Here is a 55378-nt window from a genome sequence, read left to right on the forward strand (position 1 = left end):
CAGCAAGGCCAACCCGCGCGTCCACCTGGTCAAGCGCTGGCGCCTGGAGAAGAAGGACCCCGCCGCCGCGCTGAGCGAACCGGTCAAGCCCATCGTGTACTGGATGGACAAGAACATTCCGCCCAAGTACCGCCCAGCGGTCGAGGCCGGCATCCTGGAGTGGAACAAGGCCTTCGAGAAGATCGGTTTCAAGAACGCCGTGGTGGCCAAGCAGCAGCCGGATGACGCCGACTGGGACAACATGGACGCGGGCCATGCCTCCATCCGCTGGTTCGTCGGCGCCGACGTGGGCTTCGCGATCGGCCCCAGCCACGCGGATCCGCGCACCGGCGAAATCCTGGACGCCGACATCGGCATGAGCGATGTGTTCGTCCGCGGCGGCCGCACCTTCATCGCCGAGGATGTGCCCAAGGCCCAGGCTCACGCGGGCCACGCGCATGGCGAGGACGCCTACTGCAACTACGCCAGCGAGGCCGCGGCCGAGATGGACTTCGCGCTGGACCTGCTGGAAGCGCGCGGCGATCTCGCCCCCGACAGCCCCGAGGCCGATGCCTTCGTGGCTGCGCGCATCAAGGACGTGATCATGCACGAGGTGGGCCACACCCTGGGCCTGAAGCACAACTTCAAGGCCTCGACCACCATCAGCAACAAGCAGCTGCAGGACAAGGACTTCACCGAGAAGCACGGCATCTCCGGCTCGGTGATGGACTACAACGCCTACAACATCGCGCTGAAGGGCGAGCCGCAGGCCAGCTTCAACAACACCACGCTGGGTGCCTACGACTACTGGGCCATCGAGTACGCGTACAAGCAGGTGCCGCAGGCCGCCGAGGCCGCCGAGTTGGCCCGCATCGCCGCACGCAGCACCGAGCCGGCGCTGGCTTATGCCGACGATGCCGATGCCGACGCGCATGGCGGCATCGACCCGCTGGCCAACCGCTTCGACCTGGGCGACGACCCGCTGGCCTACTACAAGCGCCGCCTGAAGCTCTCGCAGGAGCTGTGGGCGCGCGTGCAGGATCGCGCGCCGGTGGCGGGCGAGGACCCGCTGCGCCAGCGCCGTTCGCTGCTGAGCGGCTTCGGCCAGCTGGCACGCTCGTCCGACCTGGTGGGCAAATATGTCGGCGGCATGCACATGCAGCGTGACCTGCCCGGCAGCGGCACCGGCCGCACCGCGTTCAAGCCGGTCGATCCGGCCAAGCAGCGCGAGGCCCTGCAGTTCCTGGCCAGCGGCCTGTTCAGCGCCGACAGCTTCCGCTTCAAGCCGGAATTCCTGTCCACGCTGCAGGTGGACTACAACGAGTGGGACCGCCAGGGCCCGGTCGACGTGGCCGCCGCTGTGGCGCGCGTGCAGAACGCCGCGCTGGACCGCCTGATGAACGCGCAGACCGCGCAGCGCCTGATCAACCTGCCCGGTTTCGTGCCGGCGGCCCAGCGCAAGGGTCTGATCTCGCTGAACGAGGTCTACGGCACGCTGCAGAACAGCATCTGGAGCGAGCTCAAGAGCGGGGCCGAGATCGACCGCCTGCGTCGCAATCTGCAGCGCGAGTACCTCAAGCGCGTGCAGGGCAACCTGACCCGGTCGGGCGGCAGCGCCCAGATGGCCGACGCCTACGCCATCCTGCGCCTGCATGCCACCGAGCTGCAGGGCCAGTTGCGCGCGGCGCTGGGCAAGGGCGGCCATTCGGTCGAGACCCGCGCGCACATCGCCGAGAGCCTGGACCTGCTGTCCAGCATCCTCAAGGCGAACATGCAGCGCAGCTGATGGTCCCGGCCGCCGGGGCGCCTCGCGCGTCCCGGACGGATGAGGCCCAAATGGCAAGAGGCCCGGCAATGCCGGGCCTTTTTCGTTTGATGTCAGAGCATCGCCATCAGCCGGGCGCGCTGCGCGGGCTCCAGCTGCTGGCGCGCCAGGTCGTCGGCGAGCGACAGCAGGATCTTGGTGCTGGTTGGCGTGGCCACGTCGAAGTCCACTTGGCCGACCTGGGCGGCGCTGGGGTGGGCGTTCAGGCGCAGATAACGCGTCGGTCCCAGCAGTGCCGCGCACTGTTCGACGGCATGCAGTTCCTGGGCATGCATGCATAGCTCGATGGTCGGTGCGGCCCAGCCCAGTCCGCGCTGCGGCAGCTTGGCCGGGTCACGCCCGGCCAGCGGGTTTGCCGTGCCGACGCTGAGCAGACGCAGCTCGGCGCCGGGCCACAGGGTCTGCGCGGCGCGCAGCGCGAGCAGGTCCGGCGCATTGGCGGCCAGGCCGCCGTCCACGAACAGATGGCCGGCCACGCGGTGCGAGGGGAAATGCGCCGGCGCCGCCGAGGTCGCCAGCATCGCATCCATCAGGCTCAGGCCCAGCCGGTCGGCCTGGCCGGAGCCCTTGCTGCCCAGCAGATGCAGCCGCGACGAGGTCCAGTCCACCGTCGTCAGCAGCAGCGGCCGGGGATGCTCGGCCAATGGCGCCGCGGCCTGCTGCGCGCCCACGCACTCCTGGATCGCGCGCCGCAGCCGGCGCGGGTCGTAGGGGGCCTTGCCGACCAGCTTGCGCAGCGCGCGCAGGCGCAGCGGCGGAAAGATGCGGGGCCCGTGGCGCTGCAGGGTCTGCGCCAGGCGCGCCGCCGAACTGCCCAGCGACAGGCCGCAGGCGAGGATGCCGCCGATCGAGGTCCCCACGATGAGATCGAAGCGCTCGCCGATGGGGCGGGCCAAGCCGGGTGCGGCGCCGGCGTCCAGAGCCGCTTCCAGCCGGGCCAGCAACTGAGCCGAAAAAAGACCGCGATAGCCGCCGCCGCTGAGGCTCAGCACCTTCACCTGCCGGGGCCCGCTGTCCGGCGTTCCCCTGGGAAGCTGGAACTGGGGCGTCATGCCGCGTCGGGGTCTTCTTGCGCGATCACCTCGACCGCCAGGCCGCGGCTGGCGGCCTGGTGCAGGTAGCGGGCCTCGTACTCCACATAGGTCAGCCCCAGCGCATCGGCCGAGGCCAGCAGCAGCCGCACGTCCTGCTCCACCTCGGCCAGGCCTTCGTCAGTCTCGAACTGCAACGGGCTGCGCGTGCGCCAGTGGCGCCAGCGGTCGATCACGTCGGCGGTGACGTCGATCAAAGTACCGCCTTCGACCACGTAGCGGCTCTTGAGCCGCTCCAGCGCGCGCAGCCATTCGTCGCGGTGGTCGGCGTCGTCGGCATCGGTGTCGATCACCGACTGCACCAGCGCGACGGACAGGTTGCTGATGAAGCAGTCCTGCGCGGACACGCGGTCGGCCCACTGGATGGCATGGGTGCGCTGCAGGCACAGCCCCAGCAGCAGATCCGGCCCGAGCAGGTAGCGCGTGCTACTTGCCGGCATGTCGGGGCAGCTTGAACTGCGAGGCCTTGGGGCGCTTCAGGTAGCTGCTGCCAGAGTCCAGCGGCCGCGGCGGCTGCTCGACGCTGCGGATGATGTCGCCCAGCGAGCGGGTTTTCTTGTTCTGCTGCGCGAGGGCGATGACCTGGTCCTCGCTGAGCAGCACATAGCGGCGCCGTCCCTGTTGGATCACCTGCACCCGCCCATGGTTCACGTTGTCCAGCACTTCGCCGTAGCTGGCCTTGAACTTGGAGATCGGGGTCGGCTTGGCATCCAGCGTGACGCCGCTGATGGCATCCACCAGCGAAGCGGCCGCGCGGAAGAACAGATCGGAACCCGGATTCAGAAAGTTGGCAAACATCGTCGAATCCCAGAATGTGGTCAGATTGACCAGGCTAGTTGGTCAAGTTGGGCGATTATGCGGATTTTCAACCGCCCTGTCTCTGGCCCGGATCAGGGGCAAACCGCCTTTGACCCTTCATTCTTCGCGCTCCGCGAAGCAGACGGCGGCCAGCGCCGCCTGCATTTCGCTCACATGGGCGGTGGCGGGCAAGGCGGATGCCTGACGCCCCGCACGGAGAGGGTCTGGGCTTCACTCCTCGCCGGGGGCCTCGGGCGCGGTGTCCGCGTGGATGTTGCGGCGCTCCGCCGCGACGATGTCCCAGACGGCGATGAACATCGCCGCCACCAGCGGCCCGATCACGAAGCCGTTCAGCCCGAACACCGCCATGCCGCCCAGCGTGGACAGCAGCACCACATAGTCGGGCATCTTGGTGTCCTTGCCCACGAGCAAGGGGCGCAGCAGGTTGTCCACCAGGCCGATCACCAGGGTGCCGAACACGATCAGCCCGAGACCGCCGGCCACCTGTCCGACGGCCAGCAGGTACAGCGCCACCGGCAGCCAGACCAGGCCGGCGCCCACTGCTGGCAGCAGCGACAGAAAGGCCATCAGCGTGGCCCACAGCACCGGGGCATGGATGTCCAGCACCCAGAAGGCCAGCCCGCCCAGTGCGCCCTGCAGCGCGGCCACGGCGATGTTGCCCTTCACGGTGGCGCGGATCACGGTGCGGAATTTCTCGCCCAGTTGGCGCTTGTAGGGGTCGGGCAGCGGCAGCGCGTCACGGATGCGCAGCGTCAGCTGCTCGCCGTCGCGCAGCAGAAAGAACAACAGATAGAGCATCACGAAGAAGCTCACCAGCGCGTCGAAGGTGTCCTGGCCGAAGCCCAGCGCCTTGGTCGCGAGGAACTGGCTGCCCTGGTTCAGCGCGGCGACCAGCTTGTCCTGCACGCCGGCGAAGTCGCTGAGCCCGAAGCGCTCCAGCAGCTGCAGCAGGCTGCCAGGCAGGGCCGCGTAGATCTGCTGGATGTAGGTGCTGAAGCTGAACTGGCCGGACTTGAACAGACCGTAGACCGTCGTCGCCTCCTGCACCAGCGCCCCCATCACGAAGGCCAGCGGCAGCACGACCAGCAGCAGGATGACGACGATGGTGCCCAGCGCCGCCAGGTTCGGGCGCCGGCCGCGCGCCTGCAGCCGCCGGTACAGCGGTCGGAACACGATGGACATCGCCACGGCCCACAGCACCGCGCTCATCATGGGCCAGAGGATCCAGCCGAAGGCCAGCGTGACCAGGCTCAGGACCAGCAGGAAGCTGCGGTTGTGCAGGGCTTGGGGAACGGGAGGAAGAGGCATCGGCTCGGCGGGGCGGAAGTGAAGGGCGGGCGAGCGGTGGCTCACCCGTGGCGGGGTCACTCTAGCGTTTTTTGCCGCGGTCGCCACCGGTGCGCGCCAGCGGTCCGCCGCAGCCGGGCGGGACGCCGCGGGCCGAGCGAACACACGGCCCGCCAGCTTGGTCGGGACAAACCGCCGCCCGCTGCCGAGTCGGGTCGCTTGAAGCCGGGGCGCCGTCGGTGCTGGCCCCGGACGTCGCTCAGCGTCCGGCCTTGGCCGCCAGTGCCGCGAGCAGCTTGTCGTGGATGCCGCCGAAGCCGCCGTTGCTCATGCACAGCAGGTGGTCACCGGGGCGGGCCTCGGCGACCAGCTGGCGCACCAGCTCGTCCACATCGGCACCGACGCGCGCCTGCGCGCCCAGCGGCGCGAGCGCCTCGGCCGCGTCCCAGGACAGGCCGGACTGGTTGCAGAAGCTCAGGTCGGCCTCTTCCAGCGCCCAGGGCAGCTGGGCCTTCATCGTGCCCAGCTTCATGGTGTTGGAGCGCGGTTCGAACACGGCCAGGATGCGCTCGGCCGGCGCGATGCGCCGGCGCAGGCCGTTGATGGTGGTGTGCATCGCCGTCGGGTGGTGGGCGAAGTCGTCGTAGACCTTGATGCCTCCGACCTCGCCGCGCAGCTCCAGCCGGCGCTTGACGTTGCGGAACTCCGCCAGCGCGGCCGCCGACTGTTCCGGCGTGACGCCCACATGCTCGGCCGCGGCGATCGCGGCCAGCGCATTGAGCTGGTTGTGCTCGCCGGACAGTTCCCATTGCACATGGGCGACCTTGAGGCTGCCGCGCAGCACGTCGAAGCTCTGCGGTTCGCCGCGGGCGCGCAGGCAGCCCGGCTCTTCCTTGCGCGCGCCGAAGCGCTGCACTTCGCTCCAGCAACCGCGCGCGAGCACACGCTGCAGCGCCTCCTCGCGTGCGTTCACGACCAGCCGACCGCTGGCGGGCACGGTGCGCACCAGGTGATGGAACTGGGTTTCGATCGCCGCCAGGTCGGGAAAGATGTCGGCGTGATCGTGCTCCAGGTTGTTCAGGATCGCGGTGCGCGGCCGGTAGTGGACGAACTTGCTGCGCTTGTCGAAGAAGGCGGTGTCGTACTCGTCGGCCTCGATGACGAAGGGCGCCCCCACGCCCGGCCCTGGGCGGGCCTCGCTGCCGCCCAGGCGCGCCGAGACACCGAAGTTCTGCGGCACGCCACCGACCAGGAAGCCCGGGCGCAGTCCGGCATGCTCCAGGATCCACGCGAGCATGGAGGTGGTGGTGGTCTTGCCGTGGGTGCCGGCCACCGCCAGTACATGGCGGCCTTGCAGCACATGCTCGGCCAGCCATTGCGGGCCGCTGACATAGGGCAGGCCGGCGTCCAGGATGGCTTCCATCAGCGGGAAACGGCCTTCGCTGGAGCGGGTGACGACATTGCCGATCACGAACAGGTCGGGCTTCAGGTCCAGCTGCTCGGCGCCGAAGCCGCTGATCAGCGCGATGCCCAGTTGCTCCAGCTGGGTGGACATTGGCGGGTAGACGTTGGCATCGCAGCCGGTGACCTTGTGGCCGGCCTCGCGGGCCAGCGCGGCCAGCCCGCCCATGAAGGTGCCGCAGATGCCGAGGATGTGAATGTGCATGGGGTGGATGTTTTCAGGAAAACCAGTCGGGCACCAGGGGGAGGGCCAGCGGCAGCGCCGCCAGCACCGTGCAGCGCGGGGCGATCTGCGGGTCGGGCGCTTTGAGGTCGGGCACCAGCACCACGCCCATGCCCGCGCTCAGCGCGCCCTGGGCGCCGTAGCTGGAGTCCTCGAAGACCAGGCAGTCGGCGCCAGTGAGCGCGAGCGAACGGGCGGCCAGTTCGAAGAGGTCGGGATGGGGCTTGCCGCGCGCCACCTGGTCGCCGCCGTGGACGGCGTCGAAGCAGTCCAGCAGGCCGGCGCGGCGCAGCCGCCGCAGCACCTCGGCATGGCGGGTGGAGGAGGCCAGCGCCAGCGGCACGCCGCGCGTCCGCAGCGCGTCCAGCAGCTCGCGCGCGCCGGGCTTGAGGGCGAAGCCCTGCGCGCCCAACTGGGCGTCGACGCGGGCGTCGACCTCGGCATAGGCCGCCTCGGCCGCGGAGGGGCCGCCGAAGCGGGGCGCCAGCAGGGCCAGCGTGTCCGGCTTGTTGCGCCCGACGGTGAGCAGGTAGTCCGCAGCGCCGAAGTCCACGCCGCGTTCGGCGGCGACGCCCAGCCAGGCGTCGCGCAGCGGCCGCTCCGAATCCAGCAGCAGCCCGTCCATGTCGAACACGGCGGCGCGATAGCGGCGCAGCGTCGCGCTCATCGCGCCAGGCTCAGCGCAGGGCCTCGCGCGCGGCGTCCAGGGTGGCCTGCAGGTCGGCCTCGCTGAGCGCGGCGCTGACGAAGCCGGCCTCGTACAGCGCCGGCGCCAGATAGACGCCGCGATCCAGCATGCCGTGGAAGAAGCGGTTGAAGCGGTCCTTGTCCGTGCCCATCACCGTCTGGTAGTTCTGCGGCAGTTCCGGCAGCAGGAAGAAGCCGAACATGCCGCCTTCGCTGTCGGCGCTGAAGGGGACGCCGTTCTGCGCCGCCACGGCCTTCAGCCCGTCCACCAGGCGGCGCGTCTTGGCCGCCAGCTCGGTGAAGAAGCCGGGCTTCTGGATCTCGCGCAGCGTGGCCAGGCCGCAGGCCGTCGCCACCGGGTTGCCCGACAACGTGCCGGCCTGGTAGACGCCGCCCAGCGGAGCCAGGTGCTTCATGATCTCGCGGCTGGCTCCGAAGGCGGCCAGCGGCATGCCGCCGCCGATCACCTTGCCGAACACGCTGATGTCGGGCTTGAAGCCGGGGATCAGCGACGCGTAATGGCCCTGGGCGCTGTGCAGGCCGACGCGGAAGCCGGTCATCACCTCGTCGAAGACCAGCAGCGCGCCGTGCTCGCTGCACAGCTCGCGCAGGCGTTTCACGAAGGGCAGCGCGGCGCGCACGAAATTCATGTTGCCGGCGATGGGCTCGATGATCACGCAGGCCAGCTCGCGGCCGTGCAGCGCGAAGGCCTCTTCCAGCTGCGCGAGGTTGTTGTACTCCAGCACCACCGTGTGCTGGGCGACCTCGGCGGGCACGCCCGCGCTGGTGGGGTTGCCGAAGGTGGCAAGGCCCGACCCCGCCTTCACCAGCAGTGAATCGGTGTGGCCGTGGTAGCAGCCCTCGAACTTGATGAACTTGGAGCGGCCGGTGGCGCCGCGCGCGAGACGGATCGCGCTCATGGTCGCCTCGGTGCCGGAACTGACCAGGCGCACCTGTTCCATGGAGGGCACCAGCTTGAGGATTTCCTCGGCCAGCTCGATCTCGCGCTCGGTCGGCGCGCCAAAGGAGAAGCCCTCGCGCGCCGCAGCCAGCACGGCCTCGAGCACCGCGGGATGGCCGTGGCCCAGGATCATCGGGCCCCAGGAGCCGATGTAGTCGATGTAGCGGCGCCCTTCGGCGTCATAGATGTAGGCGCCTTCGCCACGCGCGATGAAGCGCGGCGTGCCGCCGACGGCGCGGAAGGCGCGCACGGGGGAGTTCACGCCGCCGGGGATCACCTGCTGGGCGCGTTCGAAGAGGGCTTGGTTGCTGCTCATGGTGGAAGCGGGCGCCGGTGGGCGCCGGTGGGGACTGCGGAATGCGCGACTGTGCGCAGAGCGGATCAGTGAATGCGTTTACCCGGGCCGCGCGGCGGCGGCTCGTCGCTGAGCTGGGGGACCTCGCCGGACTCGACATAGGGCTGCCCGTCCTCGCCCTCCTCGCCGGGCGGCAAGGCCCAGAAGAAGCGGTCGGGGACGACGTTGCCCATGCCGGGCCGGAAGCCGGCTTCCAGGGTTTGGTCCAGGAAGGCCAGCGCCTCGCCGACGGCCGCGTGCGTCTCCGCGCCGACCGACAGCAACGCGGCCAGCGCGGCCGACAGCGTGTCGCCGGCGCCGATGAAGCTGGCCTCGAAGCGCTCGAACTTTTCGCCGGTGATCGCGCCCTGCGGGCCGGCCAGCACGTTGTCCACATGCTGGTTGGGCAGGTTGATGCCGGTCACCAGCACATGGTCGGCGCCATGCTGGGCCGCGGCGACCGCCAGCTCGCGCGGCGACGCGGGGCGCTCGTTGTCCCAGTCGGGCAGCAGGAAATCGGTGAGGGTCTTGTGGTTGCCCACCAGCACGGCGGTCTGCGGCAGCACCAGCTCGCGGAAGGCGTCCATGTAGCTCTGCTGCTGTTCCTCGTCCAGCCAGGCAATGCTGGGCATGTAGGCGACCAGAGGCAGGTCGGGGTAGTCGGACAACACCTCGGCGACCGCCGCAATGCCCTCGGCGCTGCCCAGGAAGCCCACCTTCCAGGCCGCCACCGGCACGTCTTCCAGGATGGAGCGCGCCTGCTCGACGATGGTGTCGCTCTCCAGCGTCTGGTGCTCGAAGACCTCCGCGGTATCGCGCAGCACGATGGCGGTGACCACCGGCAGCGCGTGGGCGCCCATGGCCGCGATGGTGGCGATGTCGCCGCCCAGGCCGCCGGCGCCACTGGGGTCGCTGGCGTTGAAGCTCATCACGCAGGCGGGAGGAGGGGACTCCTGTTCGTCCTGGCTGAGGGGGTGTTCGGACGGGTCTTGGTGGCTCATGGCGTGGATGTTGACGGCGGCGCGGACAGCGCACCACCCGAGTGGCGGGAGCGGCCGCCGGCACGGCCGTGCGTGTGATGGAGCACCGGATTTGGCTGTTGTTTCATCGGTACTTCTTCGCTCCGGACGGCACGGGGGCCGTGGCTACAATCTTGCGGTCATTGTAGTGATGCAAAACTATTCCATCGTGAGCGAGACCAAGACTTGGATGTGCCTGATCTGCGGCTGGATTTACGACGAGGCCGCCGGTGATCCCGAGCACGGCATCGCCCCGGGCACGCGCTGGGAGGACGTGGACATGAACTGGACCTGTCCCGAGTGCGGTGCGCGCAAGGAAGACTTCGAAATGGTCCAGATTTGACGGGCCCACGGCCCGGTTGGGAGACATGGCGTGGAATCCAGCACAAGTCCGAAGACGACGACCAAGGTGCTGGTGATCGATGACAGCAACACCATCCGCCGCAGTGCCGAGATCTTTCTCAAGCAGGGGGGACACGAGGTGGTGCTGGCGGAGGATGGCTTCGACGCCCTGGCCAAACTCAGCGATTACCAGCCCGACCTGGTCTTCTGCGACATCCTGATGCCGCGCCTGGACGGCTATCAGACCTGTGCCATCATCAAGCGCAACCCCCAGTTCGCTGCGGTGCCGGTCATCATGCTTTCCTCCAAGGACGGCTTGTTCGACAAGGCGCGCGGTCGCATGGTCGGGTCGCAGGACTATCTGACCAAGCCCTTCACCAAGGACCAACTGCTGCAGGCCGTGCAGCAGCACCGGCGCGCGGCCTGATCCGCGAGCATTCGGGCGAGCAGCGAGGAGCATCCATGCCCATCCAGAAGATTCTGCTGGTTGACGATTCCAAGACCGAGCTCTATGCGCTCAGCGAAATGCTGACCAAGCGCGGCTACAGCGTGCGCACTGCCGAGAACGGCGAAGAGGCGATGAAGCGCCTGGCCGAGGAGCGCCCCGACCTGATCCTGATGGACGTCGTGATGCCCGGGCAGAACGGCTTCCAGCTCACCCGCTCCATCACGCGCGACGAGCGCTATGCCGGCGTGCCGGTGATCATGTGCACCAGCAAGGGCCAGGAGACCGACAAGGTCTGGGGTATGCGCCAGGGCGCGCGCGACTACGTCGTCAAACCTGTCAAGGCCGAGGAGTTGATGGCCAAGATCAAGGCCCTGGGCTGAGCGCCATGGCCAACAAGCAAGCCCTGCGCGAACTCCAGCAACGCCTCGCGCAGCGCATGCAGGCGGTGCGCGAGCAACCCCAGGCCGCGAGCTGGCTGGCCGTCGAAAGCGCGGGCCTGGGCCTGCTGCTGCCGCTGCGCCAATCCGGGGAAATCTTCACCCCCGTTCCGATCACGCCCGTGCCCTACACCCTGCCCTGGTTGCTGGGCGTGGCCAACCTGCGTGGCGGGCTGCATACGGTGGTGGACCTGGCGCAGTACCTTGGCCTGCGCGACGCGGTTGCGCCCACGCCGGCGCAGCGGCTGGTATCTGTGCATGCCGAACTGGGCCTGAACTGCGCGCTGCTGGTGGACCAGTTGCTGGGCCTGCGCACCGATGCCCAGCTGCGGCCCGATGACGCGGCCGACACCACGGGCCGTCCGTCCTTCGCACGCGTGAGCCTGCGCGACGAGCAGGGCCGGCCCTGGCAGGTGCTGGACCTCGAGGCCCTGGCGCAATCCTGGTCCTTCCTGCAGATCGTGGCCGCCTGAGGGGGCGGCCAAGGCAACGAGCAATCTCCTAGAACCGACTTCAACAGAGGGCGAGATGAGCTTCCTGGACAAGATCAAGAACATCGGCGGCAAGGCAGAGACCCCCGCGGATCCGGACAAGGTGTCGACCCAGACTCATGTGGACAGCGGTGACAGCGGTGGCCAAGCGTCCATCATCACCGAGGCCCAGCCCACCGCCGATTTCCAGGAGACCTCGGCCGGTTTCCACGCCTCCGAGGTGCCGGCCAGCGCGCCCACGCCCATGCCGGCGATCGCGCCGCAACCCGACCGGCGCCAGGGTCTGCTGACGGTACTGGTCGCGGTGGGCCTGATCGGCACGGCGGCCACCGTGGGCCTCAGCCTGGTCAGCAGCAACCGCAGCGCGGCCCAGGTGCGCGCGGCCGGTCAGGCGATGATGCAGTCGCAGCGTCTGGCCAAGGCGGTGTCCACCGCGCTGCTGGGCAACAAGAACGCCTTCGGCGAAATGCGCGAGAGCGTGGGCGTGCTGACCGGCGTGGTCGGCAACCTGCGCACCGGCGAGGGCGAACTGGCCAAGGCGCCGGGCGACGTGCAAGCGCTGCTGGATCCGATCGCGCCCATGGTGGATCGCGCCGACAAGAACGCCAAGGTGGTGTTGGCGCAGGAAAAGGTGCTGACCCAGGTGGGCCAGGCGCTGCGCCTGATCAACCGCCAGTCCTCCGACCTGCTGGAAAGCGCGGAGGCCGTGGCCTCGCTGTCGCTGCAAGGGCAGGCGCCGGCGGGTGAGATCTCCGCGGTCGGTCAGCTGGTGATGCTGACCCAGCGCATCGGCAAGAGCGCCAACGAATTCCTGACCGCCGAGGGCGTGAGCCCCGAGGCCGTGTTCCTGCTCGGCAAGGACCTGAATGCCTTCCGCGAGATCACCGAGGCCCTGCTCAAGGGCAACCCTGACCTGCGCCTGTCCGCCGCCCGCGACCCACAGGTGCGCGAGCGCCTGAGCACGCTGCTGAAGCAGTACGAGCAGACGCGCGAACAGGCCAGCGCCATTCTGTCCAACCTGCAAGGCCTGGTCGCTGCCCGCGAGGCGCAGACGGCCATCCTCAATGACAGCGAGGCGCTGCGCAAGGGCCTGGACGAGGTGGCGCTGGAGCTGGAGGCCGGCTCGGGCATGAGCCCGCTGCTGCTGCTGGCCCTCGTGGGCTCGCTGGCGGCGCTGGTCGTCGGGGCGCTGGGCTTCCTGCGCCTGTACGTGAACGACCAGGCCCAGCGCGCCCAGCTGGCCGAGGCGCAGCGGCGCGAGGCCGAGGCCCAGGAGGCCGAGGCCAAGCGCGTCAACGACGCCAACCAGGCGGCGATTCTGCGCCTGATGAATGAGCTGCAGACGGTGGCCGAGGGCGACCTGACCCACCAGGCCACGGTGACCGAGGACATCACCGGCGCGATCGCCGATTCGGTGAACTACACGGTGGAAGAGCTGCGCTCGCTTGTGCAGCAGGTGCAGACCACCGCGGTGCGCGTGACCGACACCACCGTGCAGGTGGACCAGACCTCCACCGAGCTGCTGGCCGCGTCGACCGAGCAGCTGCACGAGATCCGCGCCACCGGCGAGGCGGTGCTGCAGATGGCGCAGCGAATCAACGAGGTGTCGGCGCAGGCGCAGAACACCGCCAGCGTGGCGCGCCAGTCGCGTCAGGCCGCCGAGCAGGGCCTGCAGGCGATGCAGGCCAACATCGGCGGTATGAACCAGATCCGCGACCAGATCCAGGAGACCTCCAAGCGGATCAAGCGGCTGGGCGAAAGCTCGCAGGAGATCGGCGAGATCACCGAGCTGATCTCCGACATTACCGAGCAAACCAACGTGCTGGCGCTGAACGCGGCGATCCAGGCGGCGTCCGCCGGCGAGGCGGGCCGCGGCTTCTCCGTCGTGGCCGAGGAAGTGCAGCGCCTGGCCGAACGCTCGGCCGACGCGACGCGACGCATCGCGGCGCTGGTGAAGACCATTCAGACCGACACCCACGACGCGGTGGCGGCCATGGAGCGCTCCACGCACGGCGTGGTCGAGGGGACCAAGCTCTCCGACGCGGCCGGCCGTGCGCTGGAAGAGATCGACGCGGTGTCGCGTCGCCTGGACGAGCTGATCGCCGAGATCTCGTCGGTCGCGGTAGCCGAGGCGCGCGCGGCCAACGAGGTCGGCGCCAACATCCAGCACATCTTCGCGGTGACCGAGCAGACCTCCGACGGCACGCGTTCCACCGCGCAGATGGTGCATGAGCTGTCCCGGTCGGCCGAGGCGCTGAAGCAGTCGGTCGCGCGATTCAAGGTGTCCTGATTCCCCGCTGTTCCTCCGCCCACCGAACTCAAGACAACAGGCAGTGCACAGCATGGACCTCACGCGTGAATCCGAGTTTCCGGCCGATCTGAGCCCGCTGGCCTGGGTGCAGGAGGAGCTGCGCCGGACGCTGGAATCGGTGCACAAGTCGCTGCGCCGGCTGCTGCGCGACGCGGATGGGCGCGGTGCCGAATCGGGTGGCGACGTCGCGGCGGGACCGCTGCTGCAATCGGCCGCGGCCCAGATGCACCAGGCCGGCGGCGTGCTGAGCGTGGTGGGCCTGCCCGCGGCCTCGCAGCTGCTGCGTGCCGCCGAGCAGTCGTTGCTGCGCCTCGCGGCGGCGCCCGCTTCCCTGAATGGCGGCGAGGTCGAGGCCATCGAGCGTGCCGGTTTTGCCGTGCTGTCCTACATCGCCAAGGCGCTGGCCGGTGCCGCGCCGGCCTCGCTGTCGCTGTTCCCGGCCTACCGCCGCGTGCAGGAGATCAACGGCGCGGAGCGCATCCATCCGGCCGACCTGTGGGAGCATCCGTGGCAGTGGCGCGAGCTGCCGCTGGACGGCAGTGCGCGCGCGCTGAGTGCCGAGCAGGTGCGCGCGCCCTTCGAGGCCACGCTGCTGCGCCAGATGCGCACGCCCGCGCCGGCCCAGGCCCGATTGCTCAGCGATCTGTGCGCCGGCCTGGCGCGCACGCAGATGCAGCACCAGGCGCGCACGCTGTGGCAGCTGGCGGCGGCGCTGTTCGAGGCCCAGGCCCTGGACCTGCTGCGCACCGACACCCTGGTCAAGCGCCTGGGTTCGCGCCTGCTCGCGCAGCTGCGGGCCGGCGCGGACGCCGCCGTGCCCGACCGCCTGGCCAAGGACCTGCTGTTCTTCTGTGCCCAGGCCCACGAGCCGGCGCCCGCCCAGCAGGCCCAGGCGCCGCGCTTGATGAGCGTGCGCCGCGTCTACGAGCTGGACGCGGCGGGCGGCGACTACGAAGACGACAGCCTGGGCCGCATCGACCCCGGCTGGGTGGCACAGGCGCGCCGTCGCGTGGCGCTGGCCAAGGAATCCTGGGGCTCGGCGGCCGAGGGTGAGACGCACCGCCTGGCCGGCATGGACGAGCAGTTCGCCAATGTGGCCGATTCGCTGCTGCGCCTGTTCCCCAGCGGCGAGGTGCTGGGCGAGAGCCTGCGCCGCGCGGTCGTTGCGACGCTGCGCTCGGGCCGTCCGCCCGCGCCCGACCTGGCGATGGAGATCGCCACCAGCCTGCTCTACATCGAGGCGGCGCTGGACGATGAGGCCTTCGACCAGCCCGAGCAGGCGCAGCGCGTCGTTGGCCTGGCGCGGCGCATCGAGGCGGTGTCGCATGGCGAGTCCAGCGCGGCACTGGAAACCTGGATGGAGGAGCTCTACCGGCGCGTTGCCGATCGCCAGACGCTGGGCTCGGTGGTGCACGAGCTGCGCGCCAGCCTGTCGGAGATCGAGCGCCAGGTCGACGAGTATTTCCGCCAGCCCGCCGAGCGCGAGAAGCTGATTCCGGTGCCGGGCCAGCTGCAGGCCATGCGCGGCGTGTTCACCGTGCTGGGCCTGAACCAGGCCGCCCAGGCCGCGCTGCGCATGCGCGACCAGGTCGACGAGCTGGCCAGCACCGAAGTCGACCCCAGCCTGCCGGGGCCGCGCACCCAGTTCGACCGCCTGGCCAACAACCTGGGCGCGCTGGGCTTTCTGATCGACATGCTCAGCGTCCAGCCGCAGCTGGCCAAGCGCATGTTCCAGTTCGACGAGGACAGCGGCCTGCTGCAGTCCCTGGTGGGCCGCGAGAGCCGGCGCAGCGCGCCGGTACCCGACGAGGCCGCCGCGACGCCGGGCCTGATGGCCCAGGTGCAGGCCACCGCCCAGGCCCTGGCCCAGGGCCAGGCGCAGCCGGAGGAACTGGCCCGCGACCTGGAGCGCCTGTCGCAGCAGGCCCGCGCCGCCGACGAGCCGGCGCTCGCCGCCGCGGCCCAGCAGGCCCAGCGGCTGCTGGGCGAAAGCCCGCAGGCCGCGTCCGGCGGAAACCTGGATGTCGCCGCGACGCCCGCGGCGGGATCCGAGGCGGGGCCGCCGTCGCAGGACATGGCGGCCGTGGCGCAGCCGCTGCAGGACTTCCTGCAGGCCAGCGCGCCCCTCGCGCCGCCGCCGGTCGCCGCCAGTGCGCCGGTGCCGCATGCGCCGGAGGCGGTCGACGAGGAGATGCTGGGCATCTTCCTGGAGGAAGCGGCCGAGGTCGTCGCGACCGCCCGTGATGGCCTGGCGACGCTGAACCACGCGCCCGCCGACCGCGAGGCGCTGACCACAGTGCGCCGTGCCTTCCACACGCTCAAGGGCAGCTCGCGCATGGTGGGGCTGCAGGACTTCGGCGAAGCCGCCTGGGCCTGCGAACAGCTGTACAACGCCCGCCTGGCCGAGTCCGATGCGCAGGCCGATGCGGCGCTGCGCCGCTTCACCGCCGAGGCGCTGGACGAACTGGCCGCCTGGGCGGAAGCGATTGCGGCACGCGCGCCGCATGCCCATGCGTCCGCGCCGCTGCGCCAGGCCGCCGATGCGCTGCGCCTGGGCCGTCGCGACGCGACGGCGGCACCGGCCGCTGCGGTGGCGCCGCCGGCGGGCCTCGACGCTGGGGCCGTGCCCGAAATTCATGCCGAGGCTGAGCCCGAGACCGAGACCGAGGCCGCGGCAGACGTCGATGAGGTACCGACGCTGACGCTGGATCTGGCCGAGCCGCCGCGCGCGGAACCGCCGGAGCTGACGGCGGAGGTGCCGGAGTTGACGGCCGAGCTGCCCGAACTGGGCGAGGTCATCGAGCTGGGCGAAGTCGGGCTGGTGTCGATTCCCGGCGCCGAGCCGCTGCCGTCCGAATCGCTGCCGGAGCCGGCTCCTGACTTCGAGCTGCTGTTGCCGGAACCGGCCGAGCCGCCCTTGGCCGGCGCCGAGCCGGCGCAGCCCGACGCCGCGCTGGATGGCCTGCTGCCGCTGGCGGACACGGCACTGGGGCCGTTGCATGCGAGCGCGGCGCCCGCCGCTGTCGCCTTCGAGCTTCCCGAGATCGAGCTGAAGCTGGACCTGGGCGACGGCGATGAGGCGCAGCTCAGCCGCGGCGACGGCCCGGCCGTGGCCGAGGATGCCGATGCCTCGCTGCCCGCGTTGCAGCCCGAGGCGCTGACCGAGCTGATCGAGGTGGCGGAGGTTACCGAGGTTGCTGAGCTCGGTGACGTGGGGGAGCTGGACGAGCCCGCCGAACTCCCCGCGCCCATGCCGCCGGCTGCCGACGCGCAGGCCATGCCCGATGCGCAGGCCGCCGAGATGGACGAGCCTCCGGCGCCCGGGGCGCCGGCTCCCGCGCTGGCGCTGGTCGGTGGCACTGATCTGGAATTCCGCGCGCCGGCCGAGCCCGTGTTCGATGAGGAGCCCGTCGCCGAGGCCGGCGATGAAGGCTACAAGCACATCGGCCCGCTGCGGGTCAGCATCGCGCTGTTCAACATCTTCCTCAACGAGGCCGACGAGTTGTCGCGCCGGCTCAATGTCGGCCTGGCCGAATGGGTGGACGCGCCGGGCAGCGAGATGCCGCTGGAGGCCGAGAGCCTGGCGCATGGCCTGGCCGGTAGCGCCGCCACCGTGGGCTTCGAGGATCTGTCGCATCTGGCGCGCGCGCTGGAGCTGGCGTTGGGCCGCTCGCTGCACCTGGCCGAGCCGGACACGCAGCTCTTCCTGCAGGCCTCCGACGACATCCGCCGCCTGCTGCACCAGTTCGCCGCCGGTTTCCTGAAGCCGGCCGACGCGGCCTTGCTGGCGCAGCTGCAGGCCTATCCGCCGGTCGACGCGCCGCGGCGCAGCGAGCCCGATTCGATGATGGACGCGGCCGGCGCGCTGCCGGACGAGGACTTCGCGCCCGACCAGCCCGACGACATCGAACCCGAACTGTTCCCCATCTTCGACGAGGAGGCGCGCGAGCTGCTGCGCCAACTGCACGCCTCGCTGCGCGAATGGGCCGGCGCGCCCGAGGACACGGCCGCGCCGGGCGCCACCTTGCGTGCGCTGCACACCTTCAAGGGCGGCGCCCGCCTGGCCGGCGCGATGAAGCTGGGCGAGCAGGCCCACCGTCTGGAATCGGCGGTCGAGCGTCTGCTGGGCGGCGGCGCCGAGTCGTCGCGCATCCATGCGCTGCAAGACGAGGCCGACGCGCTGGAGCAGGCCTTCGAGCAGCTGCGGCAGCGTTGGCGCGAACCCTCGGTGGCGCCGGTCGAGGCCGCGCCTGCGCATGCGCCAGCCGCGGTGGACGCCATGGCCGAGCCCGAGACCCCGCCCGAAGCCCCGGCCCGGGTGGCGGAGCCCGCGCCCGCGCAACCGCTGGCCGAGGCGGCTGCCGAGCCGGTCGCGTCCGTCGCCGCAGCGGACGCCGGGCAGGCGCCGCAGGTGGACTGGTCGCGCTTCTCCGACCAGCGCCCGCCCGAGGTGCCCGAGGCCGCGCCGCTGGCGCTGCAGGCCCAGGTGCGCGTGCGCAGCAGCCTGCTGGAACGCATGGCGGCGCTGTCCGGCGAAGTCAGCGTGCGGCGCTCGCGGCTGGAGTCCGAGCTGGCGCAGATGAAGGGCGCGCTGCTGGACCTGGACGACAACCTGGACCGCCTGCGCACCCAGCTGCGCGAACTGGAGCTGCAGGCCGAGGCCCGCATCGCGGCGCGCCAGGAGGCGGCCCAGCAAGCGGGCAAGGACTTCGACCCGCTGGAATTCGACCGCTACACGCGCTTCCAGGAACTGACCCGCATGCTGGCCGAATCGGTCAACGACGTGGCGACCGTGCAGCGCGGCCTGCAGCGCAACCTGCAGACCGGCGAAGACGAACTGGCGGCACAGGCGCGGCTCAATCGCGAGCTGCAGGACGACCTGCTGCGCACGCGCATGGTGGAGTTCGACGCCAGCCTGGGCGAACGCCTGCACCGCGTGGTACGCCAGGCGGCGCGCGAAAGCGGCCGCCAGGTGCAGCTGGAGATCCTCGGCGGTGGCATCGAACTGGACCGCAGCGTGCTGGAGCGCCTGACCGGCGCCTTCGAGCACCTGCTGCGCAACAGCGTGGTCCACGGCATCGAGCCGCCCGAGCAGCGCGCGCAGGCCGGCAAGCCGGCGCAGGGCCGCATCACGCTGAGCCTGGCGCAGGAGGGCAACGAGGTGCTGATGCGCTTCGCCGACGACGGCGCGGGCCTGGACCTGGCGCGCATCCGTGCGCGCGCGCAGGCCCAGGGGCTGCTGCAGCCCGGCGAGGCGGTCGACGAGGCGCGGCTGATGGAGCTGATCTTCGCGCCCGGCTTCACCACCGCCGACGCGCTGACTGAAATGGCCGGCCGCGGCGTGGGCATGGATGTGGTGCGCTCCGAGGTCAACACCCTGGGCGGCTATGTGCTGACCCGCTCGGAGCCGGGGCAGGGCGCCAGCTTCGAGCTGCGCGTGCCGCTGACGACGGCGCTGACCCAGGTGGTCGTGCTGCGCTATGGCGAGCGCAAGGTCGCGGTGCCGGCCAGCCTGATGCTGTCGGTGCAGCGCGTGCCGGCCGAGCGGCTGGAGCAGGCCTATGCCGATGGACGCCTGACCCTGGGCGGCGAGGCGCTGCCCTTCTACTGGCTGGGCGGGCTGATGCATGACAGCGACCGCGGCGTCGTGCAGGGCCGCACGCTGCCGGTGGCGCTGGTCCACAGCGGCCAGCAGCGCCTGGCGCTGCATGTGGACGAGGTGCTGGGCAACCAGGAAGTCGTGGTCAAGAACCTGGGGCCGCAGCTGATGCAGGTGCCCGGGCTGGCCGGCATCAGCCTGCTCGCGTCGGGCGAGGTGGCGCTGATCTACAACCCGGTGGCGCTGGCCAACCGCTACGGCGCGACCGCGCAGCAGCGCATGCAGCGCCAGGCGCTGCCCGTGGTCGAGCAGGCCGCCGAGGTGCCGCTCGCGCCGCTGGTGATGGTGGTCGACGATTCGCTGACCGTGCGCCGCGTCACCCAGCGCCTGCTGGAGCGCGAGGGCTACCGCGTGCTGCTGGCCAAGGACGGCCTGGACGCGATGGAACGGCTGGCCGGCGACGAACTGCCCGGCGTCGTGCTGTCGGACATCGAGATGCCGCGCATGGACGGCTTCGACCTGGTCCGCAACATGCGGGCCGACGCGCGCCTGGCCGGGCTGCCGGTGATCATGATCACGTCGCGTATCGCACAGAAGCACCGCGAGTACGCAGCACAGCTTGGCGTGAACGATTACCTCGGAAAGCCCTATGACGAGGATACGCTTCTGTCATTGATCGGCCGATACACTGCGCAGCGCCGGCTCGAACCCGCGACCGGCCTCTGACCCTCCACCACCCACCATGTCCGGCGTTGTCGACCATCTTGCCGAGCTGACCGGTTTCCGCGACAGGGACGTCATGGACGTCACCCTGGTCTCGGCGCTGCGCGACCTGCTGATGCCGCGCTCCATCGCGATCTACCGCTGCGTGGGCGAGCCCGGCGAGCAGCGCTGGCTCACCCGTGCCCGGCTGCGCGGCGACGAGGTCGTGGCCAGCGCGGACTCGGTCTGGGTGGACCTGCAGATGCTGCCGCGCGTGGACGACCACCCGCGCCGGCTGGAGTGCCTGCGCCAGCGCACCGTGCTGCAGGTGCGCGACGGTGGCGGCGCCTGGGTCACGCTGTTCCCGCTGGTCACCGACCGCGAGGTGGTCGGCGTGCTGGAGGTGTACACGGGCAGCCGGCTTCGCGAGTCCTCGCGGCGCATGGTCAGCAGCGTGCTGCGCATCTATCACAACTTCCAGGGCCTGCTGGACTACAGCGAGCGCGACACGCTGACCGGCCTGCTCAACCGCAAGACCTTCGACGAGAGCTTCCTGAAGGCGGTCAGCGAGGTACCGGTGACGCCGGCATCGCCGCCGCCGGCCGATGGGCGGCGCCATCCGTCGGCGCGCCCGCCGCGCTACTTCATCGGCGTGATCGACATCGATCACTTCAAGTCCATCAACGACCGCTTCGGCCACCTGATCGGCGACGAGGTGCTGTTGCTGCTGTCGCGGCTGATGCGCAGCAGCTTCCGCTTCAACGATCTGCTCTACCGCTTCGGCGGCGAGGAGTTCGTCGTGCTGATGCGCTGCGAGGACGAGCACGACGCGGCCCATGCCTTCGAGCGTTTCCGCGCCAACGTCGAGCATTACAACTTCCCGCAGGTGGGCCAGATCACGGTGAGCGTGGGCTTCACCGAGATCCGCGGCGGCGATTCGCCTGCGGTGGCCTTCGACCGCGCCGACAAGGCGGTCTATCACGCCAAGGGCCAGGGCCGCAACCTGGTCTGCAGCCATGCCGAGCTGGTGGCCCAGGGCGTGATGCAGGAAGCCGCGCAGGCCAGCGAGGTCGAGCTGTTCTGATCCCGTCAGGGGGCATTACGCGCGGCGCCGGTTGTGGCGCCGGTCGGGGTAAGCTCCCGTGGGGCGCCCGGCGGAGCGGGGCGCGGGAGTTCGCATGGCCACGCGCTGGTTCCGTTTTCTTTCCCGTTTGCTCGTTCGACGGCTGCCGTTTCAGGGCGGGTTGCGCCGCAGCGCGGTCTGGCTGCTGTTGCCGCCCCTGCTGGTGCTGGCCGGCTGCGCCGCGCGCACGCCGGACTGGGCGCGCGAGTCGCCGACGCTGACCGAGGCCCAGCAGGACGCCGCCTGCGCCTGCGAATGGCGCGAGTTCGACTGGCTGGACGAGGCGCGCGGCCGCCGCGTGCCGGTGCGGCTCTACCAGCCCCAGGGCCAGGCGCCGGCCGCTGGTTGGCCGCTGGTCGTGTTCTCGCATGGCCTGGGGGGCTCGCGCCGCGGCTACAGCTATCTGGGCCGCCACTGGGCGTCCCAGGGCTATGCGGTGCTGCACGTCCAGCATGTGGGCAGCGACCGACAGCTCTGGGGCGGCAATCCGGTGGCGCTGGTGATGCGGCTGCAGGAGGCCGCGCGCCAGCAGGAGGCGCTGGCCCGCGCGCAAGACATGCGCCATGCGCTGGACCGGCTGCTGGCCTCGGGTCTGCTGCCCATCGACGCGGCGCGCATCGCCGTCGCCGGTCATTCCTATGGCGCGAACACCAGCCTGCTGCTGATCGGCGCGCGGCCCGAGGGCGTGACCGAGGCGCAACTGCCGCTGCTGCGCGACCCGCGTTACAAGGCCGCCATCCTGATCTCCGCGCCGCCGTTCTACGGCCTGGGCGACATGAAGCCCATCCTGGCCGACGTGGCCGTGCCCACGCTGCACATCACCGCGACCGGCGATGTGATCACGGTGCCCGGCTATCACTCCGACATGGCGGACCGCCTGGAGCTCTACGCCGCCACCGCGCTGCGCAGCGGCGCGGACAAGACGCTGGTGGTGTTCGCTGGCGGTTCGCACAGCATCTTCACCGACCGCATGGGGACGGGCGGCGCGGTGCTGAACCCGCGCGTCAAGGCCGCGACCCAGGCGCTCACCGCCCGCTTCCTGGCCCGCGCGCTGGGCGGTGACGGTGAAGGCCTGGCGCCGTGGGCGCATCAGCACCGCGAACTGCTGGACCGCTGGCAGGAAGGCGACGGGCCGGCGCGGCTGGGCGGCGGCGCCTAGTCGCCAATGGCGCGCGTCTTCACGACCGCGTAGCGCGCCAGCGTGCGCTGACGCGCCTCGTCATGGGCGACGATGGGCGCCGGGTAGTCGCGCCCCAGCTGCACGCCGCAGGCCGCCAGCTCCAGCGCGCCGGCGGTCCAGGGGGCGTGGATGCGCGGCGTGGGCAGCGCGGCCAGCTCCGGCAGGTAGCGCTGGATGAAGCGGCCTTCGGGATCGAACTTCTCGCTCTGCGTGACCGGGTTGAAGATGCGGAAATAGGGCTGGGCGTCACAGCCGCTGGAGCTGGCCCATTGCCAGCCGCCGTTGTTGGCGGCGAGGTCGAAGTCCAGCAGCTGCTCGGCGAAGTAGGCCTCGCCGCGGCGCCAGTCCAGCCCCAGGTCCTTGCAGAGGAAGCTGGCCGTCACCATGCGCAGCCGGTTGTGCATGTAGCCGGTCTGGTTGAGCTGGCGCATCGCCGCGTCCACCAGCGGGTAGCCGGTGCGCCCCTGGCACCAGGCCTGGAACAGGGCCTCGGCCTGCGGGCCCCGCTCCCATTCGATGCGGTCGTACTCGGGGCGGAAGGCCTGGCTGACCACGCGCGGATGGTGGAACAGCACCTGGTGATAGAAGTCGCGCCAGATCAGTTCGGACAGCCAGACCTCGGCGCCGCGCTCGCCGGCCTGCGCGCGCTGCCAGGCCTCGCGCGCCAGCCGGCGTATCGACAGCGTGCCGAAGCGCAGATGCGGGCTCAGGTAGCTGGGGCCCTTCAGCGCCGGGAAGTCGCGCTGGCGGTCGTAGCGGTCGATGCGGGCGAGAAAGTCCTCGAACAGCGCCTGCCCGGCGCGGCTGCCGCCGTTCAGCGGGGCGGCCAGCGTCAGCGCCTCAAAGCCGATCTGCTCCGCGTCGGGCAGCGGACGGCGCTGGGCCGGCGTCAGCGGCGCCAGCGCGCCGGCATGGCGGCGCACCGGGTAGGAGGACAGGTAAAAGCCGTCGACCTTGCGCAGCCAGGCGTTTTTGTAGGGCGTGAATACGCCGTAGGGCTGGGCACTGGCGCTCAGGACCTCGTCGCGCTCGAAGACCACATGGTCCTTGAAGCTGTGCACCGCCAGGCCGCGACTGCGCAGCAGCGCGCCGACCTCGGCGTCGCGCAGCAGCGCGGCCGGCTCGTCGTCGTGGTTGTAGTACAGCGCCTGCACGCCCAGCTCGGCGGCCAGCTGCGGGATGGCTTCGCGCGCGCGGGCGTGGCGCACCAGCAGGCCGGCCCCGGGGGCCAGCGCGGCGAGCTGGGCATCCAGGTCGGCCAGCGACTGCAGGATGAAAACCACGCGGCGGTCGGCGCGCGGCAGGGCGTCCAGGATGTCGCGGTCCAGCACGAAGGCGCAATACACGCGCGCGTGCTGCCGCAGGGCATGGTGCAGCGCCGCATGGTCGTCGGCGCGCAGGTCGCGCCGGAACCAGACCAGCGCGCTGGAGGAGGCGGTCATGTTCATGGGGCGCAAGTGTGCGTGAAATAGAATGCCCGCATGTCCAAGGACCGCATCGATTTGACCAATCAGTTCCTGATCGCCATGCCCGGCATGACGGACGAGACCTTTGCGGGCACCGTGGTCTATCTGTGCGAGCACAACGAGCGCGGTGCGCTGGGGCTGGTGATCAACCGGCCGATCTCGCTGACCCTGGGCCATCTCTTCGAGAAGGTGGACCTGAACCTGCCCGACGAGGAGCTGGCCGCGCGGCCGGTGTTCTTCGGCGGCCCGGTGCAGACCGAGCGCGGCTTCGTGCTGCACGAGCCGCTGGACGCCGAGGGCAAGCACTACAACGCGACGCTGGCCGTGCCGGGCGGGCTGGAGATGACCACCAGCCGCGACGTGCTGGAGGCGCTGTCGCACGGCGCCGGACCCAAGCGGCTGCTGGTGACGCTGGGCTATTGCGGCTGGGCCGCCGGACAGCTGGAAGAAGAGATCGGCCGCAACGGCTGGATCACCGTCGACGCCAAGGCCGAGATCATCTTCGACACGCCGATCGACCAGCGCTACGACCAGGCCCTGGCCCTGCTGGGCATCGATCCGCGCATGCTCAGCCAGGAGGCCGGGCACGCATGAATCCGGCCGGAGGCACCATGACCCATCCGGCTCCTGTGTCCTTTCTGGCGTTCGACTTTGGCACCAAGCGCCTCGGCGTGGCCAAGGGCAACCGCATGCTGGGCACGGCACAGGGGCTGCGCACGATCACGCTGCAGGGCGACGCGCGCTTCGAGGCCATCGCCGCGCTGATCCGCGAATGGCAGCCCGATGCGCTGGTGGTGGGCGTGCCGCGCCACCCCGACGGCAATCCGCACGAGATGACGCAGCGTGCGCTGCGCTTCGCCGGCCAGTTGCGCGGCCGCTACCGGCTGCCGGTGCACGAGGTGGACGAGCGCTACACCAGCGTGGAGGCGGCCGCCTCGGGCGCGCGCGACCTGGACGCGGCCAGCGCGGTGCTGATCCTTGAGCAATTCTTCCGCGAAGGCGCGGCCGGGACGCCCGCCGCGCCTTCGTCTTCACAGGAGTCCCCATGAGCACCCTCTTACTCGACGCCGAGGCGCTCTACGCCGACCTGAAACGCGGCGTGCAGCGTCTGCTGCAGCCCGACACCGCGCTGGTGGGCATCTGGTCCGGCGGCGCCTGGCTGGCCGAACGCCTGCAGCAAGACCTGGCACTGCCGGGCCAGCACGGCGTGATCTCCAGCGCGCTGCACCGCGACGATTTCGGCTCCAAGGGCATGAACGCCAGCGCCGACCACACCAAGCTGCCCTTCGCGATCGAAGGCCGGCACATCCTGCTGATCGACGACGTGCTCTACACCGGCCGCACCACGCGCGCGGTGATCAACGAACTGTTCGACTTCGGCCGACCGGCCAGCGTGACGCTGGCGGTGCTGGTGGACCGCGGCGGGCGCCAGCTGCCGATCGAGCCGGCCTTCTCGGCCGCGCGCGTGTCGCTGTCGGCCGAACAGCGCCTGCGCCTGGCCAAGGCGGCGGACGGCCGCTTCTCTTTTGACCTGAAAGGGGATTGAGGTGCTTTCCAAACGCAACCCCCAGCTGAACAAGCATGGCGAGCTGATCCACCTGCTCTCCACCGAAGGCCTGCCGCGCGCGGTCATCCACCAGATCCTCGACACCGCGGGCACGTTTCTGTCGGTCAACGACCGCGAGGTGAAGAAGGTGCCGCTGCTGCGCGGCAAATCGGTGTTCAACCTGTTCTTCGAGAACAGCACGCGCACCCGCACCACCTTCGAGATCGCCGCCAAGCGGCTCTCGGCGGACGTGATCAACCTGGACATCGCGCGCTCCTCCACCGCCAAGGGCGAAACCCTGCTGGACACGGTGGCCAACCTGTCGGCCATGCATGCCGACATGTTCGTCGTGCGCCACAGCGAGAGCGGCGCGCCCTACCTGATCGCGCAGCACTGCGCGCCGCATGTGCATGTGGTCAACGCCGGTGACGGGCGCCACGCCCACCCGACGCAGGGGTTGCTGGACATGTACACCATCCGCCACTACAAGAAGGACTTCACCCAGCTGACGGTGGCGATCGTGGGCGACATCGTGCATTCGCGCGTGGCGCGCTCCGACATCCATGCGCTGTCCACTTTGGGCGTGCCGGAGATCCGCGCCGTCGGCCCCAAGACCCTGGTGCCGGGCGATCTGCGCGAGATGGGCGTGCGCGTCTGCCATGACATGGCCGAGGGCGTGCGGGATGCCGACGTCATCATCATGCTGCGCCTGCAGAACGAGCGCATGAGCGGCGCGATGCTGCCCAGCGCCGGCGAGTATTTCAAGAGCTTCGGCCTGACGCCGGAGAAGCTGGCGCTCGCCAAGCCCGATGCCATCGTGATGCATCCGGGGCCGATCAACCGCGGCGTGGAGATCGCCTCCAGCGTGGCCGATGGCCAGCACAGCGTGATCCTGCCCCAGGTCACCTTCGGCATCGCGGTGCGCATGGCCGTGATGTCCATCCTCGCGGGGAACGAAGCATGAAGATCCTGATCAAGAACGGCCGGCTGATTGATCCGGCCAGCGGGCTGGACCGCCAGGGCGACCTGGCGATCGCGGCCGGCCGCATCGTGGGCCTGGGCGAGGTGCGCGACTTCGGCGCCGATCGCGAGATCGACGCCCGCGGGCTGGTCGTCGCGCCGGGGCTGGTGGACCTGGCCGCGCGGCTGCGCGAGCCCGGCCATGAGCACGAGGGCATGCTGGAGAGCGAGCTGGCCGCGGCCGCCGCGGGCGGTGTGACCAGCCTGGTCTGCCCGCCGGACACCGATCCGGCGCTGGACGAGCCGGGCCTGGTGGAGATGCTCAAGTTCCGCGCCCGCAAGCTGAGCCGCTGCCGGCTCTTCCCGCTCGGGGCGCTGACGCGCGGCCTGGACGGCGAGGCGCTGACCGAGATGGCCGAGCTGACCGAGGCCGGCTGCGTGGGCTTCTCGCAGGCCCAGGTGCCGGTGAAAAACACCCAGGTCCTGCTGCGTTCGATGCAGTACGCGGCCAGCTTCGGCTATGCGCTGTGGCTGCATGCGCGTGACCCCTGGCTGTCGGGCGGCGTGGCCGCCAGCGGCGCGGTGGCGACGCGGCTGGGGCTGTCCGGCGAGCCGGTGGCCGCCGAGACCGTGGCGCTGCACACCATCTTCGAGCTGGTGCGCGCCACCGGCGCGCGCGTCCACCTGTGCCGCATCAGCAGCGCCGCCGGCGTCGAGCTGGTGCGCCAGGCCAAGCGCGAGGGCCTGCCGGTCACCGCGGACGTGTCCATCAACTCCTTGCACCTCAGCGACGTGGACATCGGTTACTTCAACCCGGCGATGCGCCTCGCGCCGCCGCTGCGCCAGCAGCGCGACCGCGACGCGCTGCGCCAGGGCCTGGCCGACGGCACGCTGGACGCGCTGGTCAGCGACCACATGCCGGTGGGCACCGACGAGAAGGCCTTGCCCTTCGCCGAGGCCACGCCCGGTGCCACCGGCCTGGAGCTGCTGCTCAGCCTGGCGTTGCGCTGGGGCGAGGACCAGGGGCTGGCGCTCGCGCAGAGCCTGTCCACCATCACCGACCGGCCCGTGAAGGTGTTGGGCGGCGCGCTGGGCTCGCTGTCGGCCAGCGCCGGACGCCTGGTCGAGGGCGGGGTGGCGGATGTCTGCGTGTTCGACGCGCAGGCGCGCTGGGCGGTGACGCCGGACCAGTTGCTCAGCCAGGGCAAGCACACGCCCTTCGCGTTCGAGATCACCGGCTTCGAGCTGCCGGGCCGCGTGCGCTGCACCGTGGTGGCGGGGCAGGTGGCCTACGAGGCCCAGCAGGCCCGGGCCGCCTGAGCGATCCGGCCATGCGCACGCTGATCGCGCTGTGGCGCCTGGGACGCCTGCTGCTGCATGTGCTGCACGGGCTGCTGATCGTCTGGCTGCGCTGGCCCGCGCTGAACGCGGCGGGCCGCCAGGCCCGCGTGCGCTGGTGGTCGGGCCAGCTGCTTCGTGTGCTGGGCGTGCGGCTGGAGGTCGTGGGCCAGGGCCGGCCCGGCGCCAAGCTGCTGGTGGCCAACCACGTGTCGTGGCTTGACATCGCGGCGATGCACGCGGTGCTGCCGGAGGCGCGCTTCGTCTCCAAGGCCTCGGTCAAGGACTGGCCCCTGGTCGGCACCCTGGTCAGCGCGGTGGGCACGCTCTACATCGAGCGCGCCAGCAAGCGTGACGCGCTGCGCGTGGTGCACCAGATGGCCGCGGCGCTGACCGAGGGTGACACCGTGGCCGTCTTCCCGGAGGGCACGACCGGGCCGGGCTGGCCGCTGCTGCCCATGCACGGCAATCTGCTGCAGGCGGCGATCAGCACCGAGGTGCCGCTGCAGCCGGTGGTGCTGCGTTGGCACCAACCCGGCCGCGACTACAGCGAGGCGGCCCAGTTCATCGGCCAGATGACGCTGCTGGAAAGCATGTGGCGCATTCTCAGCGCGCGCGAGCTGGCGGTGCGCGTGCAGGTGCTCGCTGCGCAGGGCACGGCCCATGCCGACCGCCGCGCGCTGGTCGAGCATGTGGCGGAACTGATCGCGGCCGAGCTGCCGCAGCAAGGATGACGGCAATGCAGGTGCTGGCCTTTGATGATGAGCAGCCGTTGGCGCAGGCGCTGGCCGACGCGCTGGGGCTGCCGCTGGCGCTGATCCGCCGCCACCGTTTCCCCGACGGCGAAACCCGCCTGGTGCTGCCCAAGCCCCTGCCGCCGCGCGTGCTGCTGCTGCGCGGCCTGCAGCACCAGCCCAACGACCGCCTGGTCGAGCTGCTGATCGCCGCGCCCGCCGCCCGCGCCTGGGGTGCGCGCGAGCTGCTGCTGGTCAGCCCCTACCTGGCTTATATGCGCCAGGACATGGAATTCACGCCCGGCGAGGCGGTGAGCCAGCGCCACATCGCCGCGCTGCTGGCCACGCAGTTCGACCGCGTTCTGACCATCGACCCGCATCTGCACCGCATCGCCAGTCTGGACGAGGTGATGCCGGCCGGCCAGGGCGTGGCGCTGTCCGCCGCGGCGCTGCTGGGCGAGTGGATCGCGCAGCGCGTGCCGGGCGCGGTGCTGATCGGGCCGGACGAGGAGTCCGGCCAGTGGGTGGCCGAGGCCGCGCGCGCCGGCGGGCTGGACCATGGTGTGGGCCGCAAGGTCCGCCATGGCGACCGCGAGGTGCGCCTGAGCTTTCCCGAGGTGGCGGTGGACGGCCGCGCCGTCGTGCTGCTGGACGACATGGCGTCCACCGGCCGCACGCTGATCGGTTCGGCCGTCGAGGCCCTGGCGCGCGGCGCCCGCAGCGTGGATGTCGCGGTGACCCATGCCTTGTTCAATGGCGACGCGCTGCCGGCGCTGCGCGCCGCCGGCGTGCGCCATGTCTGGAGCAGCAACGCCGTGCCGCACGAGAGCAACGCGGTCTGCGTGGCGCCGCTGCTGGCGCGCGCGCTGGCCGACTGGGCCGGCGCCTAGGTGTTCGCGCGTCGCGGCGGTGCTGGCCGCTTCACAGCCAGCGCCGCACCCGCCGCCGGTAGTCGGCGTAGGCCGGACCGAACTTGGCCTGCAGCACTCGTTCTTCCGGCACGATCTGCACGCGGTTCATGGTGGTGACGAAGAGCGGCAGCAGCAGCGCCGCGACCGGATGCCCGAGGAAGATGGCCCAACCGGCCAACACCAGCAGAAAGCCGACGTACATCGGGTTGCGGCTCCAGCGGTAGACGCCCGTCGTCACGACGGACGACGAGGACCCCGGCGTCATCGGGTTGACCGTGGTGTGGGCGCGGCGGAAGGCCATGACGCCGGCCAGCGCGAAGCCGGCGCCGGCCAGGGCCGGCAAGGCCGCCACCGCGGCCAGGGCCCAGCCGGGCCGGGCCATGGCGACGCCCGGCAACAGCCAGGCCAGCAAGGCCATCGCGAAGGCAAACAGCAGGACCAGGGCGAGCGGCGGGATGCGGAGTTCCAGCGAGTTCATGGGCGGACGAGTCGATGCGTCGGACGATGTTGCCATGGAAGCCGGCCTGTGCCGTCGCGCGGGGGCGCAGGGCGCAAGACCCGTCGGACGTGGCCGGCCAATTCGTCAGACACTGTGCGGGTGCCGCCATGGCCATTTTCCTGAGTCCACCATGCCCATCGAACTGCCCAAGGATGTCCGCGCCCAGGCGATCGCGTCGATCGAGCGCTATTTCCGCGAGAACATGGACGAGCCCATTGGCAACGTCGCGGCCGGCGCGCTGCTGGGTTTCTTCCTGGAGGAGATCGGCCCGGCGGTCTACAACCGCGCGGTGGCTGAAGTGCAGGAGCGGCTGCAGCAGCGCGTGGCCGAGCTGGACCTGGAGGTCCATGAGGACGAGTTCCAGTATTGGCGCAAGTTCGAGCGCCACGCCAAGGGGCGACGCTAGGCCACGCCCGGCCGCAGCCAGCGCCGCGCCCAGGCCAGCCCCGCCGAGGTGTCACCGCGCGGCCGGTACTCGCAGCCGACGACGCCGCTCCAGCCGCGTGCGTCCAGATGCTCCAGCAGGTGCTCGACGCGCAGCTCGCCTTCGTCGGGTTCGCGGCGCGAGGGCGCGGCGGCCACCTGCACATGGCCCAGTACACCCAGGTCCAGCGCGCGGTCCAGCCGCCGCGTGACGTCGCCCTCGGCGACCTGGCAGTGGTAGGCGTCGAACTGCAGTTTCAGATTGGGGGCGCCGATTTCGGCGATCAGGTCCAGGGCCTGTTGCTGGCGGTGCAGCGCATAGCCGGGGAAGTCGCCCCGGTTGATGGGCTCGATGCACAGGGTCAGGTCTTGCGCGGCGGCGCAGGCCCAGCGCAGGTTGGCGCGCAGCGTGGTCAGGGCCTGGCCTTGCAGTTCCGCGATGCCCGAGAGCAGGTGCACCCGCGGACACTGCAGCGCGTCGGCATAGCGCCGCGCCGTGTCCAGCGCGGCGCGGAATTCGACTTCGCGGCCGGGCAGCGCGGCCAGGCCGCGCTCGCCGCTGCTCCAGTCGCCGGCCGGCGCATTGATCAGCGCCATGCGCAGCCTGGCGCCATGCAGCGCGCGGGCCGCGTCGGCGGCGGTCAGCTCATAGGGGAACTGGCATTCCACCCAGTCGAAGCCGTCGCGGGCGGCCGCTTCGAAGCGGGCCGCGAACGGCAGCGGGGTGTACAGCAGGCTCAGATTGGCGGCCAGGCGGGGCATGGCGTTGTGGCGATGGTCCGGCCTGGCGCCGGGGTCAGGCCTTGCCCTGGCTGGCCACGGCAGCCGCGGCCTTGGCGGCGGCCTCGGGGTCGCCCAGGTAGTAGCTCTTGATCGGCTTGAGTTCGGCATCCAGCTCGTAGACCAGCGGGATGCCGTTGGGGATGTTGACACCCACGATGGCGTCGTCGGCAATGTGGTCCAGGTACTTGACCAGGGCGCGGATGCTGTTGCCATGCGCCGCGATCAGCACGCGCTTGCCGGAGCGTATGGTCGGCGCGATCTGCTCGTTCCAGAAGGGCAGCACGCGCGCGACCGTGTCCTTCAGGCATTCGGTCAGCGGCACCTGCTCGGGCTGCAGCTGGGCATAGCGGATGTCGCTGCGCTCGCTGCGCGGATCGCTGGGCTCCAGCGCGGGCGGCGGGGTGTCGTAGCTGCGGCGCCAGACCAGCACCTGCTCGTCGCCGTACTGCTTGGCCATGTCGGCCTTGTTCAGCCCTTGCAGCGCGCCGTAGTGGCGCTCGTTGAGGCGCCAGCTGTTGTGCACCGGCAGCCACTGGCGGTCCATCTGGTCCAGGCAGTGCCACAGCGTCCAGATCGCGCGCTTGAGCACCGAGGTGTAGGCCAGGTCGAAATCCAGGCCCGCTTCCTTCAGCAGGCGTCCGGCGGTCTTGGCTTGTTCGACGCCCGTGGGGGTCAGGTCGACATCGGTCCAGCCGGTGAAACGGTTCTCCAGATTCCAGGTCGATTCGCCGTGGCGAATGAGCACGAGCTTGTACATGGGTGAGGTGAGGAAGAGAGGGGAAAATGAGGGCGTTCCAGCAACGGGACGCGGAGGTCGGCGCCAATTTTATAATCGCCCACCTTTTTGAACCGGGCGGACTGCTTTGAAGTTTCTGATCGACAACTGGTATCTGGTGCTCGCGGCCCTGGTGTCCGGCGGCATGCTGCTGTGGGGATCCGCCGGCCGAGGCCGCAGCGGCGGCGTGGGCTCGGCCGAAGCCGTGCGCCTGATCAACCGCGAGAAGGGGGTCGTGATCGACGTCTGCGAGCCCAATGAATTTGCCGAGGGCCATGTGGTCGGCGCGCGCAATCTGCCGCTGGCCGCGCTCTCCACCTCAAGCGAGGGGCACAAGCAACTGCCGTCCAACAAGGCCCTGCCGCTGGTGGTGGTGTGCCAGAGCGGTGCACGCGCCGCGCGCGCCGCTGGCATCCTTCAAAAAGCCGGCTACGAGAAGGCCGTCGTGCTGCAGGGCGGTCTGAAGGCCTGGCGCGAGGCCGGGCTGCCGGTGGAGAAGTCCAACGCCTGATCAGGCCTGGACCCAATCGACCGCCTGCCGGTCGCGAGTTTTGTTTTTGGAGATGTGGCGATGCGCGCCGTGAAGATGTACACCACCCAGGTCTGCCCCTACTGCGTGCGGGCCAAGAGCCTGCTGAAGCAACGCGGGGTCGAGCAGATCGAGGAGATCCGCGTCGACCTGGACCCGGAGCAGCGCGACGCGATGATCACGCTGACCGGCCGGCGCACCGTGCCCCAGATCTTCATCGGGGAGACCCATGTGGGCGGCTGCGACGACCTGATCGCGCTGGACCAGCGCGGTGGCCTGCAAACCCTGTTGAACGGGGCTTGACGCAGGCCCGGGTGGCCACGGCCCCTTCGGTCATAATGCCCGCCGCGGCCCGCCGCTGGCGGGCTTTCTTCATTTTGGACAAGACACCATGGCCGACGAGAGCAATACCCCCGTGTTCCAGATTCAGCGCATGTACCTGAAGGACCTGTCGCTGGAGCAGCCCAACTCGCCGCAGATCCTGCTGGACCAGAGCCAGCCCCAGGTGGACATCAATCTGGCACTGTCGGCCGAAAGCGTGGCGGAAGGCGTGTTCGAGGTCTGCGTGACCGGGACGGTGACGACCAAGATCGCCGACAAGACCCTGTTCCTGATCGAGGCCAAGCAGGCCGGCATCTTCGAGATCCGCAATCTGCCCAACGAGCAGCTGGAAGGCATCCTGGGCATCGTCTGCCCGCAGATGATCTACCCCTATCTGCGCGCCGTCGTGTCCGACGTCTGCACGCGCGCCGGCTTCCCGCCGGTGCTGCTGACCGAGGTCAATTTCCAGGCCATGTTCGAAGCCCAGCAGGCTCAGCGCGAGGCCATGGGCGGCGACGCCGCCCAGCCCAACTGAGCCTGAACTGACGTGAAAGTCAGCGTGCTGGGTGCGGGCGCCTGGGGCACGGCCCTGGCCGTGGCCGCGAGCGCCCGCCACGAGACGCTGCTGTGGGCGCGCGATGCCGACCAGGCCGCGCGCATGCAGGCCTCGCGGCGCAACGAGCGCTACCTGCCCGAGGCGGCGCTGCCCGACACGCTGCACGTGAGCAGCGACCTGGACCAGGCGCTGGCCCATGGGCGCGAGGGCCTGATCGTGATCGGCACGCCGATGGCGGCGCTGCGCGAGATGCTCGGCCGGCTGCCCGCGGGATCGCGCGCGCTGTGGCTGTGCAAGGGCTTCGAGGCGGGCACCGGGCGGCTGGGCCACGAGATCGCCCGCGAGCTGGTGCCGCATCTGGCGACCGGTGTGCTCTCCGGGCCCAGTTTTGCGCAGGAGGTCGCGGCTGGGCAGCCGACCGCGCTGGTGTCGGCGTCGGGCGATCCGGCGCTGGCCCAGCTCGGGGTGCAAGCTTTTCACAGCGAGCGGCTGCGTGTGTACAGCTCCGGCGATCCGGTGGGCGTGGAGGTGGGCGGCGCGGTCAAGAACGTGATGGCAATCGCCGTGGGCATTGGCGATGGCCTGCGCCTGGCGGCCGAGTCGCGCGGGCAGGCCGGCCCCGGGCTCAACGCACGTGCCGCGCTGATCACCCGCGGCCTGGCCGAAATGCAGCGCCTCGCGCTGGCGCTGGGCGGCAAGACCGAGACTCTGCTGGGTTTGGCCGGTCTGGGTGATCTGGTGCTGACGGCCACGGGCGATCTGTCGCGCAACCGGCGCGTCGGGCTGATGCTGGCCGAAGGCCTGGACCTGCCGCAGATCCTGCAGCGCCTGGGCCATGTGGCCGAGGGCGTGTACAGCGCCGCGACGGTGCTGCAGCGCGCGCGCGGCTTGGGCGTGGACATGCCCATCACCGCCGCGGTGGTGGAGGTGCTGGAAGGGCGGCTGAGCCCGCTGGCCGCGATGGATGCGCTGATGGGCCGCCAGGCCCGCGCCGAATGGTGAATCCGTGCTGAGCCGGCGCGCGTTGCTGGGCTCGGTGCTGCTGCCGGCCGCGCCGTTGGCGCGGGCGGGCGGAGTCTGGCCGGATCGGCCGGTCCGTCTGGTGGTGCCCTTTCCCGGCGGCAGTTCGCCCGATCTGGTGGCGCGGGCGCTGGCCGAGCCGCTGGTGCAGCGGCTGGGGCAGCCGGTGATCGTGGACAACCGACCCGGCGCCGGCGGCAACATCGGCACCGGCGTGGTCGCCAAGGCCAGGCCCGACGGCTACACGCTGCTCTTCACCATCCAGGGGCCGCTGGTCACCGCGCCGCTGCTGAGCAAGTCCCTGCCCTATGACCCGCAGCGCGAGCTGGCGGCGGTGAGCCTCATCGCCAGTTCGCCCAATGTGTTGGTCGTGGATCCGGCGCTGGGCGTGGGCAGCGTCGCCGATTTGGTGCGCGTCGCCCGGTCGCGGCCGCTGTTTTACGGCAGCGTGGGCAACGGCAGCGCCGCGCATCTGGCGATGGAGGACTTCCTCGCCCGCGCCGGGCTGCAGATGACCCATGTGCCCTATGCCGGCTTTGTGCAGGTGGCGCAGGCCATGCTGGGCAGCCAGGTGCAAGCCGGCTTCATGGTGCCGGCGGCCGCCATGCCCCAGGTGCGCGCGGGCCGGCTGCGCGCGCTGGCGCTGAGCAGCGCCGGCCGGCTCGCCGCGTGGCCCGAACTACCGACGATGGCGGAGGCCGGTTACCCGGGTTTCGAAGCCACCTCCTGGCAGGCCTTGCTGGTGCCGGCCGGCACGCCGCCGGCCATCGTGCAGCGCCTAGCGACCGAGGTGGTGGCCATCGTCAAGAGCGAGGGCTTCCGCCAGCGCCTGCTGCCGCTGTACTTCAGCGCCGCGGGCACCGTGCCGCAGGCGCTGGACACGCTGATGCGCGAGGAGCGCCAGCGCTGGGGGCAGCTGATACGCCGGCTGAAGATCCAGCCCGAGTGAGTCAGGTCCCGCCGGCGTAGCCGTTCTGGCGCCAGCCTTCGAAGACCGAAACCGCCACCGCATTGCTCAGGTTCAGGCTGCGCTGGCCCGCGCGCATCGGCAGGCGCACGCGCTGCTCGAGCGGGAAGCGCTCGCGCAGCGCCGGCGGCAATCCGGCCGTCTCGCAACCGAACACCAGCCAGTCGCCTGGCTTCAGGCCCACCTCGGGCAGCAGCCGGCTGCCGTGCGTGGTGAACGCGAACATGCGCGCGGGATCGGGGCTGGCCTGCGCCAGGAAGGGCTCCCAGCCCGCGTGGCGACGCACTTCGGCGTACTCGTGGTAGTCCAGCCCGGCGCGCTGCAGCAGCCGGTCTTCCATCGAAAAGCCCAGCGGCTCGATGAGGTGCAGGCTGCAACCGGTGTTGGCGGCCAGGCGGATCACGTTGCCGGTGTTGGGTGGGATCTCGGGGTGGACGAGGACGATGTTGAACATGGCGGGCATCAGTCGGATGTCAGTCGGGCGTGCGTGCCAGGACCCAGGCCTGCACCTCGCGCGCGCCGGCGCGCCGCAGGGTGCGCGCGGCCTCGTGCAGCGTGGCGCCGCTGGTCATCACATCGTCCAGCAGTGCGACGCGCTGCCCGGACCAGTCCTGCGTCGCGGCGAACGCATGGCGCAGGTTGGCGGGCCGCTGGTCCAGCGCCAGCCGGGCTTGTTGCTCGGTGTGGCGGACGCGCAGCAGGCCCTCGGGGGCCAGCGCGCATTGTCGCCGCTGCGCGAGCGCGCGGGCGAGCTGCAGGCTCTGGTTGAAGCCGCGCTCACGCAGCCGTTCGCGGCTTAGCGGGATGGGAATCAGCACATCCACGCCGGCCGCGGTGTGCCGCTGCAGCGCCTCGTCCAGCAGCAGGCTCCACAGCGGCAGCAGGTCCAGCCCGGCACGGAATTTGTAGCGCTGGATCAGCGCGGCCCAGGGGAAGTCGTAGTCCAGTGCCGCGACGCAGGCCTGCAGCGGCGGCGGCGCCGTCAGGCAGTGGCCACAGACGGGCCCAGCCGATGGCGGCATGCGCAGCGCGCAGCGCTGGCAGCGGGGTGCCGGCGCCGCGAAGCGCTGCCGACAGCCGGGGCACAGACGCGCGGCGGACCAGCGGCGGCAGACCGCGCATTCCGTCGGCAGTTCGACCTTGGGCGGGCGAGGGCCAAGCATGGACCAATATACTTCCGCGATGTCCGGTGACCGCCTTTCTGCCGGGCCGGTGGCCCCGAACTCCGGGGCGCCGGCATCCGCGCCGCATGCCCGCGTGCAAGCCCCGAATCCCATCTCTTCCGCTCCTGTCGCCCCGTCCTCCTCCGCGCCGAGCGATTCGCGCGCCGATCCGCGCGCGGTCGACGCAGTTGCGGCGCGGCTGCAGCGCGACCGGCTGGCGCGGGCCGGGCAGGCGCCCTGGCTGCACGAGGACGTGGCGCAGCGCATGCTGGAGCGTTTGCCGCTGATCCGGCGCCAGCCCGGCCGCATCGTGCTCAGCTCGGCCTTGCTGGGCGGTGGACACGAGGGCCTGCGGGCCCTGTATCCGCAGGCACGCCAGCAGTGGTGGGAACACCGGCCCTTGGCGCTGGAGCGTGCCGGCGCGCTGCACCGCCGCCCGGGCCTGGGCGCGTTGTGGGGCTCGCTGCGCGGCGCGCCCACCGTGCAGGTGCTGCCGGCGCCGCCGCCCGGAGAAGCCGAGCTGCTGTGGTCCAACATGGAGCTGCACGCCGAGGCCGACAAGGCCGCGCTGCTGTCGCGCTGGCAGCAGGCGCTGGCCGTGGACGGCTTCCTGATGTTCTCCTGCCTGGGGCCCGACAGCCTGGTGGAGCTGCGCCCGCTGTTCGAGCAGGCCGGGTGGGGCGACCCGGCTCCGCAATGGACCGACATGCATGATCTGGGCGATCTGCTGGTGCAGGCGGGCTTTGCCGATCCGGTGATGGATCAGGAGCATGTGCGCCTGACCTGGGGGCGCGCCGAGGACCTGCTGCGCGACCTGCGCGCGCTGGGCGGCAACCTGGCGCCGGGTCGCCACGCCGGTCTGCGCACCCCGCGCTGGCATGGGCGTCTGCTGGCGGCGCTGGAAACCCTGCGCGGCGCGGATGGCCGGCTGGCGATGACGCTGGAGCTGGTGTATGGGCACGCCTTCAAGGCGCAGCCCCGGCTCAAGGTCCAGCCCGAGACTTCGGTGTCGCTGGACCAGATGCGCGCGATGGTGCGCCGCCCGTCCGACAAGACCTGACCCCTCGGGAATTTCCTGCCGCCGGGAGGGCGGCAGCGACGCGCAAAGGCCACAGCCCAGGCCGCGGGCGAACGCGGGCCTGGGCTAAACTCCGCCCAAAAAGAACTGGAGACAGCCTAGCCCAAGCCGCGTCTGCGCGCTTTGCGCAACATCAAGCGCAATACTCAGGGCTGCTGCGAATAGCACGGATGCAACAGGCCACCTAGCATGGGGTCTGTTCTTGCCTGGAAAGATTGGAACAAGAGTGACGACCATGACGAAGATGAACGCACAAGTGCATCCGCTGGGCCGCCGAATCGGTCAAGGGGCGCTGGCCCTTTGCACCCTTCTTGCCAGCCATGCGGCACTGGCGGTGAACGATCTGCCGGGTGGCCCCGCGGTCAACCAGATCAACCTGCATCCGCCGGTGACCAAGATCGCCAGCGAGCAGATCTGGCTGCACAACATGATGCTGGTCATCTGCCTGGGCATCTTCGTCGCCGTGTTCGGCGTGATGTTCTATTCCATCTTCAAGCACCGCAAGTCCAAGGGCGCCAAGCCGGCGAACTTCCACGAGAGCGTCAAGGTGGAAATCGCCTGGACCGTGGTGCCCTTCATCATCGTGATCCTGATGGCGCTGCCGGCGACCAAGGTGGTGGTCGCGATGAAGGACACGACCAACGCCGATCTCACGATCAAGGCCACCGGCTATCAGTGGAAATGGGGCTATGACTACCTGAAGGGCGAGGGCGAGGGCATCGGCTTCCTGTCCACGCTGGATGCCTCCCACCGCGCGATGTCCGATTCGGGCAAGCCGGCGCAGATCGACAACTACCTGCTGAAGGTGGACAACCCGCTGGTCGTGCCGGTGGGCAAGAAGGTGCGCATCATCACGACGGCCAACGACGTGATCCACGCCTGGATGGTGCCGGCCTTCGGCGTCAAGCAGGACGCGATCCCGGGCTTCGTGCGCGACACCTGGTTCAAGGCCGAGCAGGTTGGCGACTTCTATGGCCAATGCGCGGAGCTGTGCGGCAAGGAGCACGCCTACATGCCCATCCATGTGAAGGTGCTGTCGGCCGCCGATTACAGCGCCTGGGTCGCGGGCGAAAAGAAGAAGATGGCCGCCAAGGCCGACGATCCGACCAAGGAATGGAAGCTGGAAGAGCTGATCGCCCGCGGCGAGAAGGTCTACAACGCCAACTGCGCCGCCTGCCACCGGCCCGACGGCAAGGGCGCGGGCCCGATCAAGCCGCTGGATGGCTCGGCCATTGTGCTGTCCGACAACCATGGTGAGCAGGTTGACGTGCTCCTGAAGGGGCGCGCCAATGGGGCGATGCCGTCGTGGAAGCAGCTCAGCGACACCGAGATCGCCGCGGTGATCACCTACACCAAGAACAGCTGGTCCAACAAGACGGGCCAGGTCGTGCAGCCCGCCGAGATCGTGGCCGCCCGCAAGTAAACCCAGGACGTCAAACAAGGAATCGATATGAGTGCTGTGCTCGACCCTCACGGTCATGACGTTCATGGCCATGGTCACGGTCATGATGACCACCACCATGCGCCCTCGGGCTGGCGTCGCTGGGTGTTCGCCACCAACCACAAGGACATCGGAACGCTCTACCTGCTGTTCGCGTTCACGATGCTGATGGTCGGCGGCGTGCTGGCGCTGCTGATCCGCGCCGAGCTGTTCCAGCCGGGGCTTCAGTTCTTCAATCCCGAGCAGTTCAACCAGTTCACGACCATGCATGGTCTGATCATGGTGTTCGGCGCGATCATGCCGGCCTTCGTGGGCTTCGCGAACTGGATGATCCCGCTGCAGATCGGCGCGTCGGACATGGCCTTCGCGCGCATGAACAACTTCAGCTTCTGGCTGATGATCCCCGCGGCCATCATGCTGGTGGCCTCGTTCTTCATGCCCGGCGGCGCCCCAGCCGCGGGCTGGACGCTCTACGCGCCGCTGACGCTGCAGATGGGCCCGTCCATGGATGCGGGCATTTTCGCGATGCACATCCTGGGCGCCTCGTCCATCATGGGCTCGATCAACATCATCGTCACCATCCTGAACATGCGCGCGCCGGGCATGACGCTGATGAAGATGCCCATGTTCGCGTGGACCTGGCTGATCACCGCCTACCTGCTGATCGCGGTGATGCCCGTGCTGGCCGGCGCGATCACGATGACGCTGACCGACCGCCACTTCGGCACCAGCTTCTTCAGCCCTGCTGGCGGCGGCGACCCGGTGATGTACCAGCACATCTTCTGGTTCTTCGGTCACCCCGAGGTCTACATCATGATCCTGCCGGCCTTCGGCATCATCAGCCAGATCGTGCCGGCCTTCGCGCGCAAGAAGCTGTTCGGCTACGCCTCCATGGTGTACGCCACGGCCTCTATCGCGATCCTGTCGTTCATCGTGTGGGCCCACCACATGTTCGCCACTGGCATGCCGGTGACGGGCCAGCTGTTCTTCATGTACGCGACCATGCTGATCGCGGTGCCCACCGGCGTGAAGATCTTCAACTGGCTGGCGACGATGTGGCGCGGTTCGATGACCTTCGAGGTCCCGATGCTGTGGGCCATCGGCTTCATCTTCGTGTTCACGATGGGTGGCTTCACGGGCTTGATCTGCGCGATGGCGCCGATCGACATCCAGATCCAGGACACCTATTACGTCGTGGCCCACTTCCACTACGTGCTGGTGGCCGGCTCGCTGTATGCGCTGTTCGCCGGTGTGTACTACTGGGGTCCGAAGTGGACCGGCGTGATGTACAACGAGTTCCTGGGCAAGGTGCACTTCTGGGGGTCGCTGATCTTCTTCAACGTCACCTTCTTCCCGATGCACTTCCTGGGCTTGGCTGGCATGCCGCGCCGCTATGCCGACTACTCGCTGCAGTTCGCCGACTTCAACGCGATCGCGTCGATCGGTGCCTTCGGCTTCGGCTTGATGCAGGTGTTCTTCTTCCTGGCCATCGTCGTCCCGATGATGCGTGGCAAGGGCAAGCCCGCGCCGCAGAAGCCCTGGGAAGCGGCCGAGGGCCTGGAGTGGGAAGTGCCGTCGCCGGCGCCCTTCCACACCTATGAAACCCCGCCCAAGCTGGACGCCACCGCCACCCGGGTGATCGGCTGAGGTCTGGCATGAGCAGCAGCACCACCCCCGAGCAACGCAGGAGCAATCTGCGCCTGGCGCTGGTCCTGGCCAGCGTGGCCGCCGCGTTCGCGGTGGGCTTCGTGGTCAAGATCGCCTTCCTGGGCGCCTGAGGAGAGGGCCGGATGAGCGGCTGGATGTCCAAGGGCTTGCGCAGGGACAACCTGCGCATGGTCGGCAAGCTGGTCGTCGTGACCGCGCTGATGTTCGGCTTCGGCTATGCGCTGGTGCCGCTCTACCGGGCGGTGTGCACGGCGCTGGGCATCAACGTGCTGTCGCTGAGCGAGCGCCAGCACGTGGTCCGCAAGGACGATCTGAAGAACACCCAGATCGACACCAGCCGCAAGATCACCGTGGAGTTCGACGCCAATGCCCGCGGCCCCTGGGACTTCAAGCCGGCGGTGAGCCACCTGGAGGTCCATCCGGGCGAGCTGACCACGGTGATGTACGAGTTCCGCAATGTGCAGTCACGCACCATGTCGGCCCAGGCCATCCCCAGCTATGCCCCCAAGCAGGCGACCGCGCACTTCAACAAGCTGGAGTGCTTCTGCTTCAACGAGTACACGCTGGCGCCGGGCGAGCGCAAGCAGTGGCCGGTGGTCTTCGTGATCGACCCCAAGCTGCCGCGCGACGTCAAGACCATCACTTTGTCCTACACCTTCTTCGAGGTGGCGGGCAAGAAGCAGGCCGCGGCGGCGCCGGCGAAGGGGGTGCTTTGAGCAGCAATCGGGACCTGAAGCCGGGCGAGGATTTGCGCCAGGCGGTGGCCCGCAAGGGCTCTTTCCTGGGCACGCTGCGCGCCGTGGCGTGGTCCTTCTTCGGCGTGCGCAAGGGCGCGGGCTACGAGAAGGACATCGCGCAGCTCAACCCCGTGCACGTGATCATCGCCGGGGTGCTGGCCGCCGCGCTGTTCGTGCTGGCGCTGGTGTTGTTGGTGAACTGGGTGATTGCGAGCGGTGCCGCCGCCTGACGCGGTGGCCGCCCCATTTATTTGACAGAACGAATCAACGCGAACGTTTGAGTTCGAGGAGAACAGGCATGTCGGCAGCGACGACCCACGGGAAGACTCCCTACTACTTCGTGCCCGGACCGTCCCGGCACCCGGTGATGGCCGCGTTCGGGCTGTTCTGGGTGATCCTGGGCGCGGGCCAATGGATCAACGGCCATGGCTGGGGGGCTTACTCCTTGCTGTTCGGCCTGCTGTGGTGGGCCTTTGTGCTCAAGCAGTGGTTCGGCGACGCGATCCGCGAAAGCGAAGGCGGCCTCTACAGCGACCGCATCGACGTCTCCTACCGCTGGAGCATGGGCTGGTTCATCTTCTCGGAGGTGATGTTCTTCGCCGCGTTCTTCGGCGCGCTGTACTGGGCGCGTGCCCATGCGGTGCCCGCGCTGGGCAGCCTGGACAACGCGCTGCTGTGGCCCGATTTCAAGGCCCTGTGGCCCAGCCAGGCGGCCGGCATGACCGCGTCGCCGGCCGGCACCGTGGAGCCCTTCCAGATCATGGGCCCCTGGCCCATCCCGACGATCAACACGGCGCTGCTGCTGACCTCGGGCGTCACGCTGACCATCGCCCATCACGCGCTGATCGCCGGCAACCGCGGCAAGACCATCGCCTTCATGTGGCTCACCGTGCTGCTGGGCATCGTCTTCCTCGGCTTTCAGGGCTATGAGTACGCGCATGCCTACAAGGACCTGAACCTGAAGCTGAGTTCCGGCATCTATGGTTCGACCTTCTTCATGCTGACCGGCTTCCACGGCTTCCACGTGTTCGTCGGCATGCTGATGCTGCTGTTCATCACGCTGCGCCTGATGAAGGGCCACTTCACGCCCGAACGCCATTTCGGCTTCGAAGGTGCGGCCTGGTACTGGCACTTCGTCGACGTGGTCTGGCTGGGCCTGTACATCGTCGTCTACTGGATGTGAGTGCGGGCGGGCAGCGGGTTCGCCCGCCGCCATGCGACGACGCAAAAGCGCCGCATCCCGCGGCGCTTTTCGTTGGCGCAACGGCCCGGGCCGTTGCGCGACACAGGCGGGGCTACTGGCCGACCGGGATGCCCGAAGGCTTGATCCAGCCCATCCAGTAACTCAACAGCACGAACAGGAAGAGGGCGATGGACAGCGCCACGCGCAGCCCCAGCGCACGGGCCATGTGGCCCTGGCGCGAGCCGCGCTTGAGCATGAACAGGCCGGCCGCCGCCAGCGCGCCGAGAATCGCCAGCAGGGCCAGGATCATGAGGATCTTCATGGGCATCGATTATTTCACCGCCAATGACTGAGCAGGGACGTCGCCGGTGGATCCTGGTCGCTGCGCTGCTGGGCAGCGCGCTGACCGCGAGCCTGGGCTTGTGGCAGCTCGACCGCGCGGCGCAGAAGCGGGCACTGCAGCAGGCCATCGCGCGGCAGGCCGAGAGGCCGGCGCTGGACAATGCCGCGCTACGCGGCGAGGCTGGCGAGGTGCATCGCGCCGCGCAACTGCAAGGGCAGTGGGTGGCCGAGCGCAGCGTCTGGCTGGACAACCGGCCGATGGACGGGCGCGTCGGTTTCATCGTCGTGACGCCGCTGCGTCTGAGCGGGCGCTCCGACGCCATCCTGGTCCAGCGCGGCTGGGCGCCGCGCAACGCCGCCGACCGCAGCGCGCTGCCGCCGCTGTCGACGCCACCGGGCGAACAACGCATTGCCGGGCGCTTGGCCGCTGCCCCGTCGCGGTTGTTCGAGCTGGGTGCGGGGCAGGGCGGTCCGATCCGGCAGAATCTGGACTTGGCCGCCTTTGGGTCCGAGACGGGACTCAGGCTGGTGCCGCTGGTCCTGCTGCAGACCGACACGGCCGGTGACGGTCTGCGGCGCGACTGGCCCGCCCCCACCGTCGACATCCACAAACACTACGGCTATGCCGTTCAATGGTTTGCGCTGGCCGCGCTGATCCTGGGTCTCTATGTCTGGTTCCAACACCTCCTCCCGAGACGACGTGCCCGACGCACTGTCCATGACCGTTCATAGCCTGCCTTCGTCCGGCAGCCCGCGGCGTTCGCTGCTGCAGATGTGGCTGGTGATCGCGGTCTGCGCGGCGCCGGTGATCGCGTCCTACTACAGCTTTTACGTGCTCAAGCCGCATGGCAGCGCCTACAGCGAGCTGATTCAGCCCGCCGTCGAGCTGCCCGCAGAGCTGCCGCTGCGCGACCTGCAGGGCCGGCCCGTGGCCGCCTCGTCGCTGAAGGGCCAATGGCTGCTGATCACGGTGCAGGACGGCGCCTGCGACACGGCCTGCGAGCGCATGCTCTTCATGCAGCGCCAGCTGCGCGACATGCTGGGCAAGGAGCGCGACAAGCTGGATAAGCTCTGGCTCATCCCCGATGACGCACCGCTGCGTCCCGAACTACTGAAGGCGCTGGACCAGGGCGTCGCGCCCACGCTGCTGCGCGTGCCGCGCGAGGCGCTGCAGGGCTGGCTCAAGCCCGAGACGGGCCACGCCTACGGCGAGCACCTGTTTCTGGTCGATCCGCTGGGGCGCTGGATGATGCGCTCGCCGGCGGCGCCCGACCCCAGCCGCTTCAAGAAAGACCTGGACCGCCTGATCAAGGCCAATGCCGGCTGGGACCGGCCGGGGCGCTGAGCGCCTCGCCCATGCATGACCCGCGATGAACGGCTTTGACTTCGACCCCCTGCTGCGGCTGCTGGTGCTGGGCGCGCTGCTGGGCGGCGGGCCGCTGCTGTGGTGGCGGCTGCGCGAGCGCGGCGCGCCGCTGCCCCGGCGGCTGCGCGCGCTCACGTTGCTGACCTTGTTCCTGACCTTCGACCTGGTCGTGTTCGGCGCCTTCACGCGCCTGACCGACTCCGGTTTGGGCTGCCCGGACTGGCCGGGCTGCTATGGCAGCGCATCGCCGCTGGGCGCGCGCGACGAGATCCACGCGGCGCAGAGTGCCATGCCCACCGGCCCGGTCACCCATGGCAAGGCCTGGGTGGAGATGATCCACCGCTACCTGGCCAGTGCCGTGGGCTTCCTGATCCTGGTGCTCGCGCTGCTGAGCTGGAGGGCGCGCAAGGCCCTGCCGGTGTCGCCCTGGTGGGCCACCGTCTCGCTGGTCTGGGTCTTGGTGCAGGGCCTGTTCGGCGCGCTGACGGTGACGATGAAGCTTTTCCCCGCCATCGTCACCCTGCACCTGCTGGGCGGCATGGGGCTGCTGATGCTGCTGGCCTGGCAGGCCCAGGGCTATGCGCCGCAGCCGCTGGCCGCCTCGGCGCGACTGCGTCTGGCGGCATGGGCGGTCTGGGGCCTGTGCCTGGCGCAGGTGGCGCTGGGCGGCTGGGTCAGCACCAACTACGCCGTGCTGGCCTGCAGCGACTTCCCCACCTGCCAGGGGCAATGGTGGCCGGCGATGGACTTCGCGCACGGCTTCACGCTGTGGCGCCCGTTGGGCGCGGGGCGGGATGGCGGCTTCCTGCCGTTTGCTGCGCTGACGGCCATTCACATGGTCCACCGCCTCGGCGCGCTGCTTGTGCTTACGGCCTTGCTGGGCCTGGCGGCCGGGTTGTGGCGCCAGGGCGGCGTCGAAGGCCGGCGCTGGGCGGGGCGGCTGCTGGCCGTGGCGGCCTGGCAGCTGCTGTCCGGGCTGTCCAACGTCGTGCTGGACTGGCCGCTGGTCGCGGCGCTGGCCCATACCGGCGGAGCCGCGGCCTTGCTGACCCTTCTGAGTTTCCTACTGGCGCGGCTGCGACAGGCGCGCCCGGCGACGTCGGCGGCCACCAGCCGCGGCGCCGTGCAACCGATCCGTTCGATGTCATGAATCCTCCCGCAATGACCGCCCCGCGCGCCTCGCGCTGGCAGCAGTACTACCAGCTCACCAAGCCGCGTGTGGTGCAGCTGATCGTCTTTTGCGCCGTGATTGGCATGGCGCTGGCCATCCCCGGTTGGCCCAGTCTCCAGCAATGGCGCGTGATGCTCGCGGCCACCGTGGGCATCTGGTTGGTGGCCGGCGCGGCCGCGGCTTTTAACTGCCTGATCGAGCAGGAGATCGACGCGCGCATGAAGCGCACCGCCTGGCGCGCGACAGCCAAGGGCGAGCTCAGCCGCGTGCAGACGCTGCTGTTCTCCGGCGTGCTGTGCGGGCTGGGCATGCTGCTGTTGCTGTGGGAGGTGAATGCGCTGACCATGTGGCTGACCTTCGCCACCTTTGTCGGCTATGCGGTGATCTACACCGTGGTGCTCAAGCCCATGACGCCGCAGAACATCGTGATCGGCGGGGCGTCCGGCGCGATGCCGCCAGTGCTGGGCTGGGCCGCGGTGCGCGGCGACCTGGGGCCCGAGGCTTGGCTGCTGTGCCTGATCATCTTCCTGTGGACGCCGCCGCACTTCTGGGCGCTGGCGCTCTACCGCAGCGAGGATTACCGCAAGGCCGGCCTGCCCATGCTGCCCGTGACCCATGGCAACGAGTACACGCGGCTGCAGGTCATGCTCTACACCTGGGTGCTGCTGGCCGCGACCCTGCTACCCTTTCTGACCGGCATGAGCGGCTGGATCTACCTGGCCGCCGCGCTGGGGCTGGGGTTGCGCTTCTGTCATTACGCTTGGCGGCTGTGGCGCAGCTATTCCGACGAATTGGCGCGAGCCACCTTCCGTTTTTCGATCTGGCATCTGGCGCTGCTGTTCGCCGCGCTGCTGCTGGACCACTACCTGCTTCCCTGGATGTGAGATGACGACTCGACGACTGCTGCTGGCCGCGCTGGGGGCGGCGGCCCTTCTGACCGCTTGCGACAAGGCCGCCACGCCCAGCGCCTCCTTCCAGGGCGTGGACCTGAGCGGGGCCGCCTATGCGCGCGGCTTCAGCCTGCCCGATCAGGATGGGCAGCTGCGCAGCCTTGCCGATTTCAAGGGCAAGGTGGTGGTGGTGTTCTTTGGCTTCACGCAGTGCCCCGATGTCTGCCCGACGACGCTGATGGAGCTGGCCCAGGTCAAGAAGGCGCTGGGGCCGCAGGGCGACAAGGTGCAGGGGGTGTTCATCACCGTGGACCCCGAGCGCGACACGCCAGAGCTGTTGAAGCCCTATCTCGCCAGCTTCGACGAAAGCTTCATCGCGCTGCGCGGCAGCCCGGACCAGCTCAAGGAGGTGGCCAAGGAGTTCAAGGTCTATTACGCCAAGGTACCGGGCAAGACGCCGGACAGCTACACCATGGACCACACCGCGGCCAGCTTCCTGTTCGATACCCAGGGCCGCGTGCGCGTGTTCTCGCGCTATGGCGCCGGGGCACAGGCGCTGACGGCGGACATCAAGACGCTGCTCGCCGAGGCGGGTTAAAAACCAGGGACGGCGCGCGGCCGTCCCGGTTCCTGGGGCGCCGTGGGACCGGCGCCCTCGCGTGCCAGAAAAGAGCCCTCAGGCGGGGGTGAGCGCCTTGCGCATCTTCTTCATCGCGGCGACTTCGATCTGACGGATGCGCTCGGCGCTGACGCCGTACTCCGCGGCCAGTTCATGCAGGGTCATGCCGCCACTGGCGTCGTCGTTGACCTTCAGCCAGCGCTCTTCGACGATGCGACGGCTGCGCGGGTCCAGCACGTCGAGCGCGCGCTTCAGTCCCTCGCCGGCCAGGGCATCGCGCGAGCGCGCCTCCAGCACCCGCGTGGGTTCCTGCGAGTCGTCGGCCAGGTAGGCAATGGGCGCGAAGCTCTCGCCGTCGTCGTCGCTCGGGGCTTCCAGCGCCACGTCGCCGCCCGAGAGACGGGTCTCCATCTCCAGAACCTCTTCGCGCTTGACCTTCAGCTGCGCCGCGACCTGTTCCAGCTCGGCTTCGCTGAGGGTGCTGCGGTGGCTTTGATCGTCGGACGCGTCTTCCTTCAGGCTGTGCTTCATCGAGCGCAGGTTGAAGAAGAGCTTGCGCTGGGCCTTGGTCGTCGCGACCTTGACCATGCGCCAGTTGCGCAGGATGTATTCGTGGATTTCGGCCTTGATCCAGTGCATCGCGTAGGACACGAGGCGCACACCCTGGTCGGGATCGAAGCGCTTGACGGCCTTCATCAGGCCCACGTTGCCTTCCTGGATCAGGTCGCCCTGCGGCAGGCCATACCCCAGGTATTGGCGCGAGATCGCGACCACCAGGCGCAGGTGCGACATCACCAGACGGCCGGCGGCATCCAGGTCGCCCTTTTCACGCAGGCGGCGTGCGTAGTCCTGCTCTTCCTCGGGGGTGAGCAGGGGCACACGGTTCACGGCCGAGATATAGGCGTCCAGGTTGCCCAGCGAGGGCACCAGAGCCCAGGGATCACGCACGGTCAAGGCAAGGCTTTGGGACATGGTTCTCGGTCTCCTGCGTACCAACTTGGTACGACGCAACAATATTAGCACTCCTGATTGAGGAGTGCTAATCGCTGAAATCTGAAGAAGACTTCGGCGTTTCCGAGATTTTTAGTTTGTATCTACTAACCTGTGAAGGCCCGTGAATACAGGCTGCTGCAGAGGATCAGTCCACCAGGCCGAAGTCGGGGCTGGCGACCATGCCTTCGATGTCCAGCAGGATCAGCATGCGCTCGCCGATCTTGCCCAGGCCGGTGATGTAGCGGCTGTCCAGGGCCGCGCCCAGCTCAGGAGGCGGGCGCACATCGCCGGCGGACAGGGTCAGCACGTCCGACACGGAGTCCACCACCATGCCCACCACGCGCGAATGGACGTTCAGCACGATCACGACGGTGAAGCTGCTGATCTCGGCTTCGCATCCCAGGCGCAAGCGCAGGTCGACGATGGGGACGATCACGCCACGCAGATTGACCACGCCCTTGACGAAGGCCGGGGCGTTGGCGATGCGTGTGGGCGGCTCATAGGAGCGGATCTCCTGGACCTTGAGGATGTCGATGCCGTATTCCTCCGGGCCGACCCGGAAGCTGAGCACCTGACGCTCATCCATGGTGGCGACGTCGGTCGAGGCTGCGGCTCCCGCGGGGACCAACGCCTGCGGACCGGATTCGACCAAGGCCTTGCTGCTCATTTCTCGCTCTGCTCCTAACGCGATTGCTGAGCGTCCATTGTGCCTGGGGAAGCGCTTTCCTGCGCCGGCAGAGGCAGGCGAAGCGTGAACTCCGTGCCTTCCTGCACTGTGCTGGACACCTCCAGCCGCCCGCCCATCAGCTCGCAAAGTCGCTGCGCGATGACCAGGCCGATGCCGGTGCCGGGGACCGGGCCGTCCTCGCGTCCCAGGCGGTTGAAGGGCTGGAACAGCTGGGCCAACTGCTCCGGGGTCATGCCGAGTCCGGTGTCGCGCACGCGGACCTCGATGGCGGAGCCATCGTCCGACCGCCGCGTGCCGACATGGACGCGGCCGCCCTCCACGTTGTACTTGATCGCGTTGCTGAGCAGATTGGTCAGCACCTGGCGCAGCCGCAGCGGGTCGGCGAGCACCACGGTCGCGTCCGGAGCGACCTCCAGCGCAACCTGGACTCCTCGCTGGGCCCGCTCCGCTTCGACCAGCGACAGGCATTGGCGCAGTTGCTCCGTCAGGTCCAGGGCGGCCGGCTCCACGCGGTACTGGCCGGACTCGATGCGTGCCAGGTCCAGGGTGTCGTTGATCATCTCCAGCAGATGCCAGCCGGCCTGCTGGATGTGCATCACCGCGTTGCGCTGGCGCTCGCTGAGCGGCTGGCTGCGGTCCATGTCCAGCAGCTGAGCGAAGCCCAGCATGGCGTTCAGCGGGGTTCGCAGTTCGTGGCTCATGCGCGAGACGAAGTCCGACTTGGCCTGGCTGGCCGCTTCGGCCTTGGTGCGCTCGCGGTCGGCCTGCTGGCGCTTCAGCTCCTCGCTGACGTCGGCGACCACACCCACCAGCCGGTAGGGCTGCTGCTGCGCGTCGCGCAGCAGGCTGACCGTGACCCGCACCTGGCGGATCTGGCCGTCCCTGGCGAGATAGCGCTTGAGCCGGCTGTAGCGATCAATGCGTCCGTCCAGCAGCTGCTGGATCAACGGCTGGTCCCCGGCGCGGTCCTCCGGGTGGGTGATCGCGGTGATGGTGAGCCGCTTCAGCTCGTCGGCGCTGTAGCCAAGCAGCCGGCAGAAATAGGGGTTGGTCTCCTGAGGGTGCAGTTGCAGATCGGTGAAGACCACCCCCACGGGGGCGTGCTCCACGATGCCGCGGAAGCGCTGCTCGCTCTCGCGCAGCGCCAGCGTGGCCTGCTCGCGCGCGGTCATCTCCTGCTGCAGCTGGGCGGTGCGCTGGCGCACCAGCTCGGCGACGCGTGCCGCCCGGCCGCTGATGCTCAGCAGCAGCATGCCCAGCAGCGCGATGCACAGCAGCCCGGCGATAGCGAAGGCCAGCCCGGCCGCGCTGGCCCCGGTCTGCAGCGCCTGCTGCGTGTACACGCGCAGCGACCATTGCCGACCTGCATAGGCGAGGCGGCGTGACATCTGCAGATGGCCCTCGTCCAGCCGTTCGCAACCCGGGTCCCCCGCCAGCGGTTGCGCTTGTTGGCCGGGGTCCAGGTCCGTCAGGCAGTAGCGCAGCGGTGTGCTGCCGCGTTCCGGGTGGTCGCGTACCTTGTCCAGCAGCAGCCCAGGACGCAGGGCCACGAAGGCCAGCCCCAGCGGGGCGGTGCCGGGGCTGTCGGTCAGTGCGGGGCGGACCGCCCGATAGATCACCACGCCATGCACGGGCCCCTGGTCCTGACTGAGCGGAAAGCCGGCACTCGCCTCGGGCAGGCCGCTTGCGAGTGCGCGGTCCTGCGCGTCTCGGGCCACCGGGACGCTGCGCACATTGACCCCCAACGCGCCGGCATTCAGAGGCAGAGGCCATATCAGGCGTATCGCCAGGGCGTCCTCGGTCGCAGGCGGCTGAAAGTCGCCGGGACGCCCACGGTCGTGGACGTGGAAGTCCGCCAGCCCGTCTTGCCGGGCCGCCTGTTCGAAGCCTTCGCGCTGCCCGACCGGGACGCGCTCCGCCCAGCCGACCGCGATGACGGCCTCGCTGCCCGACAGCCGTGATTCGCTGACGCGGCGGAAGGCGGCGCTGCCCAGGTCTGGCGCCACCATCATCAGGCCCTGCGTGGCATCCAGCAGTGCCAGGGGACGCCGCAGCTCGACCTCCATCAGGTTCAGCAGGTGGCCGGCGTCGCGGTCGAAGGCATGGCGTGCCCGTTCGTGCTCGCTTTGCATGACGTAGCGCGTGGCGAGGACCAGCAGCAGGCTCGCCAGCAGCAGGGGCAGGGCGACGCTGAAACGCCGCGGCGCCCAGACGCTGCGCGGCTGCGCCAGCAGCGTCAGCGCGATGGGGGTTCCCAGCAGCACGCCCATGGTGTCGCCTCCCCACCATTGCAGCCAATGCGTCAGCACGCGCTCGGGACCGATCGCACCGGTCAGCCACAGGCCGGCCACAGACAAGGTGGGACTGAGCAGGCAGACCGGCCCCGCGCCGGCCAGGAAGAACCGCAGCAGGTCCGCCGGATCGGTCAGCGTCAGCGGCTGACTGACCAGGCGGCGCACCCACGCCGCCCCCAGCCCTGCCTGCAGGGTCGCGCCCAGCGCGATCAATGCCGGGCTGAGAACCGCGACGTGGCCACGCTCCAGGGCCAGCAGCACATTGACGGTGAAGGCCCCCAGCGCCACGCCGGCCAGCATGCGCGGTCCCAGACAGAGCACGGCGGCGAGTGCCAGCCCGGCGGGCGGATAGACCGGCGCCGCGTAATCAGGAGGGATGGTGAGCCGCAGCGCCAGCAGGCCCAGCAGCGCGTAGGCCGCGGCCATCGCCAGCACCTGCAGCGGATGCGCGCTAGACGGTGGCGGTTCATTCGACGTCATATGGTCCTTGGCATGGCTGCTCTCGGAGTGCCTCCGGGCAAGTCGACCGGGGCGGCCCCGTTGCCCTTGAGGCTAACGGCAAAGCGCCCCTGATGAGGGGGGGAAATACCGGGTGTGGCCCCCGGTTCTTCACTCATGGACCTGGCGCCGGACTTGGGTTCGGGCCGCAAGGGTGGGCCTCCCAACCTCCCCTCGTTCTGTCCCTCCGCCCATGGGGCAAGGTCCCCCAGTCCGGGGGCGGGGCCGGCGAAAGAAGCTGCGACTTGGTGATTTCAAAGTGCATGTCGGTGCAACAAATCTACCGGTCGTGACATTCCGTCAGCGGCTTGGCGGCGCTGCCTAGAGTGCCACCCTAAATCGCTATCCCTGTGTCTCTGACAGCAGTCAAGGCACATGGCGCATCACCCAGATGGGTCAGTCGGGTCCTCGAGAGCGGGGACGCGATGGGGTGGACGAGGGGTCCGGTACCGCAAGGCAGCGGCGGCAGTTCCGGTGGGGTCCAGGAATCGCGCTGTCGGTCAGTTGTTGGGGAAACGCCATGAATCAAAAGGGATCAGAACGTCGTGGAACGGGACTGGGCTGGGCAGGCGCGCTGCGGGCGTCCTGCCTGATGGCCTGGATGATGACCCTGATGCTCGCCGGAACGGCCCATGCGCTGTCGCCGGGCCAGCAGGCCGCGGCGGAGCAGGCGGCACAGGCGGCCAAGCCGGCGGCCGCGCCGATGCTGAAGTCCGAGCTGCAGCAGTTCCTGGTCACGGTCGAGAAGGGCGAGACGGTGTTCAAGCCGGTGGGCGAGGTCAAGCCCGGGGACCTGATCGAGTACCGCGCCGTCTACACCAACGTGGGCAAGGCGGCGGTGTCCGAGGTGGTGGTGGACCTCCCCATCCCCGAAGCAACGGAATACCAGCCCAGGACGGCACGACCGGCCGGCGTGCTGGCGGCGGTCGTGGGACGCAACTTCGCGCCCGAGCCGCTGATGCGCGATGCAGCCAATGGCAAGAAGGAGCCGGTGCCCTACGCGGAGTACCGGCGGCTGCGCTGGGTGATCGGCAAGATCGCCCCGGGCGCAAAGACGACGGTGACGATGCGTGTGCGCGTTGCCGAAGGGGTGGCGGAGCAAACGGCGCAAGCCAAGAAGTGATCCGCCCCTGTTGAGGGTTCTCCACCCGTAGCGGGCGTTCGCTCGCGTTCACCCTAGAAGAAGGCAACTCTATGAAACCAACTCCGCAGCAACGCGGAGGAGGGCAACGCTTGCGCCTGCTTTCCTCCGCCACCGTGGCCTGTGCCGCGGGTCTGATGGCGACGGCCGCCTGGTCGGCCGCGCCGCCAGCCGGCACCAGCATCTCCAACCAGGCGACGGCGTCCTTCAAGGACAGCACCGGCGCGCAGCAGCTGACCGCTTCCAACACGGTGGTGACCACGGTCACCCAGGTCGGCGCGTACACGCTGACGCCGTCGGCCAACACCAAGAGCGCCGCAGCCGGTGCCACGGTATACGTGGCCTATGTGCTGACCAACACCGGCAACGGCTCGGACAGCTTCACGATCAACGCCAATGAGCTGGCGGGCGGGGCGGACTTCAGCAAGATCGAGGTCTACCTGGACAACGGGGCGGGCCAGCCGGCCAGCACCACGCCGCTGTGCACCTCCAGCACCGCGGGCACGGCCTGTACCTACGCCAACAAGACCCTGGCCTCGGGCGAGACCTTCAAGTTCGTGGTGGCCTACACCATCCCGTCCACGGCCACGCCCAGCACCTGGGGCAGCGGCAGCAACACCTCCACGGTGACGGTGGCGCCCAGCAACAGCGGCACCAGCTGGTACAGCACCTATTCGCCCAACACCCGCAGCGGCACCGACACGGTCAATCTGACCACCGGGGCCGCGTTCTCCGTGGGCAAGGCGATCATGGCGCCGGCGGTCAGCGCGGTGTCGGGCTCCTGGCCCGTGTCGACCAGCGGTCCGCGCGGCACGGCGACCACCTTCACCATCACCTACAGCAACACGGGCGCGACCAGCGGCAACCTGTACGTCAAGGACACGCTGCCGGCGGGCTTCACCTACACCAGCGGCAAGTCCGTGATCAGCTGCGCGGGCGGCACGGCGCTGACCGAGGCTTCGGGCGGCGACGCCACGCTGTGCAGCAGCGCGGGCATCGAGTTCGAGCAGAGCGGGCAGGTCGTGCAGCTGATGGTGCCCAACGTGCCGGCGGGCTTCACCGGGACCTTGAGCTTCCAGGTGGCCGTGGCCAACACCGCCAGCATCGGTACCACCGACACCAGCAACACGGCGCAATACACCGCCACCGGCTGCAGCGCCGGCAGCACCATTGCGGCCTGCTCGGCGAGCACGCTGGTGAGCACGAACTCGGCGGACTTCACTGTCACGGCCAGCCGCAGCGTCACCTTCAACACGGTGGACACGACGGCAGGCACGCCCGCCAGCGGGACCGACGGCGTGACCAGCGCGCAGATCGTGCCGGGCAGCTACATCAAGCAGACCCACACCATCACCAACACCGGCAATGCGGACGACATCTTCAACCTGACGGTGGCCTCCACGGGGCTGCAGTCGGGCAAGAATGCCTTCCCCAGCGGCACGACCTTCAGCTGGTTTGCATCGGATGGCACGACCCCGCTGCTGGACACCAACAGCGACGGCACCATCGATACCGGCACGCTCTCCGCGGGAGCCAGCAAGACCGTGGTGCTGCAGATCTTCGTGCCGTCCAGCACGACGGTGGCCAGCCCGGCCAACCTGGAAGCGGTGCTGACCGCGACCTCGGTGAACCTGCCTTCGGTGAAGGACGCGACCTATGCCGACGTGACCAACGTCATCGGCGGCTATGTGGACGTGACCAACACCGCATCGGGCAGCGCGACCGTCACGACGCCGACCACGGCCGACGTGGGTCCGGGGCCGAGCCAGTCGCCGACCTTGACGACCGCGACGATCCAGGCCGGCAGCGCGCTGGCGCAGATCCCGCTGTACATCAAGAACTACGACACCGTGGACGGCACCTACACGCTGCAGGCCAGCAGCAACAGCAGCTTCCCCGGTTCGCTGCCCGCGGGCTGGAGCGTGAGCTTCAGTTCCACGGCCTGTAGCAGCCCCACGGCTATCAGCAGCGTGGGGGTGACGGCGGGCAGCCAGTCCCTGGTGTATGCCTGCGTGGCGTCGCCGGTGACCGCGCCGACGATGACCCAGCCCGTGTACGTCAAGGTGACCAGCAGCACGGCCACCTCGGTGGGCAGCACGGCCAGCGACACCATCTATGACGCGGTGTCGGTGGTGGCGGCCAACGCCTACAGCTTCTCGCTGTCGGCCAACGGCTCGGCCACGGTGATCAAGGGCACCAACGTCGACTACTCGCACACGCTGACCAACACCGGGGCGAACACCTGCGGCTCGGGCAGCAACTACCTCAAGGTGACGGCCACGCTGCCGGCGGCCATGGTGACGGCGGGCTGGTCCACGGCGATCTACAAGGACGTGGACAACGACAGCCTGGTGAGCGCGGCCGACACGCTGATCACCGACGGCAAGCTGCAGACCGGCGGCCTGGCGGCGGGGGCGAGCGTGAAGTTCCTGGTGCGCGTCTATGCGCCGGGTGGCGCCAACGCGGGCGACGTTTCCAACGTCACCGTGACGGTGTCCGACGTGGACAGCACGGGGGCCACCGTGCAGTCTTCGCCGGCGGGCTGCGGCACGCAGGCCAACACCGACACCAGCACGGTGGTGACGGGTGCGCTCACGGTGCTGAAGAAGCAGCAGAAGTCCACCGGCGCCTGCGCCGCGACGCTGCCCACCAGCGGCTATGTGACCACCACGCAGACCGCGGCGCCGGGCGACTGCATCTACTACGAGGTGGTGGCCACCAACAACGCGGCCTCGCCGGTGAGCAACGTCTCCATCAGCGATGCGGCGCCGGCCTACACCACGCTGGTCTCCACGGGGGCGACCTGTGCCGCCAGCGGGCTGACCGGCACCGCGGCGGCCAGCAGCACCAGCGGCAGCACCATCTCCTGTGGCAGTGCGGCCAACACGCTGGCACCAGCGGGCTCCCTGACGCTGCGCTTCGCGGTGCAGATCCAGAACTGACCCAGTGAGCGGATCGC

Annotated in this window: 54 protein-coding genes (1 of these 54 cut by a window edge); 36 read left to right on the forward strand and 18 right to left on the reverse strand. The window is 69.7% G+C overall.

Annotated features, from left to right (window positions below):
• Positions 1–1765: the 3' portion of a zinc-dependent metalloprotease gene (locus LZ017_RS13185; protein ID WP_241397292.1), read on the forward strand. The gene continues 917 nt to the left of window position 1, outside the view; 1765 of the gene's 2682 nt are visible here — the last part of the coding sequence; the start codon falls outside the window, past its left edge; it ends in the stop codon at positions 1763–1765.
• A 92-nt stretch (positions 1766–1857) separates the two neighbouring features.
• Here the strand turns inward: LZ017_RS13185 and LZ017_RS13190 are convergent, their stop codons facing one another.
• From LZ017_RS13190 to LZ017_RS13225, 8 genes are all read right to left on the reverse strand, one after another.
• Positions 1858–2856 (reverse strand): CBASS cGAMP-activated phospholipase, encoded by a 999-nt coding sequence (locus LZ017_RS13190; protein ID WP_241397293.1) that lies wholly within the window; start codon positions 2854–2856, stop codon positions 1858–1860.
• Positions 2853–3335, reverse strand: coding sequence for a hypothetical protein (locus LZ017_RS13195; RefSeq protein WP_241397294.1), 483 nt, complete (start codon positions 3333–3335; stop codon positions 2853–2855). Before LZ017_RS13195 ends, LZ017_RS13190 begins: the two co-directional genes overlap by 4 nt.
• On the reverse strand, positions 3322–3693 hold the full coding sequence (locus LZ017_RS13200; RefSeq protein WP_241397295.1) for a type II toxin-antitoxin system Phd/YefM family antitoxin: 372 nt from the start codon (positions 3691–3693) through the stop codon (positions 3322–3324). Before LZ017_RS13200 ends, LZ017_RS13195 begins: the two co-directional genes overlap by 14 nt.
• 231 nt (positions 3694–3924) lie before the next feature.
• Complete coding sequence (locus LZ017_RS13205) at positions 3925–5022, reverse strand: AI-2E family transporter (RefSeq protein WP_241397296.1); 1098 nt, start codon at positions 5020–5022, stop codon at positions 3925–3927.
• Positions 5023–5260: 238 nt separating this feature from the next.
• A complete protein-coding gene (gene mpl, locus LZ017_RS13210; protein ID WP_241397297.1) occupies positions 5261–6667 on the reverse strand; it encodes a UDP-N-acetylmuramate:L-alanyl-gamma-D-glutamyl-meso-diaminopimelate ligase in 1407 nt (468 codons plus the stop codon).
• Positions 6668–6680: 13 nt separating this feature from the next.
• Positions 6681–7352 carry an HAD family phosphatase gene (locus tag LZ017_RS13215; RefSeq protein WP_241397298.1) on the reverse strand — a complete coding sequence of 224 codons (672 nt, stop codon included), beginning with the start codon at positions 7350–7352 and terminating at the stop codon, positions 6681–6683.
• A 10-nt stretch (positions 7353–7362) separates the two neighbouring features.
• Positions 7363–8649, reverse strand: coding sequence for a glutamate-1-semialdehyde 2,1-aminomutase (gene hemL, locus LZ017_RS13220; RefSeq protein WP_241397299.1), 1287 nt, complete (start codon positions 8647–8649; stop codon positions 7363–7365).
• 65 nt (positions 8650–8714) lie between these two features.
• The gene (locus LZ017_RS13225; protein ID WP_374109918.1) at positions 8715–9668 is read right to left on the reverse strand and encodes a hydroxymethylpyrimidine/phosphomethylpyrimidine kinase; all 954 of its coding nucleotides are present in this window, start codon (positions 9666–9668) and stop codon (positions 8715–8717) included.
• A gap of 169 nt (positions 9669–9837) precedes the next feature.
• On the opposite strand from LZ017_RS13225, the gene LZ017_RS13230 reads away from it, so the two are divergent.
• The 8 genes from LZ017_RS13230 (at position 9838) to LZ017_RS13265 (ending at position 22298) form a co-directional block, all read left to right on the forward strand.
• Positions 9838–10029, forward strand: coding sequence for a rubredoxin (locus tag LZ017_RS13230; RefSeq protein ID WP_277604685.1), 192 nt, complete (start codon positions 9838–9840; stop codon positions 10027–10029).
• 30 nt (positions 10030–10059) lie between these two features.
• Positions 10060–10455, forward strand: coding sequence for a PleD family two-component system response regulator (locus tag LZ017_RS13235; RefSeq protein WP_241397300.1), 396 nt, complete (start codon positions 10060–10062; stop codon positions 10453–10455).
• Between the two features lie 35 nt (positions 10456–10490).
• Positions 10491–10856 carry a response regulator transcription factor gene (locus LZ017_RS13240; RefSeq protein ID WP_241397301.1) on the forward strand — a complete coding sequence of 122 codons (366 nt, stop codon included), beginning with the start codon at positions 10491–10493 and terminating at the stop codon, positions 10854–10856.
• 5 nt (positions 10857–10861) lie between these two features.
• Positions 10862–11386, forward strand: coding sequence for a chemotaxis protein CheW (locus LZ017_RS13245; protein ID WP_241397302.1), 525 nt, complete (start codon positions 10862–10864; stop codon positions 11384–11386).
• A gap of 55 nt (positions 11387–11441) precedes the next feature.
• Positions 11442–13694 carry a methyl-accepting chemotaxis protein gene (locus LZ017_RS13250; RefSeq protein ID WP_241397303.1) on the forward strand — a complete coding sequence of 751 codons (2253 nt, stop codon included), beginning with the start codon at positions 11442–11444 and terminating at the stop codon, positions 13692–13694.
• A 52-nt stretch (positions 13695–13746) separates the two neighbouring features.
• Positions 13747–20040, forward strand: a complete 6294-nt coding sequence (locus LZ017_RS13255) for an Hpt domain-containing protein (RefSeq protein WP_241397304.1) — start codon at positions 13747–13749, stop codon at positions 20038–20040.
• A gap of 16 nt (positions 20041–20056) precedes the next feature.
• Positions 20057–21100, forward strand: coding sequence for a GGDEF domain-containing protein (locus LZ017_RS13260; protein ID WP_241397305.1), 1044 nt, complete (start codon positions 20057–20059; stop codon positions 21098–21100).
• Positions 21101–21194: 94 nt separating this feature from the next.
• Positions 21195–22298: a hypothetical protein gene (locus LZ017_RS13265; protein ID WP_241397306.1), complete on the forward strand. Its 1104-nt coding sequence runs from the start codon at positions 21195–21197 to the stop codon at positions 22296–22298.
• Here LZ017_RS13265 and LZ017_RS13270 read toward each other — a convergent pair.
• Positions 22295–23767, reverse strand: a complete 1473-nt coding sequence (locus tag LZ017_RS13270) for a deoxyribodipyrimidine photo-lyase (protein ID WP_374109919.1) — start codon at positions 23765–23767, stop codon at positions 22295–22297. The genes LZ017_RS13265 and LZ017_RS13270 overlap by 4 nt on opposite strands.
• Before the next feature lie 33 nt (positions 23768–23800).
• Between LZ017_RS13270 and LZ017_RS13275 the strand changes: the two genes are divergently transcribed.
• Genes LZ017_RS13275 through LZ017_RS13305 form a run of 7 tightly spaced genes read left to right on the forward strand, consistent with a single transcriptional unit; the run spans position 23801 to position 29253 of the window.
• Complete coding sequence (locus tag LZ017_RS13275) at positions 23801–24379, forward strand: YqgE/AlgH family protein (RefSeq protein WP_241397307.1); 579 nt, start codon at positions 23801–23803, stop codon at positions 24377–24379.
• Positions 24376–24834, forward strand: coding sequence for a Holliday junction resolvase RuvX (gene ruvX / locus LZ017_RS13280; RefSeq protein ID WP_241397308.1), 459 nt, complete (start codon positions 24376–24378; stop codon positions 24832–24834). The genes LZ017_RS13275 and ruvX overlap by 4 nt, the downstream gene beginning before the upstream one ends.
• Entirely contained in the window at positions 24831–25331 is a 501-nt protein-coding gene (gene pyrR, locus LZ017_RS13285; RefSeq protein ID WP_241397309.1) for a bifunctional pyr operon transcriptional regulator/uracil phosphoribosyltransferase PyrR, read from the forward strand. The genes ruvX and pyrR overlap by 4 nt, the downstream gene beginning before the upstream one ends.
• Before the next feature lies 1 nt (position 25332).
• Complete coding sequence (locus LZ017_RS13290) at positions 25333–26295, forward strand: aspartate carbamoyltransferase catalytic subunit (RefSeq protein ID WP_241397310.1); 963 nt, start codon at positions 25333–25335, stop codon at positions 26293–26295.
• Complete coding sequence (locus LZ017_RS13295) at positions 26292–27611, forward strand: dihydroorotase (RefSeq protein WP_241397311.1); 1320 nt, start codon at positions 26292–26294, stop codon at positions 27609–27611. The genes LZ017_RS13290 and LZ017_RS13295 overlap by 4 nt, the downstream gene beginning before the upstream one ends.
• An 11-nt stretch (positions 27612–27622) precedes the next feature.
• The gene (locus tag LZ017_RS13300) at positions 27623–28363 is read left to right on the forward strand and encodes a 1-acyl-sn-glycerol-3-phosphate acyltransferase (protein ID WP_241397312.1); all 741 of its coding nucleotides are present in this window, start codon (positions 27623–27625) and stop codon (positions 28361–28363) included.
• Complete coding sequence (locus LZ017_RS13305) at positions 28360–29253, forward strand: ribose-phosphate diphosphokinase (protein ID WP_241397313.1); 894 nt, start codon at positions 28360–28362, stop codon at positions 29251–29253. Before LZ017_RS13300 ends, LZ017_RS13305 begins: the two co-directional genes overlap by 4 nt.
• A gap of 31 nt (positions 29254–29284) precedes the next feature.
• Here LZ017_RS13305 and LZ017_RS13310 read toward each other — a convergent pair whose 3' ends face one another.
• A complete protein-coding gene (locus LZ017_RS13310) occupies positions 29285–29788 on the reverse strand; it encodes an isoprenylcysteine carboxylmethyltransferase family protein (protein ID WP_241397314.1) in 504 nt (167 codons plus the stop codon).
• Between the two features lie 115 nt (positions 29789–29903).
• Here LZ017_RS13310 and LZ017_RS13315 point away from each other — a divergent pair, with 115 nt between their 5' ends.
• Positions 29904–30179, forward strand: coding sequence for a DUF2164 domain-containing protein (locus LZ017_RS13315; protein WP_241397315.1), 276 nt, complete (start codon positions 29904–29906; stop codon positions 30177–30179).
• Here the strand turns inward: LZ017_RS13315 and LZ017_RS13320 are convergent.
• The gene (locus tag LZ017_RS13320; protein ID WP_241397316.1) at positions 30176–30958 is read right to left on the reverse strand and encodes a hydroxypyruvate isomerase family protein; all 783 of its coding nucleotides are present in this window, start codon (positions 30956–30958) and stop codon (positions 30176–30178) included. The genes LZ017_RS13315 and LZ017_RS13320 overlap by 4 nt on opposite strands.
• A 34-nt stretch (positions 30959–30992) precedes the next feature.
• Positions 30993–31736 carry a 2,3-diphosphoglycerate-dependent phosphoglycerate mutase gene (gene gpmA, locus LZ017_RS13325; RefSeq protein ID WP_241397317.1) on the reverse strand — a complete coding sequence of 248 codons (744 nt, stop codon included), beginning with the start codon at positions 31734–31736 and terminating at the stop codon, positions 30993–30995.
• Positions 31737–31842: 106 nt separating this feature from the next.
• Here gpmA and LZ017_RS13330 point away from each other — a divergent pair, with 106 nt between their 5' ends.
• From LZ017_RS13330 to LZ017_RS13350, 5 genes are all read left to right on the forward strand, one after another.
• Entirely contained in the window at positions 31843–32265 is a 423-nt protein-coding gene (locus LZ017_RS13330) for a rhodanese-like domain-containing protein (RefSeq protein ID WP_241397318.1), read from the forward strand.
• Positions 32266–32325: 60 nt separating this feature from the next.
• Positions 32326–32586, forward strand: a complete 261-nt coding sequence (grxC, locus tag LZ017_RS13335) for a glutaredoxin 3 (RefSeq protein ID WP_241397319.1) — start codon at positions 32326–32328, stop codon at positions 32584–32586.
• 88 nt (positions 32587–32674) lie between these two features.
• A complete protein-coding gene (secB, locus tag LZ017_RS13340; RefSeq protein WP_241397320.1) occupies positions 32675–33139 on the forward strand; it encodes a protein-export chaperone SecB in 465 nt (154 codons plus the stop codon).
• Between the two features lie 12 nt (positions 33140–33151).
• Positions 33152–34162, forward strand: a complete 1011-nt coding sequence (locus LZ017_RS13345; protein ID WP_241397321.1) for an NAD(P)H-dependent glycerol-3-phosphate dehydrogenase — start codon at positions 33152–33154, stop codon at positions 34160–34162.
• 4 nt (positions 34163–34166) lie between these two features.
• Entirely contained in the window at positions 34167–35129 is a 963-nt protein-coding gene (locus tag LZ017_RS13350; RefSeq protein WP_241397322.1) for a tripartite tricarboxylate transporter substrate binding protein, read from the forward strand.
• 1 nt (position 35130) lies between these two features.
• On the opposite strand, the gene LZ017_RS13355 is transcribed toward LZ017_RS13350, so the two are convergent.
• Both LZ017_RS13355 and LZ017_RS13360 read right to left on the reverse strand, forming a co-directional pair.
• The gene (locus LZ017_RS13355; RefSeq protein ID WP_241397323.1) at positions 35131–35601 is read right to left on the reverse strand and encodes a tRNA (cytidine(34)-2'-O)-methyltransferase; all 471 of its coding nucleotides are present in this window, start codon (positions 35599–35601) and stop codon (positions 35131–35133) included.
• 19 nt (positions 35602–35620) lie between these two features.
• On the reverse strand, positions 35621–36310 hold the full coding sequence (locus LZ017_RS13360; protein ID WP_241397324.1) for a ComF family protein: 690 nt from the start codon (positions 36308–36310) through the stop codon (positions 35621–35623).
• Positions 36311–36404: 94 nt separating this feature from the next.
• On the opposite strand from LZ017_RS13360, the gene LZ017_RS13365 reads away from it, so the two are divergent.
• The 7 genes from LZ017_RS13365 to LZ017_RS13395 all read left to right on the forward strand — a co-directional run bounded on the left by LZ017_RS13365 (position 36405) and on the right by LZ017_RS13395 (position 42417).
• On the forward strand, positions 36405–37370 hold the full coding sequence (locus tag LZ017_RS13365; RefSeq protein WP_241397325.1) for a biotin synthase: 966 nt from the start codon (positions 36405–36407) through the stop codon (positions 37368–37370).
• Between the two features lie 253 nt (positions 37371–37623).
• On the forward strand, positions 37624–38811 hold the full coding sequence (gene coxB, locus LZ017_RS13370) for a cytochrome c oxidase subunit II (protein WP_241397327.1): 1188 nt from the start codon (positions 37624–37626) through the stop codon (positions 38809–38811).
• Positions 38812–38838: 27 nt separating this feature from the next.
• Positions 38839–40476 carry a cytochrome c oxidase subunit I gene (ctaD, locus tag LZ017_RS13375; protein ID WP_241397329.1) on the forward strand — a complete coding sequence of 546 codons (1638 nt, stop codon included), beginning with the start codon at positions 38839–38841 and terminating at the stop codon, positions 40474–40476.
• 8 nt (positions 40477–40484) lie between these two features.
• Positions 40485–40607, forward strand: coding sequence for a cytochrome oxidase small assembly protein (locus tag LZ017_RS13380; RefSeq protein ID WP_241397330.1), 123 nt, complete (start codon positions 40485–40487; stop codon positions 40605–40607).
• Positions 40608–40619: 12 nt separating this feature from the next.
• A complete protein-coding gene (locus tag LZ017_RS13385; RefSeq protein ID WP_374109920.1) occupies positions 40620–41213 on the forward strand; it encodes a cytochrome c oxidase assembly protein in 594 nt (197 codons plus the stop codon).
• Positions 41210–41464: a DUF2970 domain-containing protein gene (locus tag LZ017_RS13390; protein WP_241397332.1), complete on the forward strand. Its 255-nt coding sequence runs from the start codon at positions 41210–41212 to the stop codon at positions 41462–41464. The genes LZ017_RS13385 and LZ017_RS13390 overlap by 4 nt, the downstream gene beginning before the upstream one ends.
• A gap of 68 nt (positions 41465–41532) precedes the next feature.
• Positions 41533–42417: a cytochrome c oxidase subunit 3 gene (locus LZ017_RS13395; RefSeq protein WP_241397334.1), complete on the forward strand. Its 885-nt coding sequence runs from the start codon at positions 41533–41535 to the stop codon at positions 42415–42417.
• A 112-nt stretch (positions 42418–42529) separates the two neighbouring features.
• Here the strand turns inward: LZ017_RS13395 and LZ017_RS13400 are convergent, their stop codons facing one another.
• Positions 42530–42739: a DUF2909 domain-containing protein gene (locus tag LZ017_RS13400; protein WP_241397336.1), complete on the reverse strand. Its 210-nt coding sequence runs from the start codon at positions 42737–42739 to the stop codon at positions 42530–42532.
• A gap of 23 nt (positions 42740–42762) precedes the next feature.
• On the opposite strand from LZ017_RS13400, the gene LZ017_RS13405 reads away from it, so the two are divergent.
• The 5 genes from LZ017_RS13405 to LZ017_RS13425 are packed head-to-tail and all read left to right on the forward strand — an operon-like array spanning position 42763 to position 46784.
• Entirely contained in the window at positions 42763–43491 is a 729-nt protein-coding gene (locus tag LZ017_RS13405; RefSeq protein WP_241397337.1) for an SURF1 family protein, read from the forward strand.
• Positions 43478–44104, forward strand: coding sequence for a hypothetical protein (locus tag LZ017_RS13410; protein ID WP_241397339.1), 627 nt, complete (start codon positions 43478–43480; stop codon positions 44102–44104). The genes LZ017_RS13405 and LZ017_RS13410 overlap by 14 nt, the downstream gene beginning before the upstream one ends.
• A gap of 25 nt (positions 44105–44129) precedes the next feature.
• The gene (locus LZ017_RS13415) at positions 44130–45275 is read left to right on the forward strand and encodes a heme A synthase (protein WP_241397340.1); all 1146 of its coding nucleotides are present in this window, start codon (positions 44130–44132) and stop codon (positions 45273–45275) included.
• Positions 45272–46180 (forward strand): heme o synthase, encoded by a 909-nt coding sequence (gene cyoE, locus LZ017_RS13420; RefSeq protein ID WP_241397344.1) that lies wholly within the window; start codon positions 45272–45274, stop codon positions 46178–46180. The genes LZ017_RS13415 and cyoE overlap by 4 nt, the downstream gene beginning before the upstream one ends.
• Before the next feature lies 1 nt (position 46181).
• Complete coding sequence (locus LZ017_RS13425; protein WP_241397347.1) at positions 46182–46784, forward strand: SCO family protein; 603 nt, start codon at positions 46182–46184, stop codon at positions 46782–46784.
• A gap of 78 nt (positions 46785–46862) precedes the next feature.
• Here LZ017_RS13425 and rpoH read toward each other — a convergent pair whose 3' ends face one another.
• From rpoH to LZ017_RS13440, 3 genes are all read right to left on the reverse strand, one after another.
• The gene (rpoH, locus tag LZ017_RS13430; RefSeq protein WP_241397348.1) at positions 46863–47777 is read right to left on the reverse strand and encodes an RNA polymerase sigma factor RpoH; all 915 of its coding nucleotides are present in this window, start codon (positions 47775–47777) and stop codon (positions 46863–46865) included.
• 166 nt (positions 47778–47943) lie between these two features.
• Positions 47944–48465 (reverse strand): chemotaxis protein CheW, encoded by a 522-nt coding sequence (locus LZ017_RS13435; protein ID WP_374109921.1) that lies wholly within the window; start codon positions 48463–48465, stop codon positions 47944–47946.
• Between the two features lie 14 nt (positions 48466–48479).
• The gene (locus LZ017_RS13440) at positions 48480–51260 is read right to left on the reverse strand and encodes an ATP-binding protein (RefSeq protein ID WP_241397352.1); all 2781 of its coding nucleotides are present in this window, start codon (positions 51258–51260) and stop codon (positions 48480–48482) included.
• 619 nt (positions 51261–51879) lie between these two features.
• Between LZ017_RS13440 and LZ017_RS13445 the strand changes: the two genes are divergently transcribed.
• Both LZ017_RS13445 and LZ017_RS13450 read left to right on the forward strand, forming a co-directional pair.
• The gene (locus LZ017_RS13445; protein ID WP_241397353.1) at positions 51880–52401 is read left to right on the forward strand and encodes a hypothetical protein; all 522 of its coding nucleotides are present in this window, start codon (positions 51880–51882) and stop codon (positions 52399–52401) included.
• 110 nt (positions 52402–52511) lie between these two features.
• Complete coding sequence (locus LZ017_RS13450) at positions 52512–55361, forward strand: hypothetical protein (RefSeq protein WP_241397355.1); 2850 nt, start codon at positions 52512–52514, stop codon at positions 55359–55361.
• Positions 55362–55378: the final 17 nt, after the last annotated feature.

It is taken from the genome of Pelomonas sp. CA6 (genome assembly GCF_022549225.1).
Classification (GTDB): Bacteria; Pseudomonadota; Gammaproteobacteria; order Burkholderiales; family Burkholderiaceae_C; genus Roseateles.

Coding starts and splice junctions, on each gene's coding strand:
- LZ017_RS13190 (WP_241397293.1), bottom strand. CDS start 2,856: ATGACGCCCCAGTTCCAGCTTCCCAGGGGAACGCCGGACAGCGGGCCC.
- LZ017_RS13195 (WP_241397294.1), bottom strand. CDS start 3,335: ATGCCGGCAAGTAGCACGCGCTACCTGCTCGGGCCGGATCTGCTGCTG.
- LZ017_RS13200 (WP_241397295.1), bottom strand. CDS start 3,693: ATGTTTGCCAACTTTCTGAATCCGGGTTCCGATCTGTTCTTCCGCGCG.
- LZ017_RS13205 (WP_241397296.1), bottom strand. CDS start 5,022: ATGCCTCTTCCTCCCGTTCCCCAAGCCCTGCACAACCGCAGCTTCCTG.
- mpl (WP_241397297.1), bottom strand. CDS start 6,667: ATGCACATTCACATCCTCGGCATCTGCGGCACCTTCATGGGCGGGCTG.
- LZ017_RS13215 (WP_241397298.1), bottom strand. CDS start 7,352: ATGAGCGCGACGCTGCGCCGCTATCGCGCCGCCGTGTTCGACATGGAC.
- hemL (WP_241397299.1), bottom strand. CDS start 8,649: ATGAGCAGCAACCAAGCCCTCTTCGAACGCGCCCAGCAGGTGATCCCC.
- LZ017_RS13225 (WP_374109918.1), bottom strand. CDS start 9,668: ATGAGCCACCAAGACCCGTCCGAACACCCCCTCAGCCAGGACGAACAG.
- LZ017_RS13230 (WP_277604685.1), top strand. CDS start 9,838: ATGCAAAACTATTCCATCGTGAGCGAGACCAAGACTTGGATGTGCCTG.
- LZ017_RS13240 (WP_241397301.1), top strand. CDS start 10,491: ATGCCCATCCAGAAGATTCTGCTGGTTGACGATTCCAAGACCGAGCTC.
- LZ017_RS13245 (WP_241397302.1), top strand. CDS start 10,862: ATGGCCAACAAGCAAGCCCTGCGCGAACTCCAGCAACGCCTCGCGCAG.
- LZ017_RS13250 (WP_241397303.1), top strand. CDS start 11,442: ATGAGCTTCCTGGACAAGATCAAGAACATCGGCGGCAAGGCAGAGACC.
- LZ017_RS13255 (WP_241397304.1), top strand. CDS start 13,747: ATGGACCTCACGCGTGAATCCGAGTTTCCGGCCGATCTGAGCCCGCTG.
- LZ017_RS13260 (WP_241397305.1), top strand. CDS start 20,057: ATGTCCGGCGTTGTCGACCATCTTGCCGAGCTGACCGGTTTCCGCGAC.
- LZ017_RS13265 (WP_241397306.1), top strand. CDS start 21,195: ATGGCCACGCGCTGGTTCCGTTTTCTTTCCCGTTTGCTCGTTCGACGG.
- LZ017_RS13270 (WP_374109919.1), bottom strand. CDS start 23,767: ATGAACATGACCGCCTCCTCCAGCGCGCTGGTCTGGTTCCGGCGCGAC.
- LZ017_RS13275 (WP_241397307.1), top strand. CDS start 23,801: ATGTCCAAGGACCGCATCGATTTGACCAATCAGTTCCTGATCGCCATG.
- ruvX (WP_241397308.1), top strand. CDS start 24,376: ATGAATCCGGCCGGAGGCACCATGACCCATCCGGCTCCTGTGTCCTTT.
- pyrR (WP_241397309.1), top strand. CDS start 24,831: ATGAGCACCCTCTTACTCGACGCCGAGGCGCTCTACGCCGACCTGAAA.
- LZ017_RS13295 (WP_241397311.1), top strand. CDS start 26,292: ATGAAGATCCTGATCAAGAACGGCCGGCTGATTGATCCGGCCAGCGGG.
- LZ017_RS13300 (WP_241397312.1), top strand. CDS start 27,623: ATGCGCACGCTGATCGCGCTGTGGCGCCTGGGACGCCTGCTGCTGCAT.
- LZ017_RS13305 (WP_241397313.1), top strand. CDS start 28,360: ATGACGGCAATGCAGGTGCTGGCCTTTGATGATGAGCAGCCGTTGGCG.
- LZ017_RS13310 (WP_241397314.1), bottom strand. CDS start 29,788: ATGGCAACATCGTCCGACGCATCGACTCGTCCGCCCATGAACTCGCTG.
- LZ017_RS13315 (WP_241397315.1), top strand. CDS start 29,904: ATGCCCATCGAACTGCCCAAGGATGTCCGCGCCCAGGCGATCGCGTCG.
- LZ017_RS13320 (WP_241397316.1), bottom strand. CDS start 30,958: ATGCCCCGCCTGGCCGCCAATCTGAGCCTGCTGTACACCCCGCTGCCG.
- gpmA (WP_241397317.1), bottom strand. CDS start 31,736: ATGTACAAGCTCGTGCTCATTCGCCACGGCGAATCGACCTGGAATCTG.
- grxC (WP_241397319.1), top strand. CDS start 32,326: ATGCGCGCCGTGAAGATGTACACCACCCAGGTCTGCCCCTACTGCGTG.
- secB (WP_241397320.1), top strand. CDS start 32,675: ATGGCCGACGAGAGCAATACCCCCGTGTTCCAGATTCAGCGCATGTAC.
- LZ017_RS13355 (WP_241397323.1), bottom strand. CDS start 35,601: ATGTTCAACATCGTCCTCGTCCACCCCGAGATCCCACCCAACACCGGC.
- LZ017_RS13360 (WP_241397324.1), bottom strand. CDS start 36,310: ATGCTTGGCCCTCGCCCGCCCAAGGTCGAACTGCCGACGGAATGCGCG.
- coxB (WP_241397327.1), top strand. CDS start 37,624: ATGACGAAGATGAACGCACAAGTGCATCCGCTGGGCCGCCGAATCGGT.
- ctaD (WP_241397329.1), top strand. CDS start 38,839: ATGAGTGCTGTGCTCGACCCTCACGGTCATGACGTTCATGGCCATGGT.
- LZ017_RS13380 (WP_241397330.1), top strand. CDS start 40,485: ATGAGCAGCAGCACCACCCCCGAGCAACGCAGGAGCAATCTGCGCCTG.
- LZ017_RS13385 (WP_374109920.1), top strand. CDS start 40,620: ATGAGCGGCTGGATGTCCAAGGGCTTGCGCAGGGACAACCTGCGCATG.
- LZ017_RS13395 (WP_241397334.1), top strand. CDS start 41,533: ATGTCGGCAGCGACGACCCACGGGAAGACTCCCTACTACTTCGTGCCC.
- LZ017_RS13400 (WP_241397336.1), bottom strand. CDS start 42,739: ATGAAGATCCTCATGATCCTGGCCCTGCTGGCGATTCTCGGCGCGCTG.
- LZ017_RS13405 (WP_241397337.1), top strand. CDS start 42,763: ATGACTGAGCAGGGACGTCGCCGGTGGATCCTGGTCGCTGCGCTGCTG.
- LZ017_RS13410 (WP_241397339.1), top strand. CDS start 43,478: ATGACCGTTCATAGCCTGCCTTCGTCCGGCAGCCCGCGGCGTTCGCTG.
- LZ017_RS13415 (WP_241397340.1), top strand. CDS start 44,130: ATGAACGGCTTTGACTTCGACCCCCTGCTGCGGCTGCTGGTGCTGGGC.
- cyoE (WP_241397344.1), top strand. CDS start 45,272: ATGAATCCTCCCGCAATGACCGCCCCGCGCGCCTCGCGCTGGCAGCAG.
- LZ017_RS13425 (WP_241397347.1), top strand. CDS start 46,182: ATGACGACTCGACGACTGCTGCTGGCCGCGCTGGGGGCGGCGGCCCTT.
- rpoH (WP_241397348.1), bottom strand. CDS start 47,777: ATGTCCCAAAGCCTTGCCTTGACCGTGCGTGATCCCTGGGCTCTGGTG.
- LZ017_RS13435 (WP_374109921.1), bottom strand. CDS start 48,465: ATGAGCAGCAAGGCCTTGGTCGAATCCGGTCCGCAGGCGTTGGTCCCC.
- LZ017_RS13440 (WP_241397352.1), bottom strand. CDS start 51,260: ATGACGTCGAATGAACCGCCACCGTCTAGCGCGCATCCGCTGCAGGTG.
- LZ017_RS13445 (WP_241397353.1), top strand. CDS start 51,880: ATGATGACCCTGATGCTCGCCGGAACGGCCCATGCGCTGTCGCCGGGC.